This is a genomic window from Cupriavidus sp. 05L411, assembly GCF_056398045.1.
Map to the genome: position 1 here is coordinate 112,791 of NZ_JBFTOQ010000017.1, position 44,812 is coordinate 157,602.

The window sequence follows — 44,812 nt, forward strand, 5'->3', positions numbered from 1 at the left end:
CACCCACCATCGCGAGATTCAGGACCTTACCGAGAAACGAATCACCGCCACGGGGGCCTGCCCCCACTGCGGTAGCTTGGACTTCGTCCGCTGGGGCAGGACCGGGACGGGCGACCAGCGCTTCCGTTGCCGGGACTGCCTGGCAACGTTCACCAGCCTCACCGGCACGCCGTTCTGCCGCATTCACGACAAAGGGAAATTGCTGGAGAACGCAGCCTGCATGAAGGACTTCCTGAGCGTGCGGAAGACTGCCGAGCTTATCGATGTGCACCGCAATACCGCGTTCCGATTTCGGCACTTGATGATGCCGAAGCTCGACAAGCATCAGCCCGGCGCGCTGCCTGGGGTGGCAGAAGTCGACGAGGCCTTTTTCCGGCGCTCATTCAAGGGGCTCAAGGTCGGGCTGCCTCGCGAGCCGTACAGGCGCGGCACGCCTGCCAAGAAACGTGGGATATCAACCGAGCAGGTGGCCGTGCTGACCGCCATCACCCGGGGCTCCCGCAACAGCTTCATCACCGTCCTGCCTTCCGTGCCCAACGCGGCCTCTGTGACGTCCGCCCTGGCTCCGATTGTGGAGCCCGATACAGTCCTCTGCTCTGACTCGGCAAGCGACAAGTCCGCTGGAAAAGCTCTCGGGATTATGGTCCGGCAGATTCCACGCGGGACCCACAAGCTTGGTCCGTATCACATCCAAAACGTCAACGCACTGCATAGCCGTATCAAGGCCCGGATGCGCCCGTTCCGAGGGGTGGCGTCGAAAAACCTGCCGGTCTACCTTGCTTGGTTCCGATTCTTCGACCGGGCACCAGGTGCTGCAGAGCCGCGCCAGCTCTTGCTTGACGCGTTCGGGGTACCCGTCACCAACACAGATTAGTGACAGAGCCAAAAAAATAGCCCACCTGATGGTGGGCTATATTTTTTCCTGGATATGCGGCATTCGAGCAGTATCCAGGCAATGCTGGCGGAGTGGACGGGACTCGAACCCGCGACCCCCGGCGTGACAGGCCGGTATTCTAACCAACTGAACTACCACTCCGCAGTGGCTGTGGAACCCGCTTGTTGCGGTTTCCGACGCTCGTGTTGAGGCTGCGCTTGGTGGCGTTGCTCTCGAAACTGGCGTCCCCAAGGGGATTCGAACCCCTGTACTCACCGTGAAAGGGTGATGTCCTAGGCCTCTAGACGATGGGGACTTAGACTTGCTCGCTACGTCATGTACATTTCGTGTCGCGAGGGGCGCGATTATAGCGCCCTTTTTTTGCGATGGGAAGCCCCTGTTTATTCTCCCTCGCAAATCGGCAAACGGCGCGCGCATCGCATCGCCGTATTTGCCAAGACACGTGGCAGGGGCATGGCCACGATGCTGTCCATGCGGGATCGCCTGCGTCTCGCGTTGACTCTTGCGTTGACTCTCGACACCACTGCCATGCCCACCCACTCCCATCCTGCCGGCCGCCTGATCAGCCCCACCGCCATCGTCGCCTTCGCGCTGCTGCTGGTGTGGTTCGCTTTTTACCACGCTGACGTGGACGCTGGCAGGCGCGGCCGCGCTCATCATCGGCGGCGCGGCGCTCGCGATGACTGCCCGGCGCACGTCCGCGCGCCGGCAATCGGCCCGATCGACAGGCGCGTCATTGGCGCCGCCGCTCGCGCATGGGGCCGTCGGCGTCGATGCTGCCGCCCGCGCTAAGCGGCCCATCGACATTGACCGGCCCGTTGACCAGCATGTTGCCTTCCACCACCAAGGGCCCGTGCACGGTGAGCGGGCCGTGAAACACCTTTTGCCGCCCTGCGCCAGGCGGCTGTCCATAAACCGGTGGGCGATTGGCAAACCAGGCTGCGGTCAGCGGGCCGTGCGCAAGGACGCTGCCGTCCACGGTCAGCGTGCCATGGACGGTGAGGGGGCCTTCCACCACCAGCGAGCCGCCGATGGTGAGCGGCCCGGATTCCACCGGCTGGCCATGTGCCGCCGCGGCTAACCACAGGGATGCCGCCAGGATTGCGCGGGCCTGCCGGGCAATTTGCGATCTCATGACCCGCTCCCAAGGTGCGCGGCGCGTTTGCCGCAAGCAGCTTCCAACTTAGCGCGCGCGGCGGATACGTGCAAGCCGAAGCCGGGCTCCGAGCCCTGTTCTTTTACGGTGCGATCTGCCACCATTGCGCCCCTTCAATTCACGGCTCCCGATGGGCGCATCTACGTCATGGCTTCCAGCAAAGCACACCATGCCACCGGATGGGCGGCAGGCCTCGCCGCCGCCGCGGTAGTCGCCAAGTCCGGCGCCGGCGGCCCGTATCACATGGCCGCGGTGCTTGCCTTTTTTGCGGGCGTGGCCGGTGGCGGCGCGCCTGACTGGCTGGAGGTCGCCTGGTGGTCCCGATCCCGCCGGCTGTGGATCACACACCGTACCTGGACGCACTGGGGCGTCGCCTGGCTGGCGCTGCTGGTGTTTGCGTACCGCGCCCTGGGCGCGCATGCGCTGGCCGCGCCGGCGTTCGGGTTTGCCTGTGGCGGGCTGATGCACTTGCTGGCCGATTGGCCCAACCCACTTGGCGTGCCCTGGATTCTCGGGCGGCATTCGCTGAACTGGTGGAAGAGCGGACGCTGCGACCTGCTGGTGGTCGCGGCTTCGTGGATGGGCGCGCTGGCGTTGTCACGCCACGTATGGTTCCACGGCACGCACGGGCTGGACTTGTTCCAGTACGTGCGGGCCTGGCACCTGCGGGTCTGAGTGTCCGGGCGCTTGGGCGCCTGAGCGTCTAAGAGCGCGCACAAAAAAAGAGGCGGCCACAAGGGGCCGCCGATCGGGAATGTCGAGGGAGGCAATTCCCTCACAGAAGACTAACGGCGCGCCATAGTGCAACATGAACCCCCCCGACGTGGGGTGATGACTTCGGCATATCGAGAGGTGGCCGGCGGCCGGCTTCAAGCCTCCAGGCAGGTCGCCGCCGTGCCGGGCTGGCTCGCACCCGCGTCATGCCGACTTTGCCGGCGCACTGCCGCCTCCAGTTCGTCATGCGCGGCGTCGAGCCATGCGGTGCGATGGCGCACGGGGTCTCGCGGGGAGAGTGCATCGACGCTGACCTCGCGCAGGAAGTACTTCACCATGCTGCCCGCGCGCGCGGGCACGGGCATCATGCCCAGCAGTTGCCGGCGCTGCAGCAGGCCACGGTCAGCGGCATGGCCCAGCGCGGACCACGCGGTGCGCCCCAGCGCCAGGTAGAGCGCCTCGTCATCCATCTGCCCGAGCGCGCCGAGGAACAGGTTCTCGAACACCCTGCGCAACATCGGCACCGCCATCAGTTCTTTCAGGTCGCCATCGAAGGCCAGGCCACGCCGCGTGGTGGCATAGGGCAACAAGGCTAGCGGCTGCAGCCGCTCGAAGCCTTCGTCCCAGAGCGCCGCGGCGCCGGGCAGGCCGACCAGTTGCGCGATGCCGAAGTGATCCAGCATGCGAATCAGGTTGGGCCGCACGAGCGGGCCGCCGAGTTCCGCGCACCGTTTGTTCTCGCGCTGGATCGTGCGCCCGGGCGCGTGCCGCTGCAGCAGGCTCTCGGTCAGCACCGCCGCCAGCTGCACGTGGGTGTGCCCGGGCGTGGTGCTCACCAATACCAGCCGCGCGCGCTCATGGCTGTGCTCGAACGGCACGTAGCACATCGCGTAGATGCCATCGCGATCCACCAGCACCGGTTTGTCGATCACGGCTGTCGCCGCTGCGCGCCGGATGCGCGCGCAGTACTCTTCCAGGTAATTCGCCAAAATGTCCCCGCCTCACCACGATTTCTCTCTGGTACAGCAGCCCTGTAGCCGGGCTTACCTTTGCTAGCATGGTAGGCGGCGGCCGGACGGCAGGCAAAGCGGGCGGTGCCGCTTCCTGCCTGTGGCAACACAGGGTGTGTGGGCCAGCGAACCAATCGCGCGGCTACACCATCCCAATGAAGGATGGACGCAACCGGGTTACCCAGGCATTCATGGCGACGTTGGATCGATGGTTTGAAGGCTGGCGCGGCGATCAGTGCGCGGCATCGTGCTGGCCAACGGCAGGCCGCACCGCGGTGCGTGGCCGTGCCGAGGCGATCAGCAGCGCAGCGGTGGCAACAAAGGCGGGCAGCGAGAGCAGGCCGAAGATCTTGCCAAAGCTCCATCCCAATCCCAGGATCTGTGCGCCCAGCAGCGCGCCGACGATGCCGCCAAAGCGTCCAATGCCCAGCATCCAGGCCACGCCCGTGGCCCGGCATTGCGTGGGATAGAAGCCGGCGGCCAGCGTGGGCATGGAGGATTGCGCGCCGTTCATGCAGGTGCCGGCGGCAAACACCAGCACGCCGAGCAGCAACACATCCCCGGCGCCGTGGCCCACCGCATAGACCAGCGCGCCAGTCAGCGCGTAGGTGCCTGCCACGATGCGCCACGGATGGCCGCGGTCCATCAGCCAGCCCACGGTCAGCGTACCGATGCCACCGCCCAGCGGGAACAGCGCGGTGATGAGCGCGGCCTTCTCGATCGGGTAGCCCGCGTCGGCGAACAGCGTCGGCAGCCAGCTCGTCAGCAGGTAGAAGATCAGCAGCCCCATGAAGTACGTGGTCCACAGCAACACGGTGCCGCTGAGGAACTGCGGCATCAGGATGGTGCGCAGCGAGGAAGCGCCGGTGGGCGCGGCCTCTTGCACATGAAAGCGCTCGTCTGCGCGCAGCACGCCCGGGTGGACCTTGGACAACGCGGCGGCGATGCGCGCGTCCGGGGCCTTGCGTGCCACCAGGAAACGCACGGACTCCGGCAGGAAGAAGATCAGCAGCACGGCCAGCAGCAGCGGCGCCACGCCGCCCACCAGCAGCACCGAATGCCAGCCATAGTGCGGAATCAGCCAGGCCGCGGCAAAACCTCCGGCCGAGGAGCCCAGCGTAAAACCGCAGAACATGGCGTTGACCGCCAGCGAGCGCCGCCGCGTGGGCGCGTACTCCGACATCAGCGTGACCGCGTTCGGCATGGCCGCGCCCAGGCCAAGGCCGGTCAGGAAACGCAGGACCGTGAGCGCTTCGAGCGAGGTCGAAAAAGCCGATGCCACGCTCCAGCCGCCGAAGCACAGCACCGAGCCGACCAGCACGCTCTTGCGGCCAAAGCGGTCGGCCAGCGGCCCCGCCACCAGCGCGCCGGCAGCCAGGCCGAACAAGGCCGCGCTCATCACCGGCCCGAGATGGGCGCGGCTGACGCCCCACTCCTTGGCCAGCATCGGCGCGATAAAGCCAATCGCCGCGGTGTCGAAGCCATCGGCCGCGACAATCAGGAAGCACAGGATCAGGATGATCCACTGGAAGCGCGAGAACGGCTGGCTGTCGATGAACTGCTGGACGTCGATGCTGGCGCCGGGATGGCGCGCACGGTCAGGGGATGCGGCCGGCTGGCCGCTGCTTGGGGGCGTCATGGTGCGGTCTCCTGCTATGCCGCTCGTTGGCGGCGAATGCTCTGGTTTTCTTGGTATTTCAAGGCGTGCCGCGTGGCCGCGCTCGCGTATGCAGCGTATTCAATACGGCAGGCCGACGTAGTTCTCCGCCAGCGACATCTGGGCGGCACGCGAGCCAGTGAGGTAATCCAGTTCGGCTTGCTGGATGCGCAGCGCGAAGTCATCGGCATCGGGGAAGCGATGCAGGAGCGATGTCATCCACCATGAGAAGCGCTCCGCCTTCCAGACCCGGCGCAGGCATTTCTGCGAGTACGCGTCCAGCTCGCTGGCATCGTCGTGCAGGTAGCGCGCGATCAGGCCGTCGGCCAGGTAGAGGACATCGCTGGCGGCCAGGTTCAGGCCCTTGGCGCCGGTTGGCGGCACGATATGCGCGGCGTCGCCCGCCAGGAACAGGTTGCCGAAGCGCATCGGCTCGCACACAAAGCTGCGCAGCGGCACGATGCTTTTTTCGATGCTCGCGCCCGTCACCAGCGCCTCGGCGGCGCTGGCATCTAGCCGGCTGCGCAGTTCGTCCCAGAAGCGTTGATCGGACCAGTCCTCGACCCGTTCGTCGGCGCTTACCTGCACGTAATAGCGGCTTCGCGTGAGCGATCGCATGCTGCACAGCGCGAAGCCGCGCTCGTGGCTGGCGTAGATGAGTTCATCCGCCACCGGCGGCGTGTCGGCGAGCACGCCGAGCCAGCCGAAGGGATAGACCCGCTCGAAGATGCGCTTGGACGGCTCGGGCACGCTGCGCCGCGTGACGCCATGAAAGCCATCGCAGCCAGCGATGAAATCGCAGCGCAGTTCGTGCTGCTGGCCGCCCTTGCGATACCGCACCATGGGCGTGGCCGTATCGAAATCGTGCACGCTGACGTCTTGCGCGTCGTAGATCGTGATGGCATTGCCGGCATGCCGTGCGGCCATCAGGTCGCGCGTGACCTCGGTCTGGCCGTAGACCGTGACCGAGCGGCCAATCAGCGCATGGAAGTCGATGTGGTGACGCTCGCCGCCATAGGACAGTTCGATGCCATGGTGAACCAGGCCGTCGTGCTGCAGGCGCTGCGCCACGCCAGCGCGCTCCAGCGCATCGGCGGTCACGCTTTCAAGGATGCCGGCGCGGATACGGCCGAGGATGTAGTCGGGGCTGCGTTGCTCGACGATAACCGCATCGATGCCCGCTTTGGCGAGCAATTGCCCGAGCAGCAAGCCGGCGGGGCCGGCGCCGATGATGGCGACTTGTGTGCGCATCGCGTGTCTCCTGGTGCGGGATGGGAATTGTTATTGAACGTAACAATAGCGGCGCCAGGGACGGGAGGGAATAGACGGAACGAACCATCAGCAGGACAAAACGAACATCCGTATCTGGAACGGAGTGTGCTGGAATATCCTGTCGATGCTGGGGGAAACCCTAGGTTTTCAATTGGATTTAGCCGGAATTGTGAGTTTTACCGGTGTGCGCGGCGACGCGTCCGAGCGCGCCGTCCGAGCACGACAGCCTTCACATTCCATACATGCCGAAGCGCTTCAACGGCCCGAGCGCTGTTCCTTGCGGCAAGCCTTGCAGATGTGTTCAAGGCCGTCCTGGCGGCGCGTGTCCCGCGCGAAGAACTCGCCGTCGGCCGGCCAGTGCTCTGCGCAGTGGCGGCACAGCTTGAGCGGGCCGATATCCGACATCAGGACGTCGCCAGCCGTAACGTTGGCCTGCGCGGCGCGAGCGTGGTGCGCGGGGCTCGTGCGCGGTGTGGGCGTGTCTTGCATGGCGCTTGCGGTGAAGGTGCCGTGGTTCTCGTGCGGCAGCGCGGCGTGATCGTACATGGTCTTTCCTTGCCTTGAAAATGGGGGAAATGGGCCAGTGATGGTTGGGGTGCGCAGCTGGATCCGGCTGCGCTGCTGAAATACCCCGTTACGAAATGGCGCGTGGTTGATGCTCCGATGGCTTGGGCGATCGATGGCCGAGCGGTGCGATGCCCGTCCTTGCACTAGCGTGGCTTACTGGGACAACATGCCCGAGCAGGCCATCAGCAGCCATCCGATGGCGGCACAGCCGCCAAGCCAGCCGAGCAGCACCAACATGATGGTGGACCACTTCATCGGGGCCGCCGCGCGTGCGCGGCAGGAAGTTGGGTTGCGTGAGAAGGGGAGCGGCTCATGCGTACTTTCCTTGGAGTGGCAAGACAAGGCTTGCTCAAGGGGGGCAGCTTAGCGATCCTGTGACGCCAATGTATGTCCGGGTTGTAAGAAAATGTGCACGAGCAAATGTGCTGCGGCCCGGCATTGCCTACGAACGCCTTTGCCGTCTGGCCCCACTACTGGAACGCGCGAGGCAAGCGCCCGGGAAGGCGCCTTCCCGGGCAGCCGGGGGCGTTCGCGTGGGCAATCGGGAGCCTGCCTATAATGCCGGATCCGACACCCATCCCGCCGCGCGCGGCGCCAAGGCCTGCCATGACGATCCTGCTCGATACCGCCATCCCGCACACACTGGATACCCTGGTTGAGCGCGTCGCGGCGATGCCCGGCGTACAGGTGCAAGCCTGGGTCTTCGACGACGTCGCCACGCGCCGTGCGGCCGAACAGCGGCTTGCCGCCGCTGGCGTGCAGGCGGCGATCCACAGCGCTTACAAGCCGCTGCTGCATTTCTTCCTCGAAGCGTTGGCGCTGGAACACGATGGCGGCCGCCTCGCCGCCGCGGGCGAGATTTCCGTGCGCCTGCCCGCGGCCACAACGGCGGGACAGTCGCAGCGCTTCCGGCTTGAAGCCTATCCGCTCGCCGGCATGCTGCCGCAAGGCAGCCTTCGCCTGAGCGAAGGCCACGACGAAGGCCACTATGTCGTCGACCTGGACGGCATTGCCCACCGCGTGTTCGTGCCGCTCGCCGCCTCTGGCGCGCCGTGCGGGTGGCTGCGTCTGTCGCGCGATGGCGCCGTGCTGGACGACGGCCCGCTCGCCACCGAGTACGAACTGGCATTCGCCGCAGCCATGGATGCGATCCGCGGCCATGCCTGGAGCCGGCAGGGACCCTATTTCGATGTGCTTCGCATCGCCATCGACACGGGCGGCATCGAGCGCCGGCTGTCCTATCAGGACGAATGCATCAGCACGCGCGAGGCCCTGCACGAGGACCTGTATTTCTCCATTCTGGAGTTCTTCCAGGATCGCGCCGGCTTGCCGCGTGGCGACCGCACTTTGCAGCCCGGCCAGATCGTGCCCGAGGTCCGCCACGCGGAGGGTGCCACGCGGGTCCGGGTGGCATTGCTGCCGCACCCGCATGTCGCGGCCGCGACGCCGGCTGACGCAGCTGCGTCCCCTCTGTCCCCGAGTGTGCTTGCCGGGCTCTCGCAGCCCCTGACGCCGGAGGAGGCAGGCGTCGAGATGCATGCCTTGGGCGGCAAGCGCTTCAGCGTGCTTTCCACGCAGGGGCGCGTGGTCCACGGCACCCACATCGAAGGCGCGCTGCCCGGGCTGGTGATTTCCGGTGGCCAGCATGCCAACGAAACGTCCGGCGTGGTGGGGGCGCTGCGCGCGGCGCATGCGCTCAAGCAGCGGCCGCATGCGCACTTTGCCCTGATCGCCTTGGAGAACCCGGACGGCGCGGCCTTGCATGTGCAGTTGCGCGAGGACAATCCGCGCCATATGTCGCATGCCGCGCGTTACACCGCGCTGGGCGACGACCTGGAGGCACGCACGGCGCCGCCCTTCGTGGAGAAAGCGGCCCGGCTGGAAGCCATTGAGCGCACCGGCGCCGGGTTGCACATGAGCCTGCACGGCTACCCCGCCCACGAATGGACGCGGCCGCTCACCGGCTACGTGCCGCCGGGCTTCGAGACCTGGACCATTCCCAAGGGCTTTTTCCTGATCCTGCGCCACCACGCCGGGCGCGATGGCATGGCGTTCATGCAGGCGCTGACCGCGCAACTGGCGGCTTCGCCGGATCTGGCTGCGTTCAACGCCCGTCAGCTGGCGACCTGGGGCAACCATGCCGGTGAGGTGCCGTTCCCGGTGCTAAACGGCATTCCCTGCATGATCTTCGAGGATTCCCGGTCAACGGTGCCGTTCACGCTGGTCACCGAATTTCCGGACCAGACGGTTTATGGCGATGCGTTTCGCCTGGCGCACACCACCCAGATGCGGGCGGTGCTGGCGGCGGCGGAGCTGTATTGGGCGGGTTTGCTGGGTTGAGGGGCGCGCTGCGCGCCTTTAGTGGATCGTGCGTGTCACCTTGGCGTGCGGCACCTTTGCCGCCGCCGTGTTTTCGGGCGTTGCGCCTTCGTCCTGCTCGATCATGGTGGCCGCGAGGCTGAGCGCAGCCTGCATCTCTTCGTGCGACAGGCCGGAAGATAGCGCAAGCCGCACCGCCAGGGACGCCAGTCGGGCGACTTCATAACTCGGGATGCTCATCTCAGCTCCTTGTCCTCGTGTCAATGCTTGTGTCAGCGCCATGGCAAGCCCTGCCGCGCCGGGCGGCGGAGCCGCTGGCGCGCCATATCGGCAGATTCGGCCACCGGCGCGTGCTTGCGCCGGCGCCGGTCCATCTCCAGTATGGTTCACGGCGAGCTTCGCTGCTCGAAGAGAATCCAGCAATGCTGTGTGGCCTCAGGCGGGCAGGAAGCCTTCCACGGTGAGATAGCGCTCGCCGGTGTCGTAGTTGAAGCCCAGCACGGTGGCGCCTGCCGGCAGGTCCGGCAGCTTCTGCGCGATCGCGGCCAGGGTGGCGCCCGACGAAATGCCCACCAGCATGCCCTCCTCGCGCGCGGCGCGGCGTGCCATTTCGCGTGCCGGCTCGGCGTCGACCTGGATCACGCCATCGAGCAGGGCGGTATCCAGGTTGCGAGGGATGAAGCCGGCGCCTATGCCCTGGATCGGGTGCGGCGCGGGCGCGCCACCGGAAATGACCGGCGAGGCGACCGGCTCGACGGCGTAGACCTTCAGCGCGGGCCACTTCTGCTTGAGCACGCGGGCGCAGCCGGTGATATGCCCGCCCGTGCCCACGCCGGTGACCAGGGCGTCGATGCCCTGCGGGAAGTCCGCCAGGATTTCCAGCGCGGTGGTGTTGACGTGGGCCTCGATATTGGCGGGGTTCTCGAACTGCTGCGGCATCCAGGCGCCCGGCGTGGCTGCCACCAGCTCCTCGGCGCGGGCAATGGCGCCCTTCATGCCTTTTTCGCGCGGGGTGAGGTCGAAGGTGGCGCCATAGGCCAGCATCAGGCGGCGGCGCTCTACCGACATGCTGTCCGGCATCACCAGCACCAGCTTGTAGCCCTTGACCGCCGCCACCATGGCCAGGCCGATCCCGGTATTGCCCGAGGTGGGCTCGATGATGGTGCCGCCCGGCTTGAGCACGCCGGATTGCTCGGCTGCCTCGACCATCGACAGCGCGATGCGGTCCTTGATGGAGCCTCCCGGGTTGGCGCGCTCGGACTTGATCCAGACCTGATGGGTATCGCCAAAGAGCCGCTGAACACGGATATGGGGCGTATTGCCAATGGTCTGCAGGATGTTCTCGGCCTTCATTCAGTATCTCCAGGGATGGTTTCGAACCGGACAAGCAAACGGGTCCGGACAAGCATGCACTGGAGGATTCTAGCGGGCGGCGCGTTGGCAATGCGATTTCCCCGTCATATTGGCGTGGGCCAGCGTTTAGTGGCAGGCCTCGGCGCGTGCGGACAGGCAGCGCGCCGCACGCGCGTCGAGCCCGGAGGCGAGCACGACCCGGCCCCGGCCACGCCGCTTGGCTTCATACAAGGCGCGGTCCGCGCTGCCAAACAGCTTGTCCCAGGTGGCAGCCCCACCATCCTCGCACTCGCGGATCTGCGCAACGCCGATGCTGGCGCTGGCGAACCCGCCAAGCTCGTGGGGCAACGCGATGGCGCGGATGCCACGCAGGATGCGGTTGGCCAGCAGGAGGGCCTCGGCTTCGGTGGTATGCGGGCAAAGCACGCAGAACTCTTCACCGCCGTAGCGGCCCGCAAGGTCCGCGCTGCGGTGCGTTTCCTTCAGGACGCGGCCGATCTGCTGCAGGATGCGGTCGCCGGCGCGGTGGCCGCTGCTGTCGTTGATGTACTTGAAGCGGTCGATGTCGATCACCAGGCAGCTCAGCGGATGGCCGTGGCGGTTGAATTCGGCGGCCAGCACCATCGCCGCGCCATCCATGGCACCGCGGTTCAGCAGCCCCGTCAATGCATCGAGGCGTGCCTGCTTCTCCTGCTCGGCCAGCATGGCTTCCATGGTCATCAGCGTGAAGCCCGCCAGGCCAGCGAGGATCGCGACAAAGGCGGGCAGCAGCCGCAGCAGGAGCAAGGCTCCGGCACTCAGGGCCGATACGGGGGCACCGGCCTCCAGCACCGCATACAGCCCGCAGCATTGCGCCAGCAGTTGCAGGCCGCAAGCGGCGAGCACCAGCGGGCGGCTGCGGCGGGTCAGCGCGAGCGGGCGCTGCAGCAGGCAGGCCAGGGTGAAGCAGGCGGTGATGGCAGCCACCACGTAGCCGGTGACTTCGGCCAGGCGGCTGCCGCTGCCTAGCGCAGCGGCAGCCAGCACGGCAGAGAGGGCAAGCACGCCGGCAGTGAGCGGCGCGGGTGCCGAAGGGCGGTCACCGGTCAGCGATACGCCGCGATGGGTCAGCAACTGGGCGGCTACGCCCAGGGCGGGTGCCACCAGCAGGAACCAGGCGGGCCCGCCGCGCGCGTCGATCACCAACAGGCCCGCGGCGCAGGCCAGCACCTGGCCGGCGACCCATGCGCGGCCCACGGCGCTCTGGCGCAAAGCCAGCATCAGGGCCGCGAGGATGATTTGCGTGGCGGTGAACAGGACAAGCAGTGCCATCACGGCAGTGCCCTCATCTGACTGCATGAGATCCCCATCGAGTTCGGCGCAGCATCACTGCGCAGGAGTTTGCCTTCGAAGGTGGGTTCGCGCGTATTGCGTATCGCGTACTGCGTGGAGCCCGTGCGTGAGCCAGCTCGTGACTTGCGACATTCCCGAATGCGGCGTCCGGCCAGTGCTTGTCCGGGTCCATACCTGCCGAGGTGAAGATGTTTTTTTGTTTGAGAAAATTCTACACAGCGCCGCGCAGGAAGTGCCCCGTATTCGCGGCGCGTGACAATTGTTGACATTGGGCGCAAAGCGCGTGATCTACCATTCGCTTTGCTTGCAGCGCTGGTCGCCGCGGACCGTTGTATTCCGGCCCTAACTATCGCGCGATTCCTTGTTTTCCTACCCTCAGAGCACAACAGTGTCGAGTTTGCGCAACGTACTGTGATACTTTGTCGATTCGGAAAACTACAAAAATGCAGAAAGTACCGAGACAACACTCAGCGTGCCAGGCGCCGAAGCCCCTGGCGCGACCAGGTCCGGCGGGTTCCGTCAGCGCGCCTTCGCAGCGTTCGAAGCCCGGGAATTGGCGCTAGCCAGCTTCCGTGACACCAGCATGTATTTGCACTAGTGCATATTCCCTAGTCCTAAATGCTTATATGCACGATGACGCGCATGCTTCAGAATTCTCGCCCATAGTGCTTAAATACGCACTTTGAGCTTGGCCTGCGGGGGACTGCCTGAAAGATCGGGCAGCGCAGGTAGAAGTGGATGAGATCAGTCATACCCGGAATGCATCGTCTGGCGGCATCAAGCGCGACCAGCATGTTGGCGGCAAGCCAAGCGAGCTTTTCCGGGATTATAAAAATATGAAAAAAATAGGGGTCAGCAAGTGAATTTGTTGCGATTGGACGGTGTCGCGCGCCGCATGGCAGGCCTGCGTCAGGCAAGCCGGGGCGTGCCGATGACAAGAGCCTGGCTTGGCGCACTGCTGGCCGTGTTTGCAGCCTGGCTATGCCCGGCACAGGCACAGGCACAGGCCACCACCGGCTCTCGCGCCCCGAACATCGTCTTTCACTACGGCAGCAAGCCACCGGTGGACGCTCTGCAGGCGTTTGATGTCGCCGTGGTCGAGCCCGACAGCGGCTTCGATCCACGCACCGCCGCCACGCCCAATACGCAATGGTTCTCCTACGTCAGCATTGGCGAGGTCGCACCGTCGCGCGCCTACCTGAAAGAGATTCCCAAGGCCTGGCTGATCGGCAATAACGACGCCTGGGGCGCTCGCGTGGTCGACCAGGCCGCCGAGGGCTGGCCCGCCTTCTACGTGGAAAAGGTCATCGCCCCGCTGTGGCAGCGCGGCTATCGCGGCTTCTTCCTCGACACGCTCGACTCCTACCAGCTCAAAGCCAAGACGGACGCCGAGCGCGCCCGCCAGGAGGCCGGCATGGTGGCGGTGATCCGCGCCATCAAGGCACGCTATCCCGAGGCCAAGCTGATTTTCAACCGCGGCTTCGAGATCCTGCCGCAGGTCAATCAACTGGCGTACGCGGTCGCGTTTGAATCGCTGTACCGCGGCTGGGACCAAGGCGGCAAGCGCTACACCGAAGTGAGCGAGGCCGATCGCAACTGGCTGCTCGGCCAGGCCCGAACGATCCGCGAGCAGTACCACCTGCCTGTGATCTCGATCGATTACTGCCCGCCCGCCGACCGCAAGTGCGCACGCGACACCGCCGCGCAGATCCGCGCGCTGGACATCATCCCTTACGTGGCTGACCCTGGCTTGCAGACGGTTGGGATCGGCAACATTGAGGTGATGCCGCGCCGGGTGCTGGTGGTGCAGGACCGCGAGCCGGGTGTATCGATCGACGACTCGGCCGGCGTGCGCTTCGTCTCCATGCCGCTGAACTACCTGGGCTATCGCGTGGACTTCGCCGAAGCCAGCCAGCCGCTGCCGGAGATCGGCCCGGACCGCTACGCTGGCGTGGTGATCTGGATGGCTGGCAACGTGCGCGACCAGCCCGGGCGTTTCTTCAGCTGGGTGCAGCGCAATATCGACCAGGGCGTGCCGGTGGTGTTCCTGAACGATTTCGGCGCGCGCATGAACGGAGCGCTGGCATCGAGCCTGCAGCTCAATTCGGTCAAGGGCAAGATTGGCGTCAAGGCGGACGTGGTGTCGAAGGACCCGATGATGGGCTTCGAGATGCCTGTGGCGCCGGACCGCACGCAGGCAGCGCCGGTCCAGGTGGGCGATGGCCCGGGTTTTCGCTCCCTGTTGCGCCTGAATTCGGGCACGCTGACCTATGACGCTGCCGCGATCACTCCCTGGGGCGGATACGTACTCGGGCCTTACGCAGTGCGGCAAAGCGCCAACGACCAGGACCGCTGGGTGGTGCAACCGTTGTCCTTCCTGCGTGAAGCGCTGCGCCTGCCGGCCATGCCGGTGCCGGATGTCACGACCGAAAACGGACGCCGCCTGCTGACCGTGCACGTGGACGGCGACGGCTTTGCCTCCCGTGCCGAGATTCCCGGCGGCGGTTTTTCCGGTGAAGTCCTGTTTCGCGAGATCTGGGACCGCTATCGCCTGCCGATGACGATGTCGATCATCCAGGGCGAAGTGGCCAGCGACGGCATGTATCCCAAGCTGACCGCGCAGCTCGAGCCGATCGCCCGCAAGATTTTCGCGCAGCCCTATGTCGAGGTGGCGAGCCACACCTTCTCGCACCCCTTCGAGTGGGGCCGCACGGTGCCCGGCGGCACGCACTCGGAGAATGCCACCGAAGGCGACGACGACTTCCACCTGGCGATTCCCGGCTACACGATGGACCTGAAGCGCGAGATCGGCGGCTCGATCGACTATATCAACCGTACCCTGGCGCCCCCTGGCAAGCCGGTCAGCATGCTGCTGTGGTCGGGCGACTGCCAGCCGCCCGCCGAGGCCATCAAGCTGACCGATCAGGCCGGCGTGCTCAACATGAACGGCGGCGATACGCTGATCACGCGCAGCAACCCGACCTGGACCGCGATCTCGCCCATCGGCGTGAACAAAGCCGACGGCACGTTCCAGATCTTCGCGCCAAACCAGAACGAGAACGTCTACACGAATCTCTGGCATGGCCCGTACTACGGCTTCGAACGCGTGATCGAAACGTTTGAGCTGACCGACCGGCCGTACCGCTTCAAGTCGGTCAACATCTACTATCACAACTATTCCGGCACCAAGGCGGCTTCGCTCAAGGCGCTGCGCAAGGTCTATGATTACGTGCTGAGCCAGCCGCTGATGCCGGTGCATGCCACCGACTACGTGCGCAAGGTGATCGACTGGCAAGGCATGGCGGTGGCCCGCGAGCTGGGTGGCGACGCCACGCAGCCGGCCACCTGGATCGTGCGCGGCGACGCCAGCCTGCGCAACGTGCGCTGGACCGGTGCGGACGTGCCCGACGTGGCGAGCTCGCAAGGTGTCACCGGCACTTCGCCGGCGCCCGGCGGCGGCGTCTACGTGCACCTGGCTGATGGCGCCTCGCGCATCGTGATGCGCGCCCCGAACGCAGCTAACGCCGCGGCTCCCTCCGGCCCCGAGATCGCTGAGGCCAGCGGCTTCGTGCGCAACTGGCAGCGTACCGGCCAGGGCAGCGCGCAGCGCATCCGTTTTGATTTCAGCGGCTACTTCAAGCCATTCTTCCGCCTCGCAGGCGCGGACCGTTGCCGGATTGCCATCGATGGCAAGCCGGTGCAGGGCGTGCAGGAGCGCGGCACGCTGCGTTTCGATACCACTCCCGTTCCCAATCCCAACAATGCCAAGCAAAGCGTCGAAATCACCTGCGCCGCCTGAGCGCGAGCGGCTCCTGCCGCCAGCGTTCGTGCTGACCTTCACCGCCATGGTGGGGATCGGCCTGGCGTTGATGTTCCCGCGCGAAACCTTGCGCGAACGCCTGCTGGGCGATGGCCGGGCAGTGGACGGCCTCAGCATGGCCTACCTGGAAGCCTGGTGGCGGGCCACGCCCGGCGACAGCGGCTTCGCGGCGGTGCTGGCCGAGCAATATGCGCGCACGGGCCGGCTGGATGAGGCAGAGGCCATGCTGTCCCGGCTGGAGGCACGTTATGCGGCCAGTTCCGCAGCCAGCCCCCAAGGGCCGGTGCGCAACGCCAATGCCGCCGACGCCGAGCTGCCCAGCCAGATCCTGCGTACTCGCATCGAGATCGCGCAGCAGCGCGCGTTTGCCGCGTTGCCGGACAGCCCGGAGCGCGAGCATTACGTCGATAAGCTCGGCGGGCTGCTCGACCAGGCGGTGACCATGAAGTGGGGGCGCGCCGATCTGGAAGAGCTGGCCACCACCGCGCGCTCGATCAACGCGCTCAAGCCGGCACAGGTGTTCTACCAGGCGCTGGCCAAGAGCGACCCTGCCCGCGCGGCGCTGTGGAACGCGCAGGCTGCGTCGGCGGCGCTCGCGGGCGGCGACTACCAGCAGGCGGCCGACGCGCTGTTTGCCGCGCAGTCCCGTGCCACCGATCCGGCCGAGCAGCGCCGCCTCTACCTGGCCGCGCTCAAGACGCTGCAGTCCGGCAACGAGCTCGACAAGGCGCTGGCCCAGGCCGAGCAGCACGGCGGCAAGCTGCTGGAGAACGCAGAAGTCCTGCGTTACCTGACCAAGCTGGCGCTGGCCGCCAACCGCCCCGAGCAGGCCGCGCGCTATGTGCAGCGACTGCTGCGCCTGCCGCCGAGCTTGCAGCCCGTGCCCGAAGGCGCCTCGCTGCAACGCGCCGAAGCGCGCCGCGTGGCGGCCACCCAGCCATGGGCCGCACGGGGCGTGATCTTCCTTGACGGCCCGCATGGCCTGGCCTTGCGCCGCGCCATGGGCGACGCCGCGATGCCGCACCYGCGCCGCGTGGCGGATACCTCAGGCGCTGGCGCGTCTGCTTCTGCGGCGACGGGCCAAGCCCGCGCTGCCTCCGCAGCTTCGGCAGCACCAGCGCCAGCGGCAGCCCCTGCTGGCGCCCCTACCGGCGCCCCCACCGCGGCCGAGCGCGCCTTCAATGCCGACGACTACGAACTCGCGTTCCAGGTATTCCTGGCCGCCGGCAAGCTTGACGACGCCCAGCGCGTCGCCGAGACCGCGGTGCGGCGCCAGCCCGGCGCGGCGCGCTGGCGCGAGCGCCTGGCCCAGGTCGCCGAGTGGAATCGCCAGCCCACGGTGGCGCTCAAAAGCTGGCTGGAATATGCCCAGGCCAGCAATGACGAGACCGCCTGGAAGGCCGTGCTGCGCCTGGCGCCCGGCCTGAACGACGATCGCGCCTACCTGGCCGCGCTGCGCCACCGCGCCGGCACGGGCGATCTCGCCACCGTCGACCAGGTGGTCGCCACCTACGAACGGCTGGGCGAGCCCGAGGAAGGCCTGGCCTTCCTGCAAAGCCTGAGCCACGGCCCGAACGCGCGCCCGATCATGGAGCGCCAGGCGGAGCTGGCCGAGCGCGCGGGCAAGGATGCCCGCGCCTTCGAGCTCTACACCGAATTGCAGCAGCGCTTTGGCCCGCGCCCGCAGTACGCGCTCAAGCAAGCCAACCTGCTCTATGTGCGCGGCAAGCTGGCCGAAGCCCTCGAGGCCATGGTGCCGTCCATGCGCACCGCGCGTTCCACCGACATTGAGTTCTGGCGCACCCTGACCGAGCTGGCGCGCCTGAACCAGCGCGGCGACCTGCTCGAGCAAGGCTACCGGCAACTGATGCTGGCCATGGCCGAGACGCATGACGACCACTGCATGGCCATGCCCCCCGGCGCTGGCCGCAACGACTGCCTGGCCGAAGTGCGCGATACCGAGGAATCGGATTTCTCGAACCTGATGGACTTCTACGATAGCTCGCCCATCGATGCCGGACGCATTGCGGAAGCCAGCTGGCGCAAGGGCGGCAAGCTGGTGTCGCTCGAGCTTGCCATCAATTACTACACTCGCGCCCGTGCTTACGGCCGCGTTGCCACGCTGCTGCAGGGCATGACCCCTGCCCAGCTTAAGCAAGCAGAGCAATCCAGCCGCTTCCTGGCCATGCGCGCCGAGTACCAGCGCGCCCGTGGCGAGCGCGAACTGGCCCTGGCCGACCTGCGCCGTGCCGCCAGCATGCCCGACGCCGGTAGCGAGACGCTGGCCGCGCTGATGTGGGCGCTGGTCGATCTCGGCTCGGATACCGAAGTGCGCGCCATGATGCTGCGCCTGAAGGGCGAGGCCGAGGGCAACCCGGACTTGTGGGGGGCCTTTGCCGCCGGCAGCATGCGCTTCCAGGACGGCCGTACCGCGCTGCATTACCTGCGCAAGATGGCCGACGGCAAGAACGCCGATCCGCTCTGGCTGGGCCTAGCCGCCGATGCCTACGACGCCATCGGCCAGACCAGCACCGGGTGGCGCCTGCGCCGCCAGGCCTGGGTCGACCTGCACAAGGACCAGTCCGCGGCCGGGCGCCGTGCCTCGGATCCCCGCAGCATGGATCCGGCCGCCGAGGAGGAGGACGCCCAGGGTGGCCCCGCCCCGGCCGAGCTGCGGCGCCAGACCGTGGCGCTCGGGCAGATCTTTGCCTCGGGCGATGTGTCCCAGCGCCTGGTGATCGAGATGCTGCGCGGCGACCGCACCGTGATGGCCGGCACCAATGCCGCGAACTGGACCGGTCCCGCCAATCCGGCGTCGCGGCTGGGCGAGATTCCCGGCCTGCCAGCGCTCGATCCCAAGACGCCGCCGGGCGTGGCGCAACGCGAAGCGCGCCAGCAGGCCGTGGTCTCGTCCGCCGCCAAGGAAGTGGCGCTGGCCTGGGCCCTGTCCAACGAATCCAACGAACTGGCGCGTGCCTGGCTGGCCCGCCAATATGCCCGCCAGTTGCTGCGCCCGGCGTATGCCGAGATCACGCTGGCGCTGGCCAACCAGGACCTGGCCGCACTCGACCGTGTGCTGGAGCGCCAGGCTGGGCGCATTCCGGTGGACAACCAGATCGAAGCCAACGTGCAGCTCGACCGGCTCGGCGCCGCGCAGACGCTGGCCTACGAAACCCAGGAGACCACCCGCACCGACGACAGCCTGCAGGAAACCCTGCAAGACACGCTGCTGTTCAACGCGCAAGCCATCGAGCCACGCGTGACGTACCAGCGCCAGAGCCCGCTGAGCTATTTCGACTACAGCCTGGCTGGCGGCGTGCGCCTGTGGGATGGCTACGACCTCAACCTGCGCGGCGCCTGGCGCACCCAGCACAGCGTGGACCAGACCCAGCTCACCGGCGTGCCCTCGTCCGACAAGCGTGGCGAGCTGTCGCTCGGCTACCGCGACCAGCACCTGCGCTGGCGCCTCGGCGTGGGCCGGCGCGACGGCCTGGATAGCGTGACCACCGCGCGCTTCACCGGCGAGTGGCGCGAGAGCAGCCGCTTGAGCTTCACCACGCTGGCCGGCATCAACCAGAGCGCCGACGAATCGGCGGCGCTGCGGGTCGGCGGCGTCAAGGATGTGCTCGGCCTGGGTGCGACCTATAACTTCAGCCTGCGCGAATTTGCCGGCGCTCGCATCGAGTACGACCGCTTCCGCGGCCAGGACGGCTCGCAGCTGGGCCACGGCCTGGTGTACGACCTGGAGCTGGGCTACCGCATCCGTACCGCGTACCCGGACTACACGGTGCGCCTGGTGGGCACCCATGCCACCTACAACGCGCGCGGCGGCACGCTCAGCAACAAGCCGGCCACGCTGGTGCCTGCCGACGACGAAGCCACGCCGGGCTTCTACATGCCCCAGGGCTTTACGCAGGCCGGCGTGACATTCGGCTTCGGCACCGAGCTGATCGACGACTACACGCACAAGTGGCGGCCGTTTGCCGAAATCGGCCTGCTGCACGACACCCGCGCCGGGCAGAACTTCCGGGCGCAACTGGGCGTGGCCGGCAAGGTGCTCGGCAACGACCACCTGTCCATGTATGTGCAGCACGAAACCGCGGCGCGCAATGGCGGCACGCCGCTGACCGAAGTGGGTGTTCGGTACAGATGGCTTTTTTAATCCGGGCGGGCACGCGAGCGTGCCGGTTCACTGTATGCAATCGAGAAGGGGAGAGAGTCATGGAATCAACTAGCACGAAGCAGAACCGCGCAGCACGACTGCTGGGCTGGTGCGGTGCGCTGGGCGCAGCGCTGTGGCTGGCCGGATGCGCGGTGACCGATATTGGTCGCGCCCCCGCGCTGCCGGCCGGTGAGTCGGTGGCGATACTGCCCATCGTCAACTACACCGAGACGCCGCAGGCAGGACTGCGCGCCGAGGCGATCGCGGAAAGCCTGCTGAAGACCGGCGGCATTGCCAACGTCAAGCGCTATCCCGCCAACCTGAACCCGGAAACGCTGTTTGAGCCGGCCGAGCGCGAGTCGGTGGGCAAGGCGCTTGAGTGGGCACGTACGCAGAAGATGCGCTACGCCCTCACCGGCGCGGTGCAGGAATGGCGCTACAAGGTGGGCGTGGATGGCGAGCCGGCCGTGGGCATCTCGCTGCAACTGCTGGACGTGAGCACGGGCGAAGCCGTCTGGTCCGCTACCGGCAGCGACAGTGGCTGGAGCCGCGAGTCGCTGTCGGGCACCGCGCAAAAGTTGCTGCGCCGCCTGCTGGCGCCGCTGCGCCAGGGTTGAACCGCGGGAGAGCATGATCGTGGCCAATACAGCTGACAAGATACGGGAAGGACAGGGCATTGGCGCGGGCGGCCGCTATTTGCGGTTGCTTGCGCCCGCCACGAGCGGACCGGTCTCTGCGGTCGAGCTGGTGGTGACGATGGCTCTGGCGATGGGGCTGGGATACCTGCTCCTGCCCAACAACCCCCTGCTGCTGGGCCTGGGCTTTCCCTGGGCATGGCTGCTGCCGGTCATCCTGGCGCTGCGCTACGGCACGCTGATTGGCGTGGGCAGCGTGCTGATGATGCTGGGCGGCTGGTTCTTCTTCCACCAGATCGGTGCGCAGCCGGGCGAGTTCCCGCGCCTGTTCTTCCTGGGCGGGCTGCTCATGGTGCTGGTTGCCGGGCAGTTCGGCGATGTCTGGGGCACGAGGCTGGCGCGCGCGCGCGCCGTCAACCGCTACCTCGAAGAGCGCCTTGCTGCCCTGACCAAGAACCACTACCTGCTGCGCGTGTCCCATGCGCGGCTGGAGAACGACCTGCTGGCCAAGCCCACCACGCTGCGCGACACGCTGTCGCAAATGCGCGCGGTGACGCTGGAAGACGCGGCACCGGGTGGCGTGCTGGTTGGCGCGCGCCCCATGCTGCAAGTGGTGGCGCAGGCGTGCCAGCTCGAAGCGGCCGCGCTCTACGCTGTCGATGGCGAGACGGTATCCGCTACGGCGTCGGCGCAGATCGGCCCGGCATTCGAGTTCGATCCCGACGATGTGCTGGTGCGCCACTGCCTGGAGACGCGCCAGCTGGCGCACTTGCAGGCCGACGGGTTGTCGCGCCAGTCGCCGGACCATCCGCAGACCCGCTACGTGGCGGTGGCGCCGGTGCTGTCCGGGGCCGACAAGCTGGTGGGCCTGCTGGTGGTTGAGCGCATGCCGTTCCTGTCGCTCAGCTACGAGAACCYCCAGTTGCTGATGGTGCTGATGGGCTATTACGCCGATGGCGTCGAGCACGCCGTGTCCACGCGCGCCATCGCGGCCGCGATTCCCGGCTGCCCTTACGACTTCGCGCTGGGCTACGCCCGCCTGTCGCGCCTGCGCCGCGACAGCGGCATCGACAGCACGATCGTGGCGCTGGTGTTCGATCTCGACGAATCGCGCGACGCGCTGTTCGACCAGGTCATCCGCAGCCGCCGCGCGCTCGACGTGGCCTGGCCGCTGACCAGCGCGCACCAGCGTGCCCTGCTTACCTTGATGCCGCTGTCGGGCAACGAGGCGGCGTCGGCCTACCTGGTGCGTATCGAAGATATGCTGCGGGCCCAGTTCGGCACCGATTTCGAAGCGGCGCGCATCGGCGTGCATACGCTGGCCGTGCCTGCCAACGCGCCGGTGGAGCCGTTGATCCGCTTGCTGCATCGTTGCCATGTGGATGTTCAGCCGGCGCCGGTACCGGTGCCGGTGGCACTAGGCGAGGTTAGCCGTGGGTAAGCTCGGCATCGGCGGCATCGCCGCGCAAGTCGCCGCCCTGGCGCTGCTGGCTCGCGCCGGTAACAGCACCGCGTTGCTGCTGACCTTCCTGTTGATGCAGGGGCTCGCCGCGGCGATGATCGCGATGGTGCTGTGGCGCTTGCTGCCCCGGCGTTTTCGCGTGCCGTTCGCGTGGAGCTATGGCTACCTCTTCGTATTCTGCTTCCTGGTGCCGCTGGCCGGCGGCATGATCTGCGTCGGCAGCCTGCTGATCGCGCGCTTCTTCCCGGGACGCCGTCCCACGGCCGGCATCGGCCTGGTCGGGCTGCCGGTGTTCGTCACCCACCTGATCTCGCGCGTGACCCACGGCGGCGGCGCGCGCTTGCGCGCCCAGTTGGGCAACACGCGCGCGCCGTTGCCCGAGCGCATGACCGCGCTGGTGGCCATGCAATCGATGCCGGCGCGCACCTCCAGCCCGGTGCTGCGCGACCTGCTGGCCGACAGTGCTGACGACGTGCGCCTGCTGGCCTACGGCATGCTGGACGGCGCGGAGAAGCAGCTGACGCAGAAAATCCTTGTCGAGTTGCCGCGCCTGGAAGCTGCGCAGGACGATCGCGAGCGCGGCGAGATCAACAAGCGCCTGGCCGACCTGTACTGGGAGCTGATCTACCAGAACCTGGTGCAAGGCGACGTCTATCGCTACACCGCGGACCAGGTGGAGCGCCACGCGCGCGCCGCGCTGGAGTTCGACTCCAACCAGGCCGGCCTTTGGTATATGCGTGGCCGCCTGGCCCTGACCCGCGACGAGCCCGCGCAAGCGCGCGGGTGGCTGGAGCGGGCCGACGAGCTTGGCTTTGCGCGCGAGCGCACGCTGCCGTTGCTGGCCGAAGCCGCTTATCTGGAGCGCGACTACGCCGCCGTGCGCGCCATCTTGCTGTCATTCGACAGCCCATCGCCGCTGCCACTGGTACGGCCCCTGCTGCGTTACTGGCAATCATGAGCGATACCCCTTTGCCCCGCGCCGACTCGGCCGATGTGGCCCTGCTGCTAGAGGGCACCTTTCCGTATGTGAGCGGTGGGGTGTCGAGCTGGGTCAACCAGATGATCCGGGCGTTTCCGGACGTCCGCTTCGCCATCGTCTTCATCGGCAGCCGCCGCGAAGATTACGGCGACATGGTCTACGCGCTGCCCGACAACGTCGTGCACCTGGAAACGCATTTTCTCTACGATTTCCCGCCGCCTCCGTTGGTGCATGGCAGCGACGGCGACCCCGTCACCTTCGCCGCGTCGGCGCAGTTGCACGAAGTGCTGCGCCAGCCAGGCCGCGAGCAGGAAGCGGGCGAGCTGATCCGCGAGCTGATGCCCGAGCTGACCGATGGCGGCAGCCTGTCGGAAGACGCGTTCCTCTACAGCCGCAACGCGTGGCGGACCATCACCGAACAGTACCGCCAGTACTGCACGGACCCGTCCTTCACCGACTACTTCTGGACCGTGCGCATCATGCACAAGCCCCTGTGGCAGCTCGCGCGCATTGCCGAGGGGCTGATCCCGGCCAAGGTCTACCACACGGTGTCCACCGGCTATGCCGGCTTTCTCGGCGCCATGCTGCACTACCGCACGGGACGTCCCTTGCTGGTGTCCGAGCACGGCATCTATACCAAGGAACGCAAGATCGACCTGTTCCAGAGCCAGTGGATCCGCGACAACCGCAACGTATTCGAGCGCGACATCTCGCAGATCAGCTATTTCCGCGAGCTGTGGGTGCGCTTCTTTGAAACGCTGGGCCGCGTCTGCTACGACGCCGGCGACACCATCGTCGCGCTCTACGAAGGCAACCGCCTGCGCCAGGTCACGGATGGTGCCCGCGCCGAGCGGACCCGCAATATTCCCAACGGCATCAACCTGCCGCGGCTGGCCGCGCTGCGTGCGCAGCGCGCACCCGGCGTGCCGCCGGTGTTGTGCCTGATCGGCCGCGTGGTGCCGATCAAGGATATCAAGACTTTTATCCGCGCCATGCTGACCGTGGTGCGGCAATACCCCGATGCCCAAGGCTGGATCGCAGGCCCGGAAGACGAAGATCCGGAATACGCGCGGGAATGCCGCAGCCTGGCCGAAAGCCTGGGCCTCGCTGACAAGGTGAAGTTCCTGGGCTTCCAGCGCATCGATGAACTGCTGCCCAAGGTGGGCGTGCTGGTGCTCAGCTCCATCAGCGAGGCATTGCCGCTGGTGGTGCTGGAGGGCTTTGCCGCCGGCGTGCCGTGCGTGACCACCGATGTCGGCTCATGCCGGCAACTGATCTTCGGCCTGCCCGGCGAGGATGCGGCGCTGGGCGCGGCGGGAGACGTGGTGCGCATCGCCGACCCGGCCGCGCTGGCCGAGAAGGCGATCGGCCTGCTGGGTTCGCCCGACGCATGGCACGCCGCGCAGCAGGCCGGCATCCGGCGCGTGGAGCGGTATTACACGCAGGAGATGATGGTGGGTAGCTACCGTGAGCTGTACACGCGCCTGATGGCGCAGCCACGGGTGGAATCGTCCCCCGGCGGATCCCCCGCCAAGGCGGCGCAGGCCGCAGGCTGTCCCATGAAGGGAGGTCGCTGAGATGGCGGGGATTGGATTCGAACTTCGCAAGATGCTGCGGCGGGACAACCTGTCGGGCATGCTTGGCGCGTACGCCTATGCGGGCATCATCAGCTCCGGGCCGTGGGTCCTGTCGATCGTCGGCATCTTGCTGATCGGTGTGCTCAGCCTGCCGTTCGTGGTGCCGGGCAGCCTGGTGACGCAGTTTCAGGTGTCGGTGACCTACCTGATTGCGGTCAGCCTGATCCTGACCGGGCCGATGCAGCTGGCTTTTACCCGCTTTACGTCGGACCGCCTGTTCGAGAAGCGCGATGGCCTGGTGCTGTCGAACTACCACGCGGTGGCCCTGCTGGTCACTGTGCTGGCGGGCGCCATCGGCATCGGCTGCGCGCTCTTTGCGTTCCCGGAGCAGTCGGTGCTGTACCGGTTGCTGATGACCGCGGGCTTCGTGGTCATGAGCAACATCTGGATCGCGGTGATTTTCCTCACGGGCATGAAGCAGTACAAGGCCATCGTCTGGACCTTCCTGCTGGGCTATACGCTGACGGTGGTGGCGGCGCTGGCGCTGCGCAACTATGGCCTGGAGGGCCTGCTGCTGGGGTTTGTCGCCGGCCAGCTGAGCTTGCTGAGCGCCATGGTGGTGCTGATCTACCGCAACTACACCAGCCAGCGGTTCATGTCGTTCGAGGTGTTCCAGCGGCGCTATGCCTACCCGAGCCTGATGCTGATCGGGCTGCTTTACAACCTTGGCATCTGGCTCGACAAGTTCATGTTCTGGTACTCGCCGTCCACGGGGCAGCAAGTCATCGGGCCGCTGCACGCGTCGATCATCTACGACATCCCGGTGTTCCTGGCCTACCTGGCAATCATCCCCGGCATGGCGGTGTTCCTGGTGCGCATCGAGACCGACTTCGTCGAGTACTACGACGCCTTCTATAACGCGGTGCGCGGCGGCAGCTCGCTCGAGCATATCGAGGATATGCGCAACACCATGGTGCAGACGATCCGGCTGGGACTGTACGAGATCGTCAAGGTGCAGGCCATTGCGGCGCTGGTGCTGTTTGTCGTGGGCAGGTTCGTGCTGGCAGCGCTCGGCATTTCGGAGCTTTACCTGCCGCTGCTGTATGTGGACGTGATCGGCGCCAGCTTGCAGGTGGTGCTGCTCGGGGTGCTCAATATCTACTTCTACCTCGACCGCCGGCGGGAAGTGCTGCTGCTCAGCGGGTTGTTTGTGATCCTCAACCTGGCGTTCACTGCCGTGACCCTGCAGTTGGGACCGGCCTGGTATGGCTATGGCTTCGCGGTATCATTGTTGATCGTGGTGGCCCTGGCGATCTACCTGCTGGACCGCAAGCTGGACCGCCTCGAGTACGAAACCTACATGCTGCAGTAAAGGCGCGCGCGCCGGCTTTTGTGCCGGCGCGCTGCAATACCCTCCCGCGCCGTCCTTGGCGCGGCGACGCCGGATTCTGTACCATTCCCCTTTTGCGTACCTGGCGCCCGGCCTGCCCGGGTTATTTCGCGTTGCCTTTGCGGCAGCGCAGGAAGCGCGCGGTGGCACCTGGAAGAGAAGACGTGGCAAGCAAGAGGTAAGTATGAGAATCGCTTCGGTGGAAGACGACAAGAGCCAGTCCGCGCTGATCCAGCAGATCCTGGTCTCGGCCGGCCATGAGTGCGAGTGCTTCGCCAGTGGCAGCACGTTCCTGCGGGCCCTGCGCGAGCAAGCGTTCGACCTGCTGGTGGTGGACTGGCAACTGCCCGATACCAGCGGCCTTGAGGTGGTGACCTGGGTGCGGCAGAACTCCGGCCGCAATCCCCCCATCCTGTTCCTGACCAGCCGCTCGCAGGAAGAGGACATTGTCGCCGGGCTGGGCGCGGGCGCCGACGACTACATGATCAAGCCGATCCGCCGCGCCGAGCTGGTGGCGCGCGTATCCGCATTGCTGCGCCGCACGTATCCGCAGGCGCAGCAGGACAGCGCGCTGATCCGGGTGGGCAACTACGCTGTCGATCCGCAGGCGCGCACTGTGACCTGCGGCGAGAACCGGGTGGACGTGTCGCCGCGCGAGTTTGACCTGGCGTTGTTCCTGTTCCGCAACCTGGGGCGCCTGGTGTCGCGCGAGGTGGTCGAGCAAGCCGTGTGGGGCCGCGCCATCGGTATCGGCTCGCGCACGCTCGATACCCATATCTCGCGGCTGCGGATCAAGCTGGCATTGCGGCCCGAGAACGGCGTGCGCCTGACTTCCGTGTATGCGCACGGTTACCGCTTCGAAGCCACGGGCGACGGGGATATGCAGGGCCAGCAGGATTCGCAGGATCTGCAGGACAAGAAGGAAGACTGAGTTTATGAAGCGGTTCGACATGGCGGCAGGCAGGAAGGCAGGCGTTGGAGCGCACTCGCGCGCGGCATGCACCAGGGGTGCGATGGGTGTGGCCGGCACGATCGGCATGGCCGGATTGGTTGGCGTGCTGGGTGCCGCATGGTCCGCCAGCGCTGTGGCGCAGGCCGCAGGCGCCGAGGGCGCCAACTTTGTCTACCAGGTGCGTCCGGGCGACACGCTGATTGGCGTGGCGGACCGCTTCATGGCCAATCCCGCCGGCTGGCGCGAACTGCAGGCATTGAACAAGGTGGCCGATCCTTACCGGCTGCCGCCCGGCATGCGCCTGCGCATCCCGCTGGCGCGCATTCCGGTGACCGAAGGCACCGCCCGCGTGGTCTTCGTAACGGGGCCGGCGAGCGCCGATGGCCGCGCGTTGCAGGCTGGCATGGAGCTGCGCGAAGGCGCCCGCATCGAGACCGGCGCCGGCGGCACCGTCACCATGGAACTGGGTGACGGCTCACGCGTGACGTTGCCGCCGGTGACAGCCGTGGAAGTCAAGCGGCTGCGCGCGTTTGCCCGCACGGGCCTGACCGATGCCGTGATCGGCATCGGCCAAGGCGAGGTGGAGTCCCGCGTGGCGCCGCGCGGCACCGGCGTGGGGCGCTTCGAGATCCGGACCCCGTCGCTGGTGACCGGTGTGCGCGGCACGCGCTTTCGCGTGGGCACCGAGGACGGCGCCAGCCAGAGCGCGGTCCTCGAAGGCCAGGTGCAGGCCCGCTCGCGCCGCGGCCAGCAAGCGGTAGTGAATGCCGGCTACGGTGTCAGCGCATCGGCCACGGGCGCCCTGGCGCGGCCCGCCGCGCTGCTGCCGGCGCCGGCGCTGGTGCCGCTGCCCCAGCCGCTGCTGGCAAGCCATGCCACCGTGAGCTGGGGGCCGGTTGCACGGGCCGCCAGCTACCGCGTGGTGGTCTCGCGCGATGCGGCGCAGACGGAGTTGCTGTCCTCCCAGGCTGTGGACGGCACGCGGGCCGCGCTCCAGGACCTGCCCGAGGGCGAGCTCTACGTGGGCGTGAGCGCGCTCGATGCCCGGCACCTCGGTGGCGCGGGCGCGGTGATGCCGTTCGTGGTGCGCCTGAATCCGCCCGCGCCCTTTACGCTGGCGCCGGAGCGCGATGGCACCGCCTACGGCGAGACGCCGATGTTCACCTGGGCCGAAGTCGCCAACGCGGCGCAATATGAATTCGAAGTGGCGGCCAACGCGGACTTCACGCAAGGCGTCCTGCAAGTGCGCGGCACGGCGCCCTCGGCCAGCCAGGCGCTTGCACCCGGCCGCTGGTGGTGGCGTGTGCGCTCGGTTGACGCCGGCGGGCAGCCGGGCCCCTGGAGCGAGCCGGTGGCGTTCGCGCTGGAGCCGTCGCCGCCGCAGCCGCGTCTGGAGGACGATGGCGGCGACGCCTTGCGGCTCGCATGGCCGGCCGCCGGCGCAGCCAGCGCCAATGGCGCGGCGCAAGCCTACCGCGTGCAGATGGCATCCGACGCCGGCTTTACGCAGATGGTGGCCGACGTCAGCACCGAGACCAATGCGGCCCGCCTGCCGCGGCCCGGCAGCGGCACGTATTTTGTGCGGGTGGCTCGCCAGGACGCGGCCCGCGAGCCGCATTTCTCAGCGCCCCAGCGCATCGAGGTGGTGCAGTACATCCGCGATTCGCAGGGCCAGCCCGTGAGCGCCGGCTCACGCTGGCTCAATCGTGCCAACTAGCCTGGCGCAACCCGCCGGGCGCGCTCGCTCGTTGCGCCGGGTGCCCGGACGCATGATGGCCGGCTACCAGCGCCGTACGCTGGTCGAATGGGGCCTGTTGACGGCCGCCGTGCTGGCGCTGGTGGCGGCGTGCGCCGTGCTGGGTTGGAGCGAACGCGCCGACAAGGCGGTCTACGACCTGTCGGTCGCGGCCCAGCATCACGCGCCCAGCGACGAGATCGTGATCGTCTCCATCGACGACCCCAGCATCTCCGCCATTGGCCGCTGGCCCTGGCGCCGCTGGGTGCTGGCCGACCTGATCGATCGCATTGCCGCCGACGCGCCTCGCGTGATCGGGGTTGATGTGATTCTCTCCGAGCCGGACGCTTTGCATCCCGAGGACGACCGCGCGCTGGCACGCAGCATGGCGCGCGCCGGCAACGTCGTGCTGCCCGCGCTGGCCGAAGCGGGGCGGGGCGGCTTGCTGGTGCGCTACCCGCTGACGGGCCTGGGCAGCGAGGTGGGGCACATCAATATCGCGGTGGACCTCGACGGCATTGCCCGCCAGGTGTTCCTGCAGGAAGGGCTGCCGGGCCGCCAGCTCAATCATTTCTCGGCCGTGATGGTCGGCTTCGGCAAGCCGCCGCGGCCGGTGTCCGCCTACCGTCACGACGGTCCCGCGGATGACCGCGGCGCCGATGGCTGGACCCGGGACTACCGGTTGCGCATTCCGTTTGCCGGGCCGCCGGGGACGTTCCGGCAGGTCTCGGTACTCGATGTGCTGGGCGGCACGTTGCCGCGCGACTTCTTCCGCGGCAAGTCCGTACTGGTAGGCGCCACGGCGAGCGGGCTGGGCGACGTGTTCCCCACACCGGTATCGCGCAACGGCCATGGCATGAGCGGCGTGGAAATCATCGCCAACGCCATGCAGACGCTGCAGCGCGACACGGCCATCGTCGCCCTGCCGGCGCCCTGGTTCTGGCTGTGCACGTTGCTGCCGGTGTTGCTGGCGAGCCTGGCCTCGCTGATGCTGACGCCGCGCAACGCGCTGCTGGTCACGGTGGTGCTGCTGGCCGGCACGCTGGCCGCCAGCCTGCTGCTGGTCGTGTCTGGCCACTTCTGGTTCGCGCCGGCCAGCGCCGTGCTGGGTTGCAGCCTGCTCTACCCGCTGTGGAGCTGGCGGCGCCAGGAAGCGGCGTTGCAGTTCCTCACCGACGAGCTCGCGCAGCTCGAGCAAGAGCCCGGCCTGCTGGCCATGCCAGCAGGCGAGGGCGAGTCGGGCCGCAAATCGGGCCGCAACCTCGATACCCGCATGCGCGCGGTCTACCGCATGACCACGCGCCTGCGGGACTTGCGGCAATTCCTGGCGGACGGGCTCGAAGGCTTGCCCGAAGCCACCGTGATCTGCGATCCCGGCGGCCGCGTGCTGCTTGCCAATCGGCGCGGCCTGCTGCTGGCGCCGCGCACGCTCGGGTCGCTGGGCGACATGAACGCACCGCGCCCCGGCATTCGCGAACTGATCAACGAGGTATTCGTCCAGCCCAAGGCCGGGCTGGACTATTGGGACCAGTTGCGCAGCGTCTATGCCGAGGGCGGGGCCGACGCCGCGCACCCGGTGCAGGCGCCGCCCGGGGTGGAGCTCGAAGCGCGCGACGAACACCCCATGCTGCTGCGCGGTGCGCCGCTGCGCAGCGACACCGGCGGTGTCGCCGGCCTGATCGTCAGCGTCATCGATATCACCCAGGTGCGCATGGCCGAGCGGCGCCGCGAGGAGTCCCTGCGCTTCATCTCRCACGACATGCGGTCCCCGCAGTCCTCCATCCTTGCCCTGATCGACCTGCAGAACGAGCCTGGCCGGGCGTTGCCGGAGGCAGCCCTGCTAGCCCGCATCGGCGAGCACGCCAACCGCACGCTGGACCTTGCGGACGACTTTATCCGGCTGGCCCGTGCGGAAGCGACCCACCTTGACTTCATCGAGGTCGACCTGGCCGGCGTGGTGCTGGACGCCACCGACGAGCTATGGGCGCTGGCCAGCGCCGCACGGGTCGAACTGAAGGTGGAAGTCGACGTGGAAGAGGGGCAGTCGCAGCTCCTGGCCGAGCCGGTGCTGCTGGTGCGGGCGATTGCCAACCTGGTGAGCAATGCCATCAAGTTCAGTCCGCCGCACACGACCGTGACGGTGCGCCTGTATCGCGTGCCGCAGGGGCTGGCGATCGATGTGGCGGATCAGGGCCGGGGCATCGCCGAGGAAGACCAGGGCCGCCTGTTCCAGCCCTTCGCGCGCCTGCGCGACACCGAGCAGGATGCGCCCGCCGGTAGCGGGTTGGGGCTGGTGTTCGTCAAGACCGTGGTGGAGCGTCATGGCGGAGAGATCAAGCTGACCAGCGCCGCGGGTGCCGGCGCCACCTTCACGATCTTCCTGCCCTGCTGATCCGCTCGCCGGCGCTCAGCGCGATGCGCGCGTGACTGTTGGTTGCCCAGCCTGGCCTGCGGTGGTGACGGTGGCCGTGGCGCGGCTGTCCATCTGGCGGACCTTGCGCGCCGCGCGCTGCTCGTTGCCGTCCTGCAGCGTCACGCACAGCACGGTGACGAGCGCGAACGCCACCATGCAAAGCGCGACGTAGCCCAGCAACCTGTACCGTTCGGATCGCGATCTCATATCTAAGCCTGCCATGAATAGCGCAGCATTCTATGGCGAGGCCGCGTCGGCTACTGTCAACAATTGCAAGGACGCTCACCCAGGGGCCGCCGGACCTGCTGCGCCGCGCATCGACGCTTGCCTGGCCTGGCGATACAATCATCGCGCAGTGCCTGCACAAGAGCCCTGGCGCGCCGGGCCACTCCCCCCGCCGCCGATGGTGTCAATCGCCCCAACAGGCTGCCACCGATGCACAGCAACACCGAGCCCCTCGACACAGGCGCCAGCGGGCGCCCGGTACGCCACCTGGTTGCCACCGAGGCCGCCATGGCGGCAGCGGGCCTGGACGGCTGGCAGCAACGCTACCAGCAGCTCACGCCCGGGCATTTTCTTGCGCAAGTGCAGCAGGCTACCTATGGCGACGTCCACGTCTTCCGCGAACGCACCAACCAGGCGTTGCTGGAGGAAGGCGAAGCACGGCGCGGCTATCTTTCCATCGCCTTGCCCCACCGCGAGTGTGCCGATGGCTGGTTCTCCGGCTACCGGATGAGCGGCGACACTGTGCTGCGCGCTGGCAACGGCCAGCCGCTGGCCATGCGCACCCCGTCCTCGCTGGACCTGCTCGGCGTGACGTTGCCGCTGCCCGCGCTGCAACGCGTGATGGAGCGCGAGGGGGTTCCGGAGCTGATCGCGCGCTTGCAGCCGGCCACGGAGGTGCGGCGCGCCGCGTCCGAGGATTTCCGGGCGGCGATGCTGGCGGTGCTGGCTGCGTCAGCCATGCAGAGCGAAGTATTCAACCAGCGCTTTGTCGAGAGCGCCATGCGCGATGCGTTGCTGATGGCGGTGGTGTCCACCCTGACGCATGATATTGGGGATGTCCTGCTGCCTACGCCGCCTGCGCGGCGGCGGCTGGTCGCACAGGCGTATGAGATGGTGCGCGCTGCGCCCGAGGCGCCCTGGAGTGTTCTGGCTCTGTGTGAACGGCTTGGGGTTTCAAGGCGCACACTGCAATACAGCTTCAATGAAGTCACTGGGTTGGCGCCGCTGGAGTTTGTTCGGGCTTTGCGGATGAATGGGGTGAGGCAGGCGTTGGGTGGACGGCAGGCGCAGGAGCCGGTGGGCGTGGTGGCGGCACGGTGGGGGTTTAATCATCTGCCGCGGTTCGCCGCGCAGTATCGGGCGTTTTTTGGGGAGTTGCCATCGGAGACCGCGGGCAGGGGGAGGTGAGTCGTTGATAGGGGTGAGGATGATAGGCCGCTATGGCTCGGTCACGCACTCACTCACGGTCACGTTCCGCTTTCAGCAGTTTGAGGCGGGTCTGCCCATCCGGCGTGAAGTGGGTGCCGAATCGCACCAGCCCGGACTGATGCAGCTGACAACTCATGGTAAAGCTGAGCAACATGCCCGGTTCGGTTTCTTCGATCGCGATGTCGATGGACTTCAGCCTCGGCTCATAGCGCAGCAGCGTCGTTTCTATTTCGCGCTTGAGCGTGTGCGCCGACGCGGGTAGATGCCGGTAGATCCTGGACAGGTCGCCAAGCCCATAATCCGGCAGATGCGCCAGGCTGCCGCGACGGCTATTGAGGATGCGCTGGATGTTGTCCCGCACGGACAGGAACGTCTGCGTCGCCGCATCGAAGTCGTCTACGGCCACGCCATTTGCAAAGTATCCCGTCACCGCTTCAAAGAGGCCCGGCCCGCCCCGTGTCACGCGCCGGCCCCGGTTGTCGTTGCCGGCTCCTCGAAGTCCAGGCCGATGCCGTCGTCCTCGGAGAACGACAGCTGAATCGATGCCGGCGCCTGCTGGCCTGACATGCGCAGCAGCAGCTCACGCGACAGTACCGGCAGGATCTGCTGATCGAGCAGCGTGTCGATATTACGAGCGCCTGAGTCGGGCAGCAGGCAGGCTCGCACCAGTTCTTCTACCAGCGTGTCGCCGCACCGCAGCGGCACGCCAAAGCGGCGCGCGATGCGCTCAGCCACCTTGCCGAGCTTCATCCGCACGATCAATGCCATAGCGTCGGCCGACAGCGGGCGGTAGACAATGGTCTGGAAGCGCGCCAGCAGTGCCGGCTGGAAGTGGTCGATCAGCATCGGGCGGATCGCTTCCATCAGCGCGCCGGTGGCGAGCTCGGCGCCGGCAGTAATGGCGGCGTCGGCGGCCGTCAGAATCTGCTCGCTGCCGAGATTCGAGGTCATCAGGATGACGGTATTGCGGAAGTCGATCACCCGGCCTTCGCCGTCGCGCATGAAGCCGCGATCGAAGACCTGGTAGAACAAGTTCAGTACGTCGCGGTGCGCCTTCTCGACCTCGTCTAGCAGGATGACGCTGTAGGGCCGCTGACGGACCGCTTCGGTCAGGACGCCACCTTCCCCGTAGCCGACATACCCCGGCGGCGAACCCTTCAACTGCGAGACGGTGTGGGCTTCCTGGTATTCGGACAGGTTGATGGTGACAAGTGAACGCTCGCCGCCGAACATCAGGTCGGCCAACGCGCGCGCCGTTTCGGTCTTGCCCACGCCCGAAGGCCCCACCAGCAGGAACACGCCCAGCGGCGCTTCCTCGGATTTGAGTCCCGCCTTGGCGGCCCGCAAGCTTTTGCTGAGCGCGGCTAGCGCCTCGTCCTGGCCGACCACGACGTGCCCCAAACGCTTTTCCAGCGCCAGCAACGTGGCCAGCTCGCTGGACAGCAGGCTGTCGACCGGAACCCCTGTCCAGTCGGCGATCACCTGTGCAATGGCAGTCTCGTCCACTTCCGCGTGGATCAGCGCGGCCTGGCTGTGCCTGGTCAGCATCGCGTGGGCGGCCTGGATCGATGACGTCAGATCCCGCCGCGCTGACTCGTCGTCGGTGGCTTGCCATTGCGCACGCAACGCGATCAATGTCTCGGCAGCCCCCTTCTGTTCGGCAAAGGCGCGTTCAAACTGTTCGCGCTCAATGGCGAGCGCAGCCAGCCGGGCATCGATGGCCGCCAGTCGTTTGCCGACATCCGCGCCGATGGCCCCCTGGTCCTGCAACAGGGCGGTCCGCTCGACCTCCAGCGCCGCGCGTTGCGCCTCGCAGGAGGAGATGGCGACCGGCGTAGCCTCCAGGCTCATGCGCACGCGGGCAGCGGCGGTGTCGAGCAGATCGACGGCCTTGTCCGGCAGTTGGCGTCCGGTCAGATAGCGGCGCGACAGCCGCACGGCGGCGGCGATGGCGGCATCGGTGATGTGTACGCCATGGTGCTGCGCATACCGCTCCTTCAGGCCGCGCAGCATCAGGCAGGCGCCGTCGTCATCGGGCTCGTCGACCTTCACCATCTGGAAGCGCCGCTCCAGCGCGGCGTCGCGCTCGAAGTACTGCTTGTATTCGGACCACGTCGTCGCCGCGATCGTGCGCAGTTCGCCGCGCGCCAGGGCGGGCTTGAGCAGGTTGGCGGCATCGGCGCCGCCCGCGGTGTTGCCCGCACCTATCAGCGTGTGGGCTTCATCAATGAAAAGCAGCACCGGCGTTGGCGATTGCTGCACGGCCTCGATCACGTTCTTGAGGCGCTGTTCGAATTCGCCCTTGACGCCGGCGCCTGCCTGCAGAAGGCCCAGGTCCAGCGTCAGCACGCTGACGTTCTGTATGACAGCCGGGACATTCCCTTGCGCGATGTTGAGCGCAAGGCCTTCGACCAGCGCCGTCTTGCCCACGCCAGGCTCGCCAACCAGGATCGGGTTGTTCTTGCGCCGCCGCGCCAGGATGTCGACCATCTGGCGAATCTCGACGTCGCGGCCAAATACGGGATCGATCTTGCCGTCGCGGGCCTTCTGGGTGACGTCCGTCGTGAAGCGGGCCAGCGCCGATGTATCGGCCTGACCGGGCATTGACCTGGTTGGTGCGGGCGCGGCGGCAGTGACTGGCGCTGACGACAGCGGGGCGCAAGCCGGCCCGACTGGCTCGCCGGCRCCGCGAGCGGCTGCCTCGGTGGAGATTTTGTCGAGTTCGTGCATCAGCCGCTCGATCTGGACGGCGGATACGCTCAACAGCGGCCAGGCGTCGGGCGCGCGCAGCAGGTGTGGTGTTTCGGCCAGTGCGGCCAGCAGGTGCGCGGAGCGGATTGACGTGGATTCTCCGGGCGTCGCGGCTTCTAGCGATGCGCGCATCCATGCGGCCTCCAGCCACTGGCCGAGGCGTTGCGACAGGCCAGGCTTGCCCCGCAGGTCATGCGGCAGGCGCTCGATGGCGGCGAGCAGCCCGTTCCAGATGCCGTCCACATCGAGTTCATAGCGCCGCAGGATCGCCAGCAGATCGCCGTCGCCCAGCTCCAGCAGCTTGATCAGCCAGTGCTCGACCTCGATATCCCGGTGGGCGCGTGTTTCGCAGAGGCTGGCGGCGTCGGCCAGGGCACGGGCGCAATGGTCGTTGAGACGACGCAGAAACGCAGAGAGGTCGCGGGCGGTCATGGAGGAGAAAAGGGACGCTGGGTGAAGGGGGGAGTGCGCGGCCCCAATCCCGGGTCCGCGCGAGATGGCAGGCCGGCGGCGGACGCCGGCCGGGCGCGTGTTACGAGCGCTCGTTCCAGCTGTCGGCGTGGATGATGTTGCCATCCTTGTACGACCAGGTAATCTTCTCGTAGCGCAACTCGATGTCTTCGAGGTGGTTGTGCTTCTCGAAGGCCGGGTTTTTGATGTCCAGCATCTTCGGCGTGACGCCGACCACCTTTACGTTCTCGAGCTTGGTGTTGAAGTATTCCTTTTCCTTGCCGGCGTCGTCGATCTTGTACCACTTGATCTCGACCGACTTCAGGGTCTGGCCACTGGTGACCGCCTTGTACAGGTACGGCGTCGAGGCATCGGTTTCCTTGGTGAACACCACCGGCTTGTGCACGCGCGTGCCAGTCAGCTTGCCGGTATTGGAATCCGTCGGAATACTGACGGCGTGATCGAAAGCGACCACCTCCACGCTGCCCTCGCGGCTATTGACCGTGACCGAGCCCTTGATATCGGCGCCGCCATCGTCCTTGATCCACATGTATGCGGGAATTGCCATTGCTTCTTTCTCCTTCTACTGGAATGAACAGGCCGGATGGCCCAAAGTTGTCCGGCTGTCGCGATCACCGTCGCGACAATCGGGGACGAGCGTGATCTCGACACGTCGGTTGGCGGCGCGCCCGGCTTCGGTGTCGTTGGCGGCTTTGGGGCGGGTATCGCCATAGCCTTGAATCGCAAACCGGGTCGGCGGCAAGCCTGCCGCGTCGGCCAGCCAGTCGCGCACTGACGCCGCGCGGGCCTCGGAGAGCTTGAGGTTGCTGCGAGGATTGCCGGCGGTATCGGTGTGCCCGGCTACCAGCACGCGCTTGTACGGGTGGGCCTTGATCATCTCCAGCGCGCCGATCAGCACGCGATTCGAGCCGGGGTTGAGCGCCGCGCTGCCGCTCTTGAAGAGCGACAGGCTGTCCAGTTCGATGGTTGACGGCGGCGGTGCCGGCGGTTGATACGCGGCGATCAGGGCATGGAGCGGCGTCAGCAAGCCGGCGCCGCGATAGAAACCCAGGCCAAGGCGCAGCGGTACGCCGACGCGTGCGTATTGAGCGAGTTCGTCGCGATCGCGCTTGATGGCCTGCAGCGCATCGACACGGGCGGCGTCATGCTCCGGTCCAATGGCGCGATAGCGCGCCATGTCGCCCACGACGCGCGCCACCAGGGCACGGCTTTGCCAGGCGGAAGCCGCCGCCGCGGCGCAGAAGGCCACCGCGAGCCAGGCAAAGGCGTGGGCAAGGGCGCGCGGTAGCGCTCGCCGCACGGGCTGCAGGGCGACGCCCCGGATCAGGGCATCCGGCAGCGGGTAGCGTGCGCGGTGGCCGGCCTTGGCGTTGCGGGTAAGCGCGGTCGCTTGCTCGATGAAGCGGCCATACAACGAATCCGTGGCGGGGATGCCCTCGGTGGCGGTCACGCCGAACGCTGCGATGTGCACCTGACGGCTGCCGCGCTGGTTATCGAGCAGCGCAGGGAGCAAGGCGCCGCAGGCCCAGCGCGCCAGGGCATCGAGCCGTGCGGCGCGGTGCATGTGGGCCTCGCGATCCGCTGGCAGCGCGGCCTGCCCGTACTGCAGGACGAGCGCGGCAATCTGGGCAGGTAGCGTACCGCCTTGCAGCACCTTGGTGCCGGTGACGCCGAACCACGGGCTATCTTCCGGAGCACCGTGGCTTCGGGTGACTTCTTCCGCGTACACGGCGACGCAGACCGGCAGGCCGTAGCCAACCCCACGGCTGGCCTCGCCAATGGCCGAGCGCCAACGCCGAAGGCCAGCGTTCAGCGCGGCGGCATCGTGGGCCTGGTCGGCGCCGATCAGGTAGGCGATGGCATCCGGGCCTTGCCCCGCGCGCCAGCGCTTGAGCGCGTCAGCCACGTGAGCCAGCCGGGTTGGGTCGTCGACACGCACCCAAATTGCAGCGTCCGTGATTCGGACCAGATCCTCGCCGAATGCCAGCGGCGGGGCGCCCGATGCGTCCCCGATGGCCAACACCAGCGGTGTATTGCGCCGGATACCACGCGGCAGCCCATCCAGCGATGCATCGACGGCTTGCAGCACCGGTTGCGAAGCGCTCTGCCGTGCGCGCACCCGCCGCGTGGCAACGATGATCGCGAGAAGCGCCAGCCCGATCGTGAAGGCCGCGAGCAGCAGGTTCCATGTCGCCGGCCATGGCGAGCTGAGCGCCAGCCAGGCCAGCGCGAGCGCTGCGATCCAGCCGAAGAGTGTGCGGTAGGGGTAGCCGGTCACGAATGCCCTTTTCAGCCAGCGAGCGGCACGATCGCCGCGGCTAGCCATCGGTCCAGCGCGAGGTAGACGAGGCCCGCGCCGACGCAGGAGATCGTGATCCAGGCGAGCGGCGACAGATGCGCGCACCATCGATGCACCTTGCCATCCGTCACCAGCACCGGGCCGTCCGACTTGCGCCATCCGGCACGATCCAGCCGCTCATCGATCGCCTGCATCAGCGCGATACGTTCGCTGGCGCCATCCAGCGCGAACCTGCCCTGGAAACCCAGCCCCAATGTCGCGTAGAAAACGATGAGCAGCGGCAGCACGGGCTTCGCCTCGCCCAGACGCCGCTCGATGCGAGCGATCAGCGCTTGCCCGGCATCGTGGCTCTGGAACTCCCGCACCTGCAGGGGCTCGCGTTCCCACGCGGCGCGATCGTCGTCGGGCAGCCTGCCCAGCGCGACTTCGTCCAGCAAAGCGCATTGGGCATAGACGGCGTCCTCGACGACGTCGGCCGGCTGGCCGGCAGCCGAGAGCTCCTCACGCAGGCGAGACACCTGCTCGAGGCACATCGCCTGGAAGGCTTCAAAGCCCATGGGTTTCGTATCGTCAGCGAGTTCAGTGACGGTCAGGGCCGTGTCGCGCAAGGCGAGCGGCAGCATTGAGGCGGAGAAGGTCGTCATGCCGGCAATACCGCGAAGAGTTCAAGTGATACGTCCGGCAGCGAGGCGGGAACGTAGAACTGACAGGCCCGCGCAGCCAGCATGCGCTTGAAGGCGGGGTGCGCGCTGTCGAGCGCGAAATACTGGTTCTCGATGCGCACGGGGATAGCCGCGGGCAGGCGCGACATCGTTCGCAGCGGGATGCCGGGCAGCGCGGAATTGACGATCTGCTCGACTTCGTCCGGCGCCCCTGCTTTACACAGACGCGGCAACTGTTCGAGCAGCGCGTGGGCGGGGACGCCCGCCTGGACGGACAGGTAGTACTCGGCGCCTTCGACCAGGCGCTCGTCGAGGATCTTGCCGACCCACACGGTGGGCCGCAAGCGCTCCAGCGTCACCGGCACAATCCGTGACGGGATCACCGTATCGAGGAGCGTACGAATCAGCGACTCCAGTTCCGCGAACACAGGCTCCGGTGCGAGGTGGTCGTAAGACGGGATGGCCTGCAGGGTCTCCGTGGTGGAAAACGTCAGCAGCGACCAGCCAGACGCGCGAGGATGCCATAGAGCCGCTCTGGATGCTGCTGCGGCTCGGCGCACAGGCGTGCCAGCTCCGGCCAGGTACTGTTGACGCTGTGCAGCAGCCAGAACAACGCCACATCGGCAACCGCGAAATCGGCAATCTGGTCGGATCGCTCGCGACGGCGCACGGACAGGCTCGCGCTCTTGGCGCTCAGTATCTCTGAGAGCCGCCTCATGCGCTCGGTGAGCCGGTCGCTTGCCGACAGGAAGAGGCAGGGCGGCACAAAGGCCGGATCGAGCTCGAAGCGCCCCTGGGGCGTGCGCACCAGTTGAGCGACCGGGCAGGTCGCATAATCCACGTGCGATTCGAAATCGAACAGCAGCGCCACCGCATGCCGCTCAACGCTGATCTCTTCCTTGCCTTCCCCATGCAGGTCGGCGACTTCCAGATACTCGCGCACAAAGCGGCGCGGCCGGGCGGGCCGTTCCCCGGCCTCGATGCAGTTGCCGCCTTGCGCATCCATCAGCGGCAGGCCGATCTGCACGACCACGGTGTCGATGTGCGCCGGCACGTCGCGCAGATCGCGTGCGGCGGGCGTGCGGTCCGCCGTCTCGGTGTCGATCACCGTGCCGTCCGGCAGGCGCAGGGCCAGGGAACTTACCACCAGGCGATGAATGGACAAAGCCTGCTGGTCAAGGGCGACGTGAACAGTACCCCACGGATCGGGGCTGGCAAGGCGCGCGACGCACTCGTCGGCATACCGGTCCCACAGTGCCTGTTGCTGGAAATGCTGCGGGGTCATGAAAATGCCCTGCGTCCACAGCGGTCTGGTTATCTTCATTGTGATCGGCCGTTACGCGGAAAGGCCCTTTCCGCATGGGAGCGCCGCACGGCGGCTGTCGAGCCAGCGTGCAGCGGCGCTACGTGATGTCAGCGCTAATCGAGACTGATCGTGGCCGATCAGTTCTTCGCTTTCGGCATCTGCGACACGAGCGACAGATTGATGTCCATGCCTTCAATCTGGAAGTGCGGCACGATGAAAAGCTTGATGCGGAAGAAGCCCGGGTTGTCCTCGATATCCTCGACGATCACCTTGGCTTCCCGCAGCGGATGGGAAGCCTGCAACTCGTCGCCCGGATCGGTCATCTCGGTCACAAGCGTCTTGACCCAGGTGTTCAGCTCCAGCTCCAGCAGGCGGCGGTCCTTGGTGGTGCCGATGTTCTCGCGCTGAATCAGCTTCAGGTAGTGGGCAATCCGCGAGAGCAGGAAGATGTACGGCAGGCGCGCATTGACGCGGCTGTTGGCGGTAGCTTCCTTGGTGTCGTAGAGCGCGGGCTTCTGGGCCGAATGAGCGGAGAAGAAGCACGCGAAGTCATGGTTCTTGTAGTAGGACAGCGGAATGAAGCCCAGATTGGCGAACTCGAACTCGCGCGTCTCCGGGATCAGCACCTCGGTCGGGATCTTGGCCTGGTTGCCCGTGCCCAGGTCATACAGGTGGATAGGCAGGTCCTCGACCAGGCCGCCGGCCTGCGGGCCGCGAATCTGCACGCACCAGCCGTTCTTGATGAAGCTCTGCACCATGTTCGCGGCGAACGCGAACGAAGCATTGGCCCACAGATAGCGGGTGTGATCCGGACCCTTGACCGCCTCGGTGTAATTGAAGGCGCGCACCGGCACGGTTTCCGGCCCATAGGGCAGCCGCGCCAGGAAATTCGGCAGCGTCAGGCCGATATAGCGGGCATCGTCCGACTCGCGGAAGCTCTTCCACTTCAAGTACTCGGCGCGATCGAAGTAGTTGCCGATGTCGCGGATGCTGGCCACCTCCTCCATCGATTCCTTGCCGAAGAAGGCCGGCGAGACGGAGCCGATAAACGGCATATGCGCCGCGGCGGAGACCTTGGAGATATTGCGCAGCAGGGCGATATCCTGCGGGCCGCGGCCGAACGCGTAGTTCGAGATGATCGAGCCGATCGGCTCGCCCCCCGGCGTGTCGTATTCCTGGATGTAGGTGTGCAGGTACAGGCCGCTCTGGATGATCTCGGGCGTATCCTCGAAATCCTGGCGCAACGCGTCTTTCGAGGCGTCCAGCACTTCGATCCTGACGTTCTTGCGGAAGTCGGTGCGATCGACAAGGAACTTGAGCCCGCGCCAGGCCGATTCGATCTGCTGGAACGTCTCGTTGTGCATGATCGCATCCAGCTGGCGGCTGATCTGCTGGTCAAGGTGCTCGATATGGAAATCAAGCAAGCTCTTGTCAAGACGGTCCACCTGCTGCGACGAGTCCTGGATCATCTTCAGGAACACATTCATCGCCTGGGCGACGCGTTCATCCAGCGACGATTCGGCGAGCGCGTCGGCGCTCTGGAAAGACTCCACCGGGCGCGTGGCCTTGACCGGTGTCAGGTTGATCTTCTCGCACAGGGACTCGTAGACGCTCTTGCCGGGTGCATCCAGGACCGCGGTGTCTGCTTCGCTATTGGCGCGCGCGGCGATTTCATGCTTTGCCATGGGATTCATTCCTCAAGGAAGACGTTTATTGGGCGGACGGTGAGGCCGGCGCGGCTTCGCCGATCTTCTGCAGATCGGCGCGCAGGCGCTCGGACAAGGTCGGGTCCTTGAGGATCTTTTCCAGTTCGCGGCGGAACATCGCGTTGTCGAGCAGGTTCGACTTCAGGTCGCGCAACAGATTGCGGGCCGCCATCAAGGCGCGCAACTCGGGCACCTTCCCGGCGACGACTTCCGGCTTGAAGTCGTCCATCGAGCGGAAGTCCAGGTCAACCGGCAGCTCGGTGCCGTCGCCGACCAGGGTGTTCTCGACGGCGATCCTGGCCTTCGGGTTGAAGTCGGCGAGGACCGAATTGAAGTTGTTCTTGTTGATGGACACCTTCTCACGCTCGGCGAGCGCCCGCGTGTCCTGACCGTTTCTGTAGTCGCCCATCACCAGCAGCTTGAGCGGCAGTTCGACCTTCTTCTGCGCGCCACCGGTGTGCAGGTCGAGCTTGATATTGACCCGTGCCTTAGGCACTTCGTTCTGGAAACTCTCAGCCATCGTTTGTTCCTTTTTATCTCTGATTTAAACGCTCTTCAGTTCTTGCGGTAACGATCAGTAAGGCAGCCAGTCGGAATTAGTAGCATGGAGATCTATGCGAGATAAATCGGACAAGTACGAATTTTCTCAAAAATTGTCATGTTTTTTGAAATTAGTAAAAACAACATTTATGTCATGTGAGAAACCGCTTAGAGTCCTGTGGAGGTACGTTCGATGGAGGAGGTGCTTCGGGGAACCGGGACGATTCGTACCGGAATCCAAGGATGGAATTGGGTCGCGTCGTTAGGCAGGCGGTGTCACTGCCAGGGCATTCGCCTGGCCGACGTGGCGGATCGTGAAGGCGATATCGCGGCGCTGACACCGGAAGCTCTGCAGTCATCGCACATGGATCGTGTCGAACGAGTGCTGGTGCTGTACTTGGGAATCTCGGGGGCAAATGGCGCGGCTGAGGATGCCGGCCATTCAGGTCTCGTTGCCTTTCACGGCCTCGCGTGGATCCACTTTAACGTTCGTTCGCTGCCCGTCTTGGGTGGATTGCGCCGACCGTTGCCTGTGATTTGGACGTCAGGTTGCCAGTTGCGGCAGAAACGACACGTCGACGTGGTAGCGCTTCGGATTCTTCCGATCCAAGAGGACGGTGATGTGTTCGCGCGTCACGTATTCGGTCGGATCGAACCAGATGTTGCCGCTATAGAAGAGATGGATTTGCGATGTCGCCGGGTCCTGCCATTGCGCCGAGATGCGGTAGGGTGAGCGTCCATTGACCTGTATGCTTTCGTTCTCTTCGATGCCCTGAGCGCGCGCCTGGACCGGCACGCCCTGGGTGCGCAAGTAGGCTTCCCGGCGCGATGAGCGCCGTGCCAGCCCGATCATCGCGGCGCCGATGGTGAAAAACACAAGGCCGATGCCACCGGTGATCGTTGCCGCCCCCCAAAGGGAGAAGAACGCGTCGGGTGTCGCGTCACTCGGCTTATCCGGTGAATACAGTACCGGGACCATATCGCCGACTGTGTAACTCGGCGGGTTGCTGCCGCTCGACGAACGGAATTCGACGGTCCCATTCGGCGTTTGGAAGCGAATGATCGGCCTGTAAGTTGTCGAACCTCGGTCGCTCAGTGCATCGAGGGCAACGACGATGCCGTCCGTGCTCACTGCGTTCGACAGGAACGAACGCGTATGCTGACCGATGGCGCCAGCGCCAAGCAGCAACGCGATACCAATGGCGAGGAAGGTGTACTTGATGATTCCCAGCGTTTTCATGAAGTCCATTTGATAGAAGCGCCTGACTTGTTCAAAAGACCGCCGACGTGGCCGCATCAGGTGCAGGTGGTCTGATTCATCGGTTGGCATCCTATCCTCGGGTCGCGGCGCGTACAGCCACAGTGACCAGCGGCGGATCCCGGTCATCGGAAGCGAGCTGCAACGCGAAGCGGAACCCATGGCAAATCGAAAAGACGCTGCAGTCCTGTGCCCGATTCCTTGATGCTGCGCGATGTCACGCAACCGATTTCAACGCTTGCGAATTCTCTCGACAACGATCCGTTAGGCAGGCCATCGCAATTAGTAGCATGGAGACCCATGCGAGATAAATAGGACAAGTACGAATTTTAGAAAAAATCACAATCGTGCTTAAAAGTAGAAAAAAATACATTCATGTCATACAAAAAGCCGTTTAGAGTCCTGAGTCAGGTTCGATCAAGCTGACAACGGAACGAAGACCATGACGGATCCTGTTGAACAACGGAACGCCTGCGGTGGAGCACGCCAGGCGTACTTCCCGCTGCTGCCCGAAACGGCCCATCGAAGAATAGGAAATTTCCGAATATTCATTGCAAAAATTACCCGGCGGCATGTCTGCCGCATCAGCGCAGATCGAGAAATTTCCCGGAATTTTGCGTTCCGATTGTCGAATGGCCACCGCTATTCCGTCGTCGCTTCACGGGCTGCGGCCATATCGCCGTAGCCCGCCAGATTCGGCTTCTTCGGACTCTCTGGCAGTGCGCACGCCGCCAGAAAACGGCCCACGAAGGCCATGTCCTGCCGAGAAAGCCGGCCTGCAGCCCCACCTTCCATTGCTGGCATCGCAACTAAACGGCGATCCATAACATCAAATTTTTTTAAATTTCTTCAGAAAATAGGACACGTCCGATTGATCCTATCCGTACTCACCCATTAGCATGTTTTCCGAATCGGGCCAGAGCACAACGCTCACAGCGTTTCGCCGCCCCGGACTTCGAATAGACGTGGTTGCATGGTGCGCCGC

The 44,812-nt window shown here is 66.3% G+C and carries 32 protein-coding genes, 2 tRNA genes and 1 pseudogene (1 of these 35 running past the window's edge); 15 read left to right on the plus strand and 20 right to left on the minus strand.

All coding sequences use genetic code 11. The features are described from left to right. Positions 1 to 874: the 3' portion of an IS1595 family transposase gene (locus AC1DQR_RS21120; protein ID WP_477133732.1), read on the plus strand. The gene continues 92 nt to the left of window position 1, outside the view; the window shows 874 of its 966 coding nt (coding positions 93-966); its start codon lies off the left edge, out of view; its stop codon occupies positions 872 to 874. Positions 875 to 959: 85 nt separating this feature from the next. Here AC1DQR_RS21120 and AC1DQR_RS21125 read toward each other — a convergent pair. The 3 genes from AC1DQR_RS21125 to AC1DQR_RS21135 form a co-directional block, all read right to left on the minus strand. After that, positions 960 to 1,036 (minus strand) — tRNA-Asp (locus tag AC1DQR_RS21125). A gap of 78 nt (positions 1,037 to 1,114) precedes the next feature. Further along, positions 1,115 to 1,190 (minus strand) — tRNA-Glu (locus tag AC1DQR_RS21130). Positions 1,191 to 1,628: 438 nt separating this feature from the next. Further along, on the minus strand, positions 1,629 to 2,030 hold the full coding sequence (locus tag AC1DQR_RS21135) for a hypothetical protein (RefSeq protein ID WP_183037134.1): 402 nt from the start codon (positions 2,028 to 2,030) through the stop codon (positions 1,629 to 1,631). Between the two features lie 168 nt (positions 2,031 to 2,198). Between AC1DQR_RS21135 and AC1DQR_RS21140 the strand changes: the two genes are divergently transcribed. Further along, a complete protein-coding gene (locus AC1DQR_RS21140; protein ID WP_416051127.1) occupies positions 2,199 to 2,726 on the plus strand; it encodes a metal-dependent hydrolase in 528 nt (175 codons plus the stop codon). Between the two features lie 194 nt (positions 2,727 to 2,920). Here the strand turns inward: AC1DQR_RS21140 and AC1DQR_RS21145 are convergent, their stop codons facing one another. The 4 genes from AC1DQR_RS21145 to AC1DQR_RS21160 all read right to left on the minus strand — a co-directional run bounded on the left by AC1DQR_RS21145 (position 2,921) and on the right by AC1DQR_RS21160 (position 7,250). Further along, positions 2,921 to 3,754, minus strand: a complete 834-nt coding sequence (locus tag AC1DQR_RS21145) for a hypothetical protein (protein WP_416051126.1) — start codon at positions 3,752 to 3,754, stop codon at positions 2,921 to 2,923. Between the two features lie 253 nt (positions 3,755 to 4,007). Then, positions 4,008 to 5,414 carry an MFS transporter gene (locus tag AC1DQR_RS21150; protein ID WP_416051125.1) on the minus strand — a complete coding sequence of 469 codons (1,407 nt, stop codon included), beginning with the start codon at positions 5,412 to 5,414 and terminating at the stop codon, positions 4,008 to 4,010. 99 nt (positions 5,415 to 5,513) lie between these two features. Then, positions 5,514 to 6,683: a 4-hydroxybenzoate 3-monooxygenase gene (gene pobA / locus AC1DQR_RS21155; RefSeq protein WP_477133733.1), complete on the minus strand. Its 1,170-nt coding sequence runs from the start codon at positions 6,681 to 6,683 to the stop codon at positions 5,514 to 5,516. A 276-nt stretch (positions 6,684 to 6,959) separates the two neighbouring features. Then, complete coding sequence (locus tag AC1DQR_RS21160) at positions 6,960 to 7,250, minus strand: hypothetical protein (protein WP_477133734.1); 291 nt, start codon at positions 7,248 to 7,250, stop codon at positions 6,960 to 6,962. A gap of 627 nt (positions 7,251 to 7,877) precedes the next feature. On the opposite strand from AC1DQR_RS21160, the gene AC1DQR_RS21165 reads away from it, so the two are divergent. Further along, the gene (locus AC1DQR_RS21165; protein WP_477133735.1) at positions 7,878 to 9,611 is read left to right on the plus strand and encodes a M14 family metallopeptidase; all 1,734 of its coding nucleotides are present in this window, start codon (positions 7,878 to 7,880) and stop codon (positions 9,609 to 9,611) included. Between the two features lie 18 nt (positions 9,612 to 9,629). On the opposite strand, the gene AC1DQR_RS21170 is transcribed toward AC1DQR_RS21165, so the two are convergent. From AC1DQR_RS21170 to AC1DQR_RS21180, 3 genes are all read right to left on the minus strand, one after another. Beyond that, entirely contained in the window at positions 9,630 to 9,830 is a 201-nt protein-coding gene (locus AC1DQR_RS21170; RefSeq protein WP_150984414.1) for a hypothetical protein, read from the minus strand. Between the two features lie 195 nt (positions 9,831 to 10,025). Next, positions 10,026 to 10,943 carry a cysteine synthase A gene (cysK, locus tag AC1DQR_RS21175; protein WP_416051122.1) on the minus strand — a complete coding sequence of 306 codons (918 nt, stop codon included), beginning with the start codon at positions 10,941 to 10,943 and terminating at the stop codon, positions 10,026 to 10,028. 126 nt (positions 10,944 to 11,069) lie between these two features. After that, positions 11,070 to 12,281, minus strand: a complete 1,212-nt coding sequence (locus AC1DQR_RS21180; RefSeq protein ID WP_477133736.1) for a GGDEF domain-containing protein — start codon at positions 12,279 to 12,281, stop codon at positions 11,070 to 11,072. A 728-nt stretch (positions 12,282 to 13,009) separates the two neighbouring features. Between AC1DQR_RS21180 and AC1DQR_RS21185 the strand changes: the two genes are divergently transcribed. The 11 genes from AC1DQR_RS21185 to AC1DQR_RS21235 all read left to right on the plus strand — a co-directional run bounded on the left by AC1DQR_RS21185 (position 13,010) and on the right by AC1DQR_RS21235 (position 31,379). Continuing rightward, complete coding sequence (locus tag AC1DQR_RS21185; protein WP_477133737.1) at positions 13,010 to 13,138, plus strand: hypothetical protein; 129 nt, start codon at positions 13,010 to 13,012, stop codon at positions 13,136 to 13,138. Positions 13,139 to 13,206: 68 nt separating this feature from the next. Then, on the plus strand, positions 13,207 to 16,074 hold the full coding sequence (locus tag AC1DQR_RS21190) for a bifunctional glycoside hydrolase/polysaccharide deacetylase family protein (RefSeq protein WP_477133738.1): 2,868 nt from the start codon (positions 13,207 to 13,209) through the stop codon (positions 16,072 to 16,074). After that, positions 16,037 to 20,257, plus strand: coding sequence for a tetratricopeptide repeat protein (locus tag AC1DQR_RS21195; protein WP_477133739.1), 4,221 nt, complete (start codon positions 16,037 to 16,039; stop codon positions 20,255 to 20,257). The genes AC1DQR_RS21190 and AC1DQR_RS21195 overlap by 38 nt, the downstream gene beginning before the upstream one ends. A 59-nt stretch (positions 20,258 to 20,316) precedes the next feature. Beyond that, the gene (locus tag AC1DQR_RS21200) at positions 20,317 to 20,874 is read left to right on the plus strand and encodes a penicillin-binding protein activator LpoB (protein ID WP_416051117.1); all 558 of its coding nucleotides are present in this window, start codon (positions 20,317 to 20,319) and stop codon (positions 20,872 to 20,874) included. Positions 20,875 to 20,887: 13 nt separating this feature from the next. Next, the gene (locus AC1DQR_RS21205) at positions 20,888 to 22,333 is read left to right on the plus strand and encodes a PelD GGDEF domain-containing protein (protein WP_477133740.1); all 1,446 of its coding nucleotides are present in this window, start codon (positions 20,888 to 20,890) and stop codon (positions 22,331 to 22,333) included. Further along, positions 22,326 to 23,312, plus strand: a complete 987-nt coding sequence (locus tag AC1DQR_RS21210; protein ID WP_416051115.1) for a tetratricopeptide repeat protein — start codon at positions 22,326 to 22,328, stop codon at positions 23,310 to 23,312. The genes AC1DQR_RS21205 and AC1DQR_RS21210 overlap by 8 nt, the downstream gene beginning before the upstream one ends. Beyond that, positions 23,309 to 24,910 carry a GT4 family glycosyltransferase PelF gene (gene pelF / locus AC1DQR_RS21215; RefSeq protein ID WP_416051114.1) on the plus strand — a complete coding sequence of 534 codons (1,602 nt, stop codon included), beginning with the start codon at positions 23,309 to 23,311 and terminating at the stop codon, positions 24,908 to 24,910. Before AC1DQR_RS21210 ends, pelF begins: the two co-directional genes overlap by 4 nt. 1 nt (position 24,911) lies before the next feature. Next, positions 24,912 to 26,282: an exopolysaccharide Pel transporter PelG gene (gene pelG, locus AC1DQR_RS21220; RefSeq protein WP_477133741.1), complete on the plus strand. Its 1,371-nt coding sequence runs from the start codon at positions 24,912 to 24,914 to the stop codon at positions 26,280 to 26,282. Positions 26,283 to 26,484: 202 nt separating this feature from the next. Continuing rightward, positions 26,485 to 27,231 (plus strand): response regulator transcription factor, encoded by a 747-nt coding sequence (locus tag AC1DQR_RS21225; protein ID WP_416051112.1) that lies wholly within the window; start codon positions 26,485 to 26,487, stop codon positions 27,229 to 27,231. Positions 27,232 to 27,235: 4 nt separating this feature from the next. Then, positions 27,236 to 28,969 carry a FecR domain-containing protein gene (locus AC1DQR_RS21230; RefSeq protein ID WP_416051111.1) on the plus strand — a complete coding sequence of 578 codons (1,734 nt, stop codon included), beginning with the start codon at positions 27,236 to 27,238 and terminating at the stop codon, positions 28,967 to 28,969. 52 nt (positions 28,970 to 29,021) lie between these two features. Next, positions 29,022 to 31,379: a CHASE2 domain-containing protein gene (locus AC1DQR_RS21235; protein ID WP_477133748.1), complete on the plus strand. Its 2,358-nt coding sequence runs from the start codon at positions 29,022 to 29,024 to the stop codon at positions 31,377 to 31,379. Positions 31,380 to 31,394: 15 nt separating this feature from the next. Here the strand turns inward: AC1DQR_RS21235 and AC1DQR_RS21240 are convergent, their stop codons facing one another. Next, positions 31,395 to 31,607, minus strand: a complete 213-nt coding sequence (locus AC1DQR_RS21240) for a hypothetical protein (protein ID WP_416051110.1) — start codon at positions 31,605 to 31,607, stop codon at positions 31,395 to 31,397. 228 nt (positions 31,608 to 31,835) lie between these two features. Between AC1DQR_RS21240 and AC1DQR_RS21245 the strand changes: the two genes are divergently transcribed. Continuing rightward, positions 31,836 to 32,813, plus strand: coding sequence for a helix-turn-helix domain-containing protein (locus AC1DQR_RS21245; protein ID WP_416051109.1), 978 nt, complete (start codon positions 31,836 to 31,838; stop codon positions 32,811 to 32,813). A 49-nt stretch (positions 32,814 to 32,862) separates the two neighbouring features. On the opposite strand, the gene tssE is transcribed toward AC1DQR_RS21245, so the two are convergent. The 9 genes and pseudogenes from tssE to AC1DQR_RS21290 form a co-directional block, all read right to left on the minus strand. After that, complete coding sequence (tssE, locus tag AC1DQR_RS21250) at positions 32,863 to 33,297, minus strand: type VI secretion system baseplate subunit TssE (protein ID WP_416051108.1); 435 nt, start codon at positions 33,295 to 33,297, stop codon at positions 32,863 to 32,865. Then, positions 33,294 to 36,017, minus strand: coding sequence for a type VI secretion system ATPase TssH (tssH, locus tag AC1DQR_RS21255; RefSeq protein WP_477133742.1), 2,724 nt, complete (start codon positions 36,015 to 36,017; stop codon positions 33,294 to 33,296). Before tssH ends, tssE begins: the two co-directional genes overlap by 4 nt. A gap of 100 nt (positions 36,018 to 36,117) precedes the next feature. Further along, the gene (locus tag AC1DQR_RS21260; protein WP_150984401.1) at positions 36,118 to 36,603 is read right to left on the minus strand and encodes an Hcp family type VI secretion system effector; all 486 of its coding nucleotides are present in this window, start codon (positions 36,601 to 36,603) and stop codon (positions 36,118 to 36,120) included. 15 nt (positions 36,604 to 36,618) lie between these two features. Next, positions 36,619 to 38,334: an OmpA family protein gene (locus AC1DQR_RS21265; RefSeq protein ID WP_477133743.1), complete on the minus strand. Its 1,716-nt coding sequence runs from the start codon at positions 38,332 to 38,334 to the stop codon at positions 36,619 to 36,621. A gap of 11 nt (positions 38,335 to 38,345) precedes the next feature. Next, on the minus strand, positions 38,346 to 38,999 hold the full coding sequence (locus AC1DQR_RS21270) for a DotU/TssL family secretion system protein (protein WP_477133744.1): 654 nt from the start codon (positions 38,997 to 38,999) through the stop codon (positions 38,346 to 38,348). Beyond that, a pseudogene (gene tssK / locus AC1DQR_RS21275) lies at positions 38,996 to 40,341 on the minus strand (type VI secretion system baseplate subunit TssK). The gene AC1DQR_RS21270 and the pseudogene tssK overlap by 4 nt, the downstream one beginning before the upstream one ends. A gap of 119 nt (positions 40,342 to 40,460) precedes the next feature. Next, positions 40,461 to 42,008, minus strand: coding sequence for a type VI secretion system contractile sheath large subunit (tssC, locus tag AC1DQR_RS21280; RefSeq protein WP_183037157.1), 1,548 nt, complete (start codon positions 42,006 to 42,008; stop codon positions 40,461 to 40,463). Between the two features lie 25 nt (positions 42,009 to 42,033). Beyond that, on the minus strand, positions 42,034 to 42,549 hold the full coding sequence (gene tssB, locus AC1DQR_RS21285) for a type VI secretion system contractile sheath small subunit (protein ID WP_416051103.1): 516 nt from the start codon (positions 42,547 to 42,549) through the stop codon (positions 42,034 to 42,036). Positions 42,550 to 43,113: 564 nt separating this feature from the next. Next, positions 43,114 to 43,899, minus strand: coding sequence for a DUF3592 domain-containing protein (locus tag AC1DQR_RS21290; protein ID WP_477133745.1), 786 nt, complete (start codon positions 43,897 to 43,899; stop codon positions 43,114 to 43,116). Positions 43,900 to 44,812: the final 913 nt, after the last annotated feature.

Coding starts and splice junctions, on each gene's coding strand:
- AC1DQR_RS21270 (WP_477133744.1), bottom strand. CDS start 38,999: ATGACGACCTTCTCCGCCTCAATGCTGCCGCTCGCCTTGCGCGACACG.
- pelF (WP_416051114.1), top strand. CDS start 23,309: ATGAGCGATACCCCTTTGCCCCGCGCCGACTCGGCCGATGTGGCCCTG.
- tssB (WP_416051103.1), bottom strand. CDS start 42,549: ATGGCTGAGAGTTTCCAGAACGAAGTGCCTAAGGCACGGGTCAATATC.
- cysK (WP_416051122.1), bottom strand. CDS start 10,943: ATGAAGGCCGAGAACATCCTGCAGACCATTGGCAATACGCCCCATATC.
- AC1DQR_RS21200 (WP_416051117.1), top strand. CDS start 20,317: ATGGAATCAACTAGCACGAAGCAGAACCGCGCAGCACGACTGCTGGGC.
- AC1DQR_RS21170 (WP_150984414.1), bottom strand. CDS start 9,830: ATGAGCATCCCGAGTTATGAAGTCGCCCGACTGGCGTCCCTGGCGGTG.
- AC1DQR_RS21140 (WP_416051127.1), top strand. CDS start 2,199: ATGGCTTCCAGCAAAGCACACCATGCCACCGGATGGGCGGCAGGCCTC.
- AC1DQR_RS21260 (WP_150984401.1), bottom strand. CDS start 36,603: ATGGCAATTCCCGCATACATGTGGATCAAGGACGATGGCGGCGCCGAT.
- AC1DQR_RS21240 (WP_416051110.1), bottom strand. CDS start 31,607: ATGAGATCGCGATCCGAACGGTACAGGTTGCTGGGCTACGTCGCGCTT.
- AC1DQR_RS21225 (WP_416051112.1), top strand. CDS start 26,485: ATGAGAATCGCTTCGGTGGAAGACGACAAGAGCCAGTCCGCGCTGATC.
- tssC (WP_183037157.1), bottom strand. CDS start 42,008: ATGGCAAAGCATGAAATCGCCGCGCGCGCCAATAGCGAAGCAGACACC.
- AC1DQR_RS21230 (WP_416051111.1), top strand. CDS start 27,236: ATGAAGCGGTTCGACATGGCGGCAGGCAGGAAGGCAGGCGTTGGAGCG.
- AC1DQR_RS21290 (WP_477133745.1), bottom strand. CDS start 43,899: ATGCCAACCGATGAATCAGACCACCTGCACCTGATGCGGCCACGTCGG.
- AC1DQR_RS21245 (WP_416051109.1), top strand. CDS start 31,836: ATGCACAGCAACACCGAGCCCCTCGACACAGGCGCCAGCGGGCGCCCG.
- AC1DQR_RS21190 (WP_477133738.1), top strand. CDS start 13,207: ATGACAAGAGCCTGGCTTGGCGCACTGCTGGCCGTGTTTGCAGCCTGG.
- AC1DQR_RS21160 (WP_477133734.1), bottom strand. CDS start 7,250: ATGTACGATCACGCCGCGCTGCCGCACGAGAACCACGGCACCTTCACC.
- AC1DQR_RS21150 (WP_416051125.1), bottom strand. CDS start 5,414: ATGACGCCCCCAAGCAGCGGCCAGCCGGCCGCATCCCCTGACCGTGCG.
- AC1DQR_RS21135 (WP_183037134.1), bottom strand. CDS start 2,030: ATGAGATCGCAAATTGCCCGGCAGGCCCGCGCAATCCTGGCGGCATCC.
- AC1DQR_RS21180 (WP_477133736.1), bottom strand. CDS start 12,281: ATGCAGTCAGATGAGGGCACTGCCGTGATGGCACTGCTTGTCCTGTTC.
- pelG (WP_477133741.1), top strand. CDS start 24,912: ATGGCGGGGATTGGATTCGAACTTCGCAAGATGCTGCGGCGGGACAAC.
- pobA (WP_477133733.1), bottom strand. CDS start 6,683: ATGCGCACACAAGTCGCCATCATCGGCGCCGGCCCCGCCGGCTTGCTG.
- AC1DQR_RS21165 (WP_477133735.1), top strand. CDS start 7,878: ATGACGATCCTGCTCGATACCGCCATCCCGCACACACTGGATACCCTG.